This is a genomic window from Pseudomonas koreensis (assembly GCF_012986595.1).
Classification (GTDB): domain Bacteria; phylum Pseudomonadota; class Gammaproteobacteria; order Pseudomonadales; family Pseudomonadaceae; genus Aquipseudomonas; species Aquipseudomonas koreensis.
Genome location: NZ_JAAQYM010000001.1, coordinates 112038 through 168886, shown reverse-complemented (window position 1 = coordinate 168886; position 56849 = coordinate 112038). Strand labels below are relative to the sequence as shown.

The 56849-nt window shown below is 60.7% G+C and carries 56 protein-coding genes (1 of these 56 only partly in view); 54 read left to right on the top strand and 2 right to left on the bottom strand.

The window, feature by feature from the left end:
- From rfbG to HBN98_RS00620, 44 genes are all read left to right on the top strand, one after another.
- On the top strand, positions 1-1035 hold the 3' portion of the coding sequence (gene rfbG / locus HBN98_RS00835) for a CDP-glucose 4,6-dehydratase (protein WP_083366619.1). Its footprint begins 48 nt before the window's first position; only the last 1035 of its 1083 coding nucleotides appear in the window; the start codon falls outside the window, past its left edge; it ends in the stop codon at positions 1033-1035.
- The gene (locus tag HBN98_RS00830; protein WP_083366618.1) at positions 1032-1592 is read left to right on the top strand and encodes a dTDP-4-dehydrorhamnose 3,5-epimerase family protein; all 561 of its coding nucleotides are present in this window, start codon (positions 1032-1034) and stop codon (positions 1590-1592) included. Before rfbG ends, HBN98_RS00830 begins: the two co-directional genes overlap by 4 nt.
- Positions 1589-2815: a class I SAM-dependent methyltransferase gene (locus HBN98_RS00825; protein ID WP_083366617.1), complete on the top strand. Its 1227-nt coding sequence runs from the start codon at positions 1589-1591 to the stop codon at positions 2813-2815. Before HBN98_RS00830 ends, HBN98_RS00825 begins: the two co-directional genes overlap by 4 nt.
- Positions 2812-3669: an NAD-dependent epimerase/dehydratase family protein gene (locus HBN98_RS00820; RefSeq protein ID WP_083366616.1), complete on the top strand. Its 858-nt coding sequence runs from the start codon at positions 2812-2814 to the stop codon at positions 3667-3669. The genes HBN98_RS00825 and HBN98_RS00820 overlap by 4 nt, the downstream gene beginning before the upstream one ends.
- A 65-nt stretch (positions 3670-3734) precedes the next feature.
- On the top strand, positions 3735-4469 hold the full coding sequence (locus tag HBN98_RS00815; protein WP_083366615.1) for a cephalosporin hydroxylase family protein: 735 nt from the start codon (positions 3735-3737) through the stop codon (positions 4467-4469).
- Between the two features lie 55 nt (positions 4470-4524).
- The gene (locus HBN98_RS00810) at positions 4525-7440 is read left to right on the top strand and encodes a TIGR00180 family glycosyltransferase (protein WP_083366614.1); all 2916 of its coding nucleotides are present in this window, start codon (positions 4525-4527) and stop codon (positions 7438-7440) included.
- Positions 7441-7463: 23 nt separating this feature from the next.
- A complete protein-coding gene (locus HBN98_RS00805) occupies positions 7464-7775 on the top strand; it encodes a polysaccharide biosynthesis protein (protein ID WP_262381585.1) in 312 nt (103 codons plus the stop codon).
- Complete coding sequence (pseC, locus tag HBN98_RS00800) at positions 7772-8929, top strand: UDP-4-amino-4,6-dideoxy-N-acetyl-beta-L-altrosamine transaminase (RefSeq protein WP_083366613.1); 1158 nt, start codon at positions 7772-7774, stop codon at positions 8927-8929. Before HBN98_RS00805 ends, pseC begins: the two co-directional genes overlap by 4 nt.
- Before the next feature lie 31 nt (positions 8930-8960).
- On the top strand, positions 8961-9581 hold the full coding sequence (locus HBN98_RS00795; protein ID WP_083366612.1) for a pseudaminic acid biosynthesis-associated methylase: 621 nt from the start codon (positions 8961-8963) through the stop codon (positions 9579-9581).
- Positions 9578-10270: a pseudaminic acid cytidylyltransferase gene (pseF, locus tag HBN98_RS00790; RefSeq protein ID WP_083366611.1), complete on the top strand. Its 693-nt coding sequence runs from the start codon at positions 9578-9580 to the stop codon at positions 10268-10270. The genes HBN98_RS00795 and pseF overlap by 4 nt, the downstream gene beginning before the upstream one ends.
- On the top strand, positions 10270-11775 hold the full coding sequence (pseG, locus tag HBN98_RS00785) for a UDP-2,4-diacetamido-2,4,6-trideoxy-beta-L-altropyranose hydrolase (protein WP_083366610.1): 1506 nt from the start codon (positions 10270-10272) through the stop codon (positions 11773-11775). Before pseF ends, pseG begins: the two co-directional genes overlap by 1 nt.
- Positions 11768-12820, top strand: a complete 1053-nt coding sequence (gene pseI / locus HBN98_RS00780; protein WP_083366609.1) for a pseudaminic acid synthase — start codon at positions 11768-11770, stop codon at positions 12818-12820. The genes pseG and pseI overlap by 8 nt, the downstream gene beginning before the upstream one ends.
- A 226-nt stretch (positions 12821-13046) precedes the next feature.
- Positions 13047-13973, top strand: coding sequence for a ketoacyl-ACP synthase III (locus tag HBN98_RS00775; protein WP_064586565.1), 927 nt, complete (start codon positions 13047-13049; stop codon positions 13971-13973).
- Positions 13974-14058: 85 nt separating this feature from the next.
- A complete protein-coding gene (locus HBN98_RS00770; protein WP_083366608.1) occupies positions 14059-15348 on the top strand; it encodes a motility associated factor glycosyltransferase family protein in 1290 nt (429 codons plus the stop codon).
- Positions 15345-15617, top strand: coding sequence for a hypothetical protein (locus HBN98_RS00765; RefSeq protein WP_083366607.1), 273 nt, complete (start codon positions 15345-15347; stop codon positions 15615-15617). The genes HBN98_RS00770 and HBN98_RS00765 overlap by 4 nt, the downstream gene beginning before the upstream one ends.
- 237 nt (positions 15618-15854) lie before the next feature.
- On the top strand, positions 15855-16706 hold the full coding sequence (locus HBN98_RS00760) for a flagellin domain-containing protein (protein WP_083366606.1): 852 nt from the start codon (positions 15855-15857) through the stop codon (positions 16704-16706).
- A gap of 73 nt (positions 16707-16779) precedes the next feature.
- The gene (locus tag HBN98_RS00755) at positions 16780-17136 is read left to right on the top strand and encodes a flagellar protein FlaG (RefSeq protein ID WP_083366605.1); all 357 of its coding nucleotides are present in this window, start codon (positions 16780-16782) and stop codon (positions 17134-17136) included.
- A gap of 82 nt (positions 17137-17218) precedes the next feature.
- Positions 17219-18676: a flagellar filament capping protein FliD gene (gene fliD, locus HBN98_RS00750; protein WP_083366604.1), complete on the top strand. Its 1458-nt coding sequence runs from the start codon at positions 17219-17221 to the stop codon at positions 18674-18676.
- A 129-nt stretch (positions 18677-18805) separates the two neighbouring features.
- Complete coding sequence (gene fliS / locus HBN98_RS00745) at positions 18806-19201, top strand: flagellar export chaperone FliS (protein ID WP_007966231.1); 396 nt, start codon at positions 18806-18808, stop codon at positions 19199-19201.
- Between the two features lie 10 nt (positions 19202-19211).
- Complete coding sequence (gene fliT, locus HBN98_RS00740; RefSeq protein WP_083366603.1) at positions 19212-19508, top strand: flagellar protein FliT; 297 nt, start codon at positions 19212-19214, stop codon at positions 19506-19508.
- A 172-nt stretch (positions 19509-19680) separates the two neighbouring features.
- Entirely contained in the window at positions 19681-21156 is a 1476-nt protein-coding gene (locus HBN98_RS00735) for a sigma-54 dependent transcriptional regulator (protein WP_083366602.1), read from the top strand.
- A 125-nt stretch (positions 21157-21281) separates the two neighbouring features.
- On the top strand, positions 21282-22475 hold the full coding sequence (locus tag HBN98_RS00730; RefSeq protein WP_162276304.1) for a sensor histidine kinase: 1194 nt from the start codon (positions 21282-21284) through the stop codon (positions 22473-22475).
- A 5-nt stretch (positions 22476-22480) separates the two neighbouring features.
- A complete protein-coding gene (locus tag HBN98_RS00725) occupies positions 22481-23872 on the top strand; it encodes a sigma-54-dependent transcriptional regulator (RefSeq protein WP_083366600.1) in 1392 nt (463 codons plus the stop codon).
- A gap of 127 nt (positions 23873-23999) precedes the next feature.
- Complete coding sequence (fliE, locus tag HBN98_RS00720; protein ID WP_064586574.1) at positions 24000-24329, top strand: flagellar hook-basal body complex protein FliE; 330 nt, start codon at positions 24000-24002, stop codon at positions 24327-24329.
- 15 nt (positions 24330-24344) lie between these two features.
- On the top strand, positions 24345-26132 hold the full coding sequence (fliF, locus tag HBN98_RS00715) for a flagellar basal-body MS-ring/collar protein FliF (RefSeq protein WP_064586575.1): 1788 nt from the start codon (positions 24345-24347) through the stop codon (positions 26130-26132).
- Positions 26125-27144: a flagellar motor switch protein FliG gene (gene fliG / locus HBN98_RS00710; protein WP_007920042.1), complete on the top strand. Its 1020-nt coding sequence runs from the start codon at positions 26125-26127 to the stop codon at positions 27142-27144. The genes fliF and fliG overlap by 8 nt, the downstream gene beginning before the upstream one ends.
- Positions 27145-27148: 4 nt before the next feature.
- Positions 27149-27955 (top strand): flagellar assembly protein FliH, encoded by an 807-nt coding sequence (gene fliH, locus HBN98_RS00705; protein WP_083366599.1) that lies wholly within the window; start codon positions 27149-27151, stop codon positions 27953-27955.
- Positions 27945-29303, top strand: coding sequence for a flagellar protein export ATPase FliI (fliI, locus tag HBN98_RS00700; RefSeq protein ID WP_083366598.1), 1359 nt, complete (start codon positions 27945-27947; stop codon positions 29301-29303). Before fliH ends, fliI begins: the two co-directional genes overlap by 11 nt.
- Before the next feature lie 6 nt (positions 29304-29309).
- A complete protein-coding gene (fliJ, locus tag HBN98_RS00695) occupies positions 29310-29759 on the top strand; it encodes a flagellar export protein FliJ (RefSeq protein ID WP_064586578.1) in 450 nt (149 codons plus the stop codon).
- Positions 29760-29916: 157 nt separating this feature from the next.
- A complete protein-coding gene (locus tag HBN98_RS00690) occupies positions 29917-30222 on the top strand; it encodes an STAS domain-containing protein (protein ID WP_083366597.1) in 306 nt (101 codons plus the stop codon).
- Positions 30223-30227: 5 nt separating this feature from the next.
- On the top strand, positions 30228-31931 hold the full coding sequence (locus HBN98_RS00685) for an ATP-binding SpoIIE family protein phosphatase (RefSeq protein ID WP_083366596.1): 1704 nt from the start codon (positions 30228-30230) through the stop codon (positions 31929-31931).
- Between the two features lie 31 nt (positions 31932-31962).
- A complete protein-coding gene (locus HBN98_RS00680; RefSeq protein WP_083366595.1) occupies positions 31963-32310 on the top strand; it encodes an Hpt domain-containing protein in 348 nt (115 codons plus the stop codon).
- Positions 32311-32415: 105 nt separating this feature from the next.
- Positions 32416-33798: a flagellar hook-length control protein FliK gene (locus HBN98_RS00675; protein ID WP_083366594.1), complete on the top strand. Its 1383-nt coding sequence runs from the start codon at positions 32416-32418 to the stop codon at positions 33796-33798.
- Positions 33799-34005: 207 nt separating this feature from the next.
- On the top strand, positions 34006-34509 hold the full coding sequence (gene fliL / locus HBN98_RS00670; RefSeq protein ID WP_064586583.1) for a flagellar basal body-associated protein FliL: 504 nt from the start codon (positions 34006-34008) through the stop codon (positions 34507-34509).
- 9 nt (positions 34510-34518) lie between these two features.
- A complete protein-coding gene (fliM, locus tag HBN98_RS00665) occupies positions 34519-35487 on the top strand; it encodes a flagellar motor switch protein FliM (RefSeq protein WP_064586584.1) in 969 nt (322 codons plus the stop codon).
- A 57-nt stretch (positions 35488-35544) separates the two neighbouring features.
- Entirely contained in the window at positions 35545-36003 is a 459-nt protein-coding gene (gene fliN / locus HBN98_RS00660; protein ID WP_003222891.1) for a flagellar motor switch protein FliN, read from the top strand.
- Positions 36004-36468, top strand: coding sequence for a flagellar biosynthetic protein FliO (gene fliO, locus HBN98_RS00655; RefSeq protein ID WP_083366593.1), 465 nt, complete (start codon positions 36004-36006; stop codon positions 36466-36468).
- Entirely contained in the window at positions 36468-37226 is a 759-nt protein-coding gene (gene fliP / locus HBN98_RS00650; RefSeq protein ID WP_003222895.1) for a flagellar type III secretion system pore protein FliP, read from the top strand. The genes fliO and fliP overlap by 1 nt, the downstream gene beginning before the upstream one ends.
- The gene (gene fliQ, locus HBN98_RS00645) at positions 37223-37492 is read left to right on the top strand and encodes a flagellar biosynthesis protein FliQ (RefSeq protein ID WP_064586586.1); all 270 of its coding nucleotides are present in this window, start codon (positions 37223-37225) and stop codon (positions 37490-37492) included. The genes fliP and fliQ overlap by 4 nt, the downstream gene beginning before the upstream one ends.
- A gap of 3 nt (positions 37493-37495) precedes the next feature.
- Positions 37496-38281, top strand: a complete 786-nt coding sequence (fliR, locus tag HBN98_RS00640) for a flagellar biosynthetic protein FliR (RefSeq protein WP_064586587.1) — start codon at positions 37496-37498, stop codon at positions 38279-38281.
- 3 nt (positions 38282-38284) lie between these two features.
- Positions 38285-39424 carry a flagellar biosynthesis protein FlhB gene (gene flhB, locus HBN98_RS00635; protein ID WP_064586588.1) on the top strand — a complete coding sequence of 380 codons (1140 nt, stop codon included), beginning with the start codon at positions 38285-38287 and terminating at the stop codon, positions 39422-39424.
- Between the two features lie 188 nt (positions 39425-39612).
- Positions 39613-39855 carry a hypothetical protein gene (locus HBN98_RS00630; RefSeq protein WP_083366592.1) on the top strand — a complete coding sequence of 81 codons (243 nt, stop codon included), beginning with the start codon at positions 39613-39615 and terminating at the stop codon, positions 39853-39855.
- 116 nt (positions 39856-39971) lie between these two features.
- Entirely contained in the window at positions 39972-40115 is a 144-nt protein-coding gene (locus HBN98_RS00625; RefSeq protein WP_156792137.1) for a hypothetical protein, read from the top strand.
- Between the two features lie 112 nt (positions 40116-40227).
- A complete protein-coding gene (locus HBN98_RS00620; protein WP_083366591.1) occupies positions 40228-40899 on the top strand; it encodes a hypothetical protein in 672 nt (223 codons plus the stop codon).
- Positions 40900-41112: 213 nt separating this feature from the next.
- On the opposite strand, the gene HBN98_RS00615 is transcribed toward HBN98_RS00620, so the two are convergent.
- Positions 41113-41472, bottom strand: coding sequence for a DUF6124 family protein (locus HBN98_RS00615; RefSeq protein ID WP_083366590.1), 360 nt, complete (start codon positions 41470-41472; stop codon positions 41113-41115).
- Positions 41473-41952: 480 nt separating this feature from the next.
- Entirely contained in the window at positions 41953-45012 is a 3060-nt protein-coding gene (locus tag HBN98_RS00610) for a hypothetical protein (RefSeq protein WP_175581921.1), read from the bottom strand.
- Between the two features lie 146 nt (positions 45013-45158).
- On the opposite strand from HBN98_RS00610, the gene flhA reads away from it, so the two are divergent.
- The 10 genes from flhA to motD all read left to right on the top strand — a co-directional run bounded on the left by flhA (position 45159) and on the right by motD (position 56836).
- Positions 45159-47288, top strand: a complete 2130-nt coding sequence (gene flhA, locus HBN98_RS00605; RefSeq protein WP_064586592.1) for a flagellar biosynthesis protein FlhA — start codon at positions 45159-45161, stop codon at positions 47286-47288.
- An 11-nt stretch (positions 47289-47299) separates the two neighbouring features.
- Positions 47300-48640, top strand: coding sequence for a flagellar biosynthesis GTPase FlhF (flhF, locus tag HBN98_RS00600; RefSeq protein WP_064586593.1), 1341 nt, complete (start codon positions 47300-47302; stop codon positions 48638-48640).
- A 113-nt stretch (positions 48641-48753) separates the two neighbouring features.
- On the top strand, positions 48754-49584 hold the full coding sequence (gene fleN / locus HBN98_RS00595; RefSeq protein ID WP_003222917.1) for a flagellar synthesis regulator FleN: 831 nt from the start codon (positions 48754-48756) through the stop codon (positions 49582-49584).
- The gene (fliA, locus tag HBN98_RS00590) at positions 49581-50321 is read left to right on the top strand and encodes an RNA polymerase sigma factor FliA (RefSeq protein WP_007920004.1); all 741 of its coding nucleotides are present in this window, start codon (positions 49581-49583) and stop codon (positions 50319-50321) included. Before fleN ends, fliA begins: the two co-directional genes overlap by 4 nt.
- Before the next feature lie 167 nt (positions 50322-50488).
- A complete protein-coding gene (locus HBN98_RS00585) occupies positions 50489-50860 on the top strand; it encodes a chemotaxis response regulator CheY (protein ID WP_003183998.1) in 372 nt (123 codons plus the stop codon).
- An 18-nt stretch (positions 50861-50878) separates the two neighbouring features.
- Positions 50879-51667 carry a protein phosphatase CheZ gene (locus tag HBN98_RS00580; RefSeq protein ID WP_064586594.1) on the top strand — a complete coding sequence of 263 codons (789 nt, stop codon included), beginning with the start codon at positions 50879-50881 and terminating at the stop codon, positions 51665-51667.
- A gap of 54 nt (positions 51668-51721) precedes the next feature.
- Positions 51722-54001: a chemotaxis protein CheA gene (locus HBN98_RS00575; RefSeq protein WP_083366589.1), complete on the top strand. Its 2280-nt coding sequence runs from the start codon at positions 51722-51724 to the stop codon at positions 53999-54001.
- 49 nt (positions 54002-54050) lie between these two features.
- Complete coding sequence (locus tag HBN98_RS00570; protein ID WP_083366588.1) at positions 54051-55193, top strand: protein-glutamate methylesterase/protein-glutamine glutaminase; 1143 nt, start codon at positions 54051-54053, stop codon at positions 55191-55193.
- Complete coding sequence (locus HBN98_RS00565) at positions 55193-55933, top strand: flagellar motor protein (protein ID WP_003222929.1); 741 nt, start codon at positions 55193-55195, stop codon at positions 55931-55933. Before HBN98_RS00570 ends, HBN98_RS00565 begins: the two co-directional genes overlap by 1 nt.
- Positions 55934-55945: 12 nt before the next feature.
- The gene (gene motD / locus HBN98_RS00560; protein WP_064586597.1) at positions 55946-56836 is read left to right on the top strand and encodes a flagellar motor protein MotD; all 891 of its coding nucleotides are present in this window, start codon (positions 55946-55948) and stop codon (positions 56834-56836) included.
- The last annotated feature ends 13 nt before the right edge of the window (positions 56837-56849 follow it).

Below are 56849 nucleotides of genomic sequence, written 5' to 3'. Positions count from 1 at the left end.
CTGGTCACCGGTCACACCGGTTTCAAGGGCAGTTGGCTGACCCTGTGGCTGCAAAGCCTTGGTGCGCAAGTCAGCGGTTTCTCGCTGGATCCTTCAACTGAACCGAGCCTGTATGAACTGGCGCGGGTTCACGAAGGCATCAACGATCAACGCGGGGATCTGCGCGATCTCGGCGCGTTGCTGGAAATCATCGCCGACACCGAGCCTGAGATCGTCCTGCACCTGGCCGCGCAGCCGCTGGTGCGTGAAGGCTATCGCGATCCGCTGGGGACTTACTCCAGCAACGTCATGGGCACGCTGAACCTGCTCGAAGCGATCCGTCAGGTCGGCTGCGTGCGCGCTTGCGTGCTGGTGACCACCGACAAGGTCTACGCCAACAAGGAATGGCTGTGGCCGTACCGCGAAGACGAAGCCCTCGGTGGCCACGATCCTTACAGCAGCAGCAAGGCCTGCTGTGAACTGTTGGCGCAGTCTTATGCGGCGTCGTTCTTCCCGGCTGACAAGTACGCCGAACACGGTCTGGCCCTGGCCACCGCGCGCGCCGGCAACGTGCTGGGTGGCGGCGACTTTGCTCCTGAGCGCCTGATTCCCGACGTGCTCAAGGCCTGGACGGCCGACGAGCCGGTGACCCTGCGTTACCCGCAAGCCGTGCGCCCGTGGCAGCACGCGCTGGAACCGCTGGCCGGTTACCTGCAACTGGCCGCCGGCCTCTACGAACAAGGCCCGGAATACGCCGGGGCGTGGAACTTCGGCCCGGGCGAAGCCGACATGTGCAGCGTCGGCGAAGTGGTCGAATTGCTCGCCAGTCGCTGGCCACAGGCACGCGGTCTGCGCATCGAAAAAAGCGAACTGCACGAGGCCGGTCTGTTGCGCCTGGACAGCAGTCGCGCCCGTCAGGTGCTGGGCTGGCAGCCACGCTGGACCTTGCAGCAATGCCTGACCCAGACCCTCGACTGGCACCTGGCGTGGCAGAACGGCGATGACATGCGCGCCGTGACCCTCGGCCAACTGAACCTGTACCGAGGCGCGCTGTGAGCGAGTTTTCCTTGAAGGCGTTGCCGCTGGCCGGATTGTTCAGCGTCCAGCACAAGCGTTTCGAAGATCAGCGCGGACACTTCGCCCGACTGTTCTGCGAGGGCAGCCTGAGCGCGTTCGGCAGTGAATTTCACATTCGCCAGATCAACCATTCCTGCACCCGCGAGAAGGGCAGTGTGCGCGGTCTGCATTACCAGAATGCCAGCGCCCCGGAAGCCAAGCTGATCACCTGCCTGCGCGGTGAAGTGTGGGACGTGGCGGTGGATCTGCGCCCGGACTCCGAGACTTTTCTGCACTGGCACGCCGAGCATCTGAAGGCTGGTGACGGTCGCAGCCTGTTGATCCCGGCCGGCTTTGCTCACGGCTTCCAGACCCTGACCGACGACGCCGAGCTGCTTTATCTGCACAGCGCCGATTACGCGCCGGAGCATGAGGGCGGCTTGTCGGTGAACGATCCACGGCTGGCGATTGCCTGGCCGTTGCCTGTCAATAATTTGTCAGCGCGTGATTCCAGCCATCCCGCGCTCGATCAACACTTTGCTGGAGTGCGTCTATGAACTGCCGTGGGTGCGCCGCACCGCTGAGCCTGCCGCTGATCGATCTCGGCACCTCGCCACCGTCCAACGCCTACGTGCACGCCGAGCGCCTGGAACAGGCCGAGCAATGGGTGCCGCTGAAGGTCGCCGTGTGCCAGCAATGCTGGCTGGTACAGACCGAGGATTACACCCGCGCCGACAGCCTGTTCGACGCCGAGTACGCCTATTTCAGTTCGTTCTCCAGCACCTGGCTGGCCCATGCCGAGCGCTATGTCGCCGAGATGGTCGAACGCTTTGATTTGAACGCCGACAGCCGTGTGGTTGAAATCGCGGCCAACGACGGTTATCTGCTGCAGTACGTCGCTGCTCGCGGTATCCCGTGCCTGGGCGTCGAGCCGACCCGCAGCACCGCGCAAGCGGCGCGGGAAAAGGGTCTGGAGATTCGTGAAGTGTTCTTCGGTCGCGACAGCGCCGCACAGCTGAAAAGCGAAGGCTGGGGCGCCGACCTGATGGCGGCCAATAACGTGCTTGCGCATGTGCCGGACATCAATGATTTCCTCGGTGGTTTCGCCTCGCTGCTCAAGCCGACCGGCGTCGCCACTTTCGAATTTCCGCAACTGCTGACGCTGATGGCCGGTGCGCAGTTCGACACCCTGTATCACGAACACTATTCCTACCTGTCGCTGACCGCCGTGCAGGCCCTGTGCGAGCGCAACGGTCTGGAAGTGTTCGACGTCAGCCAGTTGAGCACTCATGGCGGTTCGCTGCGGGTGTTCGTGCAGCGCCAGGACGGTCAGCGTCGCGCGGTGCAGCCGGCGGTGCAGCAACAGCTGCAGGCCGAGCTCGATGCCGGAGTGAAAACGCCTGAGTACTACGCGACCCTCGCGCCGGCTGCCGAACGCATCAAGCATGAGCTGCTGCGCTTTCTGTTGCAGGCCAAGGCCGACGGCAAGCGTGTGGTCGGTTACGGCGCGGCAGCCAAGGGCAACACCTTGCTCAACTACGCCGGGGTCAAACCGGACCTGCTGGCGTGGGTGGCCGATGCCAACCCGCACAAGCAAGGCAAGTTCCTGCCGGGCAGTCGGATCCCGATTGTCGCGCCGGCGCAGATCGATATCGAAAAGCCCGACTACGTGTTGGTGCTGCCGTGGAACCTGCTGCACGAAGTCAGTCAGCAACTGGCGCAAGTACGGCAGTGGGACGGACGCTTCGTGATCGCCGTGCCTGAGTTGAAAGTCCTGTGAAGGTGCTGGTAACCGGGGCCACGGGCTTCGTCGGCCGGCATCTGGTCGCGGCGTTGCTCGCGCGTGGCTGCACCGTGCGTGCGGTGGCACGTAACGCAGAAACTGCGGCGAGCATGCCGTGGATCAACGACGTCGAATTCGTCGCGGCGGATATTCACGCAGCTGAACTGGATATCGCTGCGCTGACCGCTGGCGTCGACGTGCTGGCGCATCTGGCCTGGCCCGGGCTGCCTAACTACCGGGCGCTGTTCCATTTCGAGCACAACCTGATGGCCGACTACCGCTTTATCAAAGGTGCGGTCGAGGCCGGTGTGCAGCAGGTTCTGGTCACCGGCACCTGTTTCGAGTACGGCATGCAAAGTGGGCCACTCAGCGAAAGCACCGAGCCACAGCCGAGCAATCCCTACGGCTTGGCCAAACACACGCTGCACCTGTTCTTGCAAAATTTGCAGCAGGAACAAGCATTCACATTGCAGTGGGCGCGCCTGTTTTATCTGCATGGCGAAGGGCAGAACCCCAACAGTCTGTTGGCGGCTCTGGATCGCGCAATCGATGCCGGTGAGCCCACGTTCAACATGTCGGCCGGCGAGCAATTGCGCGATTTTCTGGCTATTGAAAGTGCTGCCGGTTACCTCGCCGCGATCCTGCACAAACACGACTTCAACGGCGTGATCAATTGCGCCAGCGGTCAGCCGGTTTCGGTAAGAGCACTGGTCGAGCATCGCGTGAGCGAGCGCGGCGCTTCGATCAATTTGAACCTGGGGCATTACCCCTATCCGACACACGAGCCCTTGGCGTTCTGGGCCGTGGTCGACCGATTGCAACACTTACTTGAGGCGCAACGCATCAACTGATGCGCCTTCAGGCGAATGCCCTTGGGCAGCGTGACTATCAAATGACTTTTCAGTGAGACCGGACAATGAGCGATAACGTAATCAAAGCCTTCGAGGCGGAGTGCCAGGCCGAAGTGATTGCCCAAGGCCAGGACAAGGACTTGAAGGCGCTGGCCCAGGAGTTCTACAACCAGTCGGCCAAGCACAAATACACCTATCACTTTTCGTGGATGGGCCGTCCGATCATTCAACTGCCGCAAGACATGATGGCGATGCAGGAACTGATCTGGCGGATCAAGCCGGATCTCGTGATCGAGTGTGGTATCGCCCACGGCGGATCGATCATCTACTACGCCTCGTTGCTGGAATTGCAGGGTCACGGCGAAGTGCTGGGCATTGATCGCGATATCCGTGCGCACAACCGCGAAGCCATCGAAAGCCATCCGATGATCAAGCGCATCAGCATGATCGAAGGTTCCAGCCTGGATCCGGCAGTGGTCGAACAAGTGCGTCAGGCTGCCGCCGGCAAGAAAGTCATCGTGGTGCTCGATTCCAACCATACCCATGATCACGTCCTCGAAGAGCTACGTTTCTACGCGCCACTGGTTTCGCCTGACAGCTACTGCGTGGTCATGGATACCGTGGTTGAAGACATGCCGGCCGATGCCTTTCCGGATCGTCCATGGGGTCCGGGTGACAACCCGAAAACAGCGGTCTGGGCCTACCTCAAGGAGAACGCCGATTTCGAGATCGACCAGCACATGCAGGACAAGTTGCTGATCACCGTAGCCTCGGATGGTTATCTGCGTCGGGTTCGTTAATCAGTTCCATCATCAAAGCGTTTTTCGGGCGGTTTCGCCGGTCGTGGGAGAAGTTATGCAAGGCAAGTCTGTTTCTGAACAAAAGCTGCCATTGAGCGAGTTGCTGACGGTGGTACTGATCACCCACAACCGCCCGGCGTTTCTGCGTCGAGCGCTGCAGTATTACAGCAGCCTGCCTTGCAAGGTTCTGGTGCTGGACTCGTCTCCCGAGCGCCCGGAAGGTGATTTTTCGGCGGTCGATTACCAGCACCTGCCGCAATTCGCCTACTGGGGCATGCAGGCCAAACTGACCTACGGCGTAGCGCAGCTGACCACACCGTACATGGTGTTCGCCGCTGACGACGACTTCATCCTGCACGAGTCGCTGGCTGAATCGGTCAATTTCCTGGAAGCGAACCGTGACTATGGTTTATGCCACGGTTACTGCCTGATGTACCTGGCGCTGGCAGGCAGCGTCACCTACTACCGTCGCGACAAGAAAATCTGCGAAGACTACGCGTCGGAGCGCGCCGAGAATCGGGTCCTCGAGTTCATGCATCAGTACGTGCCGCCGTTCTATGGCGTTTGCCGTACTTCGATCATTCAGGACTGGTACGCGGCATTGCCGGCGGGCACCAGTTTCGAATGGCAGGAGATCGGTCACACCTATTACCTGCTGGCGAACGCCAAGGCGCGCATCCTGCCGATTCCGTATGTCGTGCGCGAGATCAACGTCGGTTTCTCCGACCACAACACCGAGGTGTATCACGCGCTGTCGTACACCGATTCCAAGTCAGTGGCCGAGCGGGAAGCGTTCGCCGAATTCCTCGCGTCGCTGCCGACGGGTATCAACGATCTCGACCAGGCGCAGCGCAAGGCGTTTGCCTTGGAAAGCTTCGCGGCCATGACCGACAGCCTGGTTACCGGGCGGGCGTTGACGGCCGAGGTGATTTTCGAGTCGGCCTGGAACCCCCTGACCAAGGCCCCAGAGCGCAAATTCGGGCCACGGCAATACGTCGAGATGCCGTTCTACAACCAGCGCTTTTTCGACTTGCTGACCCAGTTCGAGTTTCTGCTGCACGCGGTGCCGGCCGGCCGGATTCAACTGGAAAAGCTCGAAGGCATCTGGACCCGGCAGGAGTACCTGCTGCAGTCACGCAATAACGACACGGCGGAAAGTGTCCTCGATCGTCTGTGGCAAGCCCATGACATCAACGTGTTCAACCGCCGCGTGGTCAAGCGTCTGGCCGAGCAACTGCAAGTGCTCGACGAGGAAGATCAAGCGCAGGAAATGGCTGCGTGGGCGGCGCGACTTGACGCCGTGTCGAACGTCGATCACTACCCGGTCTTCAACAACATGCGTTCAGGCCGTTTGCTCGACTGGATGGCAGCCCGTAAGCCGGATGCTGAACAGGCCAAGCTGGTTGCCGCGCATCTGGCGGCGAACAATGGCGGACCACAATTCGGCATTTTCCTGCTGGATCTGGACAACGACATCGACAAGCTGCAAGTGACCCTCGACAGCCTTGTCGAAGGGCACAGCAAAGCCTTCAAAATTGTGGTCTTCACCACGGGCGAGCCACAGTCTGCGACCACCGCGCAAAACACCTTGCACTTTGTCCGTGTCACGCCGGGCAATTTCGTCGACAAACTCAACCAGAGCGCCGCGCAATCTCCCTGCGACTGGTTGCTGCTGGCCAACGTGGGCGATGAATTCACCGCCGGCGGCCTGTTGCGCGCTGGCCTGGAGTTGATGTCAGCCACGGATCTTCGTGCGGTCGCCACCGACGAAATCCAGCGCACTGAAAACGGCGCGTTGCTGGATGTGTTCCGCCCTGGTTTCAACCTCGATTTGCTGCAAAGCGTGCCATCGCTGATGGCGCGCCACTGGCTGATTCGACGGGACGTTTTCCTTGAAGCGGGCGGTTATCAGGCCGATTTCAGCAAGGCGCTGGAGTTTGACCTGTTGTTACGCCTGATTGAGCAGGGCGGTCTTGGCGGTCTGGCGCACCTCGACGAGCCGCTCCTGATCACCCAGGCGGCTGCGCTGCAAGAGAATGCCCACGAGCGCCAGGCGTTGCTGCGTCATTTGGGCAATCGCGGCTACAAGGCCAAAGTCACTTCGGCACTACCAGGCACTTGGCAGGTCGATTATCGTCATACCGAACTGCCACTGGTGTCGATTATTGTGCCGGCCAGTGACGACCTGCCAGCGCTGCGCCGTTGCGTAGAGGGCGTGCTGCTCAGAACCCGCTACAGCCGTTATGAATTACTGGTGGCGGCCAACCCGAATCAGTCGGCGGCGGTCAACGACTGGCTGGGCCAGTTGCGCAATCCTCGAGTCAATGTCTTGCGTGCCGGGCAGGCGCTCGGAGAAGTGGCGCTGTGTAACGCCGCCAGCGAGCAGGCGCAGGGTGAGTACCTGGTGCTGCTGGCCACTGACAGCGAGGTGGTTAACCCGAACTGGATCGATTCGTTGCTCAACCAGGCTCAGCGTCCTGAAGTCGGCGTCGTCGGTGCCAAACTGGTTGATCGCGACGGCAAGATTTCCCAGGCCGGCTTGATTCTTGGCTTGAACGCAGGCGTGGGGTCGGCGTTCATCGGCGAAAAACACGCGGCTGAAGGTTACATGCAACGTTTGGCCGTCGAGCAGAACTACTCGGCTGTGTCTAAGGTTTGCCTGATGGTGCGCAAAGAACTGTTCAACGCTCTCGGCGGTCTGGACGAAGTGACCTTCGCTGACGGTTTCAGCGATGTCGACCTGTGCCTTGGCGCAGGCCAGTGCGGCTTCCTCACTGTTTGGACGCCGGCGGTGCAAGTGCTCCATACCGGCGAGCTGCCGCAGGCGCCGGAAGCATTGGCGGCACTGCGTGAAAAATGGAGCGATGTCTTCGCGCAGGATCCGGCTTACAACGCCAACCTGGCCCTTAACGGCAAAGGTTTTACCTTGGGTGAAAATGCCTCGATCAACTGGACACAGTTGTTCGCTTAAGCGTGCCGGACAGGAATCAGCACATGTTCAACGGTAAATCGATTTTCATCTCCGGCGGCACCGGCTCGTTCGGGCGCAAATTCATCGCCCGTCTGCTTGAGCAGTACCAGCCCAAGCGCGTGGTGGTGTTCTCCCGCGATGAGCTCAAGCAGTACGAAATGCAGCAGACGTTCAACGCGCCGTGCATGCGTTACTTTCTCGGTGACGTGCGCGGCGCTGACCGTCTGCGTCAGGCCATGCGCGGCATTGACTACGTGGTGCGCGTCGCTGCCAATAACCCGCACTTCCTGTCGATCAGGCAGAACGCCGACCTGCATGCGAAGCTCGCGGTATGATTCCCTACAGTCGCCAGAGCGTCGATCAGGCAGACATCGATGCGGTCGTCGAGGTCCTGCAATCGGACTGGCTGACCCAGGGCCCGAGCATCGAGCGTTTCGAGCAGGCGATGGCCGAACGCTGCCAAGCGGAATACGCGGTTGCGGTGTGCAACGCCACGGCGGCACTGCACATTGCTTGCCTCGCTGCCGGCCTTGGCCCGGGCGATCGCTTGTGGACCACGCCGAACACTTTTCTGGCCTCGGCCAACTGCGGGCGCTATTGCGGCGCCGACGTGGATTTCGTCGACATCGATCCGTTGACCTGGAACCTCGATGCCTTCGCCCTCGAAGCCAAACTCGATCAGGCCGAGCAGGACGGCACGCTGCCAAAAGTGTTGGTGGCGGTGGCGTTCTCCGGGCAGAGCTGCGACATGCGCAAGATTGCCAAACTGGCCGGGCGCTACAACTTCACCGTCATTGAAGATGCCGCGCACGCCGTGGGTGCCCGCTACGCCGGGCGGCCGGTGGGTTGCTGTGAATTTGCGGCGATGACGGTGTTCAGTTTCCACCCGGTGAAGATCATCACCAGTGGCGAAGGCGGTATGGTGCTGACCAATCGTCCGCAACTGGCCGAGCGCTTGCAACGCCTGCGCAGCCACGGCATGACCCGTGATCCGCGACAGATGACCGAGCCCAGCCACGGCCCGTGGTATTTCCAGCAGGTCGAGCTGGGTTTCAACTATCGGATCACCGATTTGCAGGCGGCGTTGGGCCTGTCACAACTGGCCAAACTCGATGGGTTCATCGCCCGTCGCCGCGAACTGGCGGCGCGTTACGACCGTTTGCTGGCGTATCTGCCGCTGACCTTGCCCAGTGCTCAAGCGGAGGCAGAGTCGTCTTGGCACCTGTACGTGGTGCGCCTGCAGACCGAGCGCATCGGCCTGACCCACCGTCAGGTGTTCGAAGGCTTGCGGGCGGCCGGCATCGGCGTGAACCTGCACTATATTCCCGTGCATTTGCAGCCGTACTACCGCGACCTGGGTTTCGAAGAGGGCGATTTCCCCGAAGCCGAGCGTTATTACGCCGAGGCGATCAGCCTGCCGCTGTATCCGTTGCTCAGTGATGAGCAACAAGATCATGTGGTCGAGCAATTGCGCCGGCTGACCGAATAAATACCGCTGCGGCGGTGAATGAGACTGTGCAATGCGTGATCTGAGTGAGCAGGAAAAATTCTGGCAGGGCGATTTCGGCAACCAGTACATGGAGCGCAACGTCGGTCAGCCGCTGGTGGCGGCCAATCTGGCGTTGTTCGTCAAGGCTCTGAGCCGCGCCGGGCGCATCGACAGTGTGGTCGAGTTGGGTACCAATGCCGGCAACAACCTGCAGGCGCTGCATCAACTGCTGCCGCAGAGTGAACTGTTCGGGGTCGAGATCAACGCAAGCGCCTGCGCTCAGGCGCGGGCACTGGGCATCGCGCAGATCTGGCACGGCTCGTTGTTCGACTTTCCCCGCGAGCGCAGTTACGACCTGACCCTGAGCAAAGGCGTGCTGATCCATCTGGCGCCCGAGCTGCTGCCTACCGCCTATGCGCAGCTGTATGAGTTGAGCCAGCGTTACATCCTGATCGCCGAATACTACAACCCTGTGCCGGTGGAGGTGTCCTATCGCGGCAACAGCGGCAAGCTGTTCAAGCGCGATTTCGCCGGGGAAATGCTTGATTGCTATCCCGATCTGCACTTGCTCGACTACGGCTTCGGTTATCACCGTGATCCGCAATTTCCGGTAGACGACATTACTTGGTTCCTGCTGGAAAAACGTCCTTGAACAGTGTCGCAATCATTCCGGCCCGCGGCGGCAGCAAACGCATCCCGCGCAAGAGTCTGTTGCCGTTCGACGGCATACCGATGATTGTCCGCTCGATCCGCGCGGCGCAGGATTGCGGCTTGTTCGATCAGGTCGTGATCAGTACCGACGACGCCGAGATTGCCGAACTTTCGCTGGCCCACGGTGCGCAAGTACCGTTCCTGCGCCCGGCGGCGCTGGCTGATGACTTTACCGGCACGGCGGCGGTAATCGTGCATGCCTTGCAGCAGCTCCCGGCCTACGATTACGCATGCTGCATCTATGCCACCGCGCCGTTGTTGCAGGCGCGTTATCTGCGCCAGGGATTTGAGTTGCTGGAGCAGAACCCGCACAAAGCCTTTGCGTTCTCCGTGTGCAACTTTGGTTTCCCGGTACAGCGGGCGCTGACGCTGGACGGGCAGGGCGCGCTCAGCGCGTTGTATCCCGAATTTCGCAACACCCGTTCGCAGGATCTGCCCGAAGCCTTTCAGGATGCCGGTCAGTTCTATTGGGGCCGCAGCGAATCCTGGTTGAGCGGTGAGGTGCTGTATTCGCCCGCCAGTCTGCCGGTGATTCTGCCGCGTTACCTGGTGCAGGACATCGATACGCTTGAAGACTGGAAGCGCGCCGAATACCTTTACGCCGCATTGAAGGCTGGCGGAGAGCTGTAATGAGAGTGTTGATCCGCGCTGATGCCTCGCCGACCATCGGCAGCGGCCACATTGCCCGCTGCCTGACCTTGGCGCGGGTGCTGCGCAAGCAGGGCGGTCATGTTGCGTTCGCCTGTCGCCGATTACCCGGGCATCGGCTCGATGCGCTGAGCGATGAGGGTTTTGAAACCTTCGCGTTACCAGACTTATACCCTGACGAAGACCCGCTGCAGGCTATCGAGTCGATGCTGCCGTGGCAGGCCGATATCGACGCATTGGCGTCGTTGCTGGAGGGGCATGCCGGATTCGACTGGATCGTCGCCGACCATTACGGCCTCGATCATCACTGGCAGACGGCCGCCCGACGCTGGGCGCCACGGATTGCGGCGGTGGACGATCTTGCCACCCGCCATTACAGCGTCGATCTGCTGCTCAATCAGAACCTCTCCGGACTCTGTGAGAATTACGCGCCGCTGCTGCCCGAAGGCTGCCGCACCTTGCTCGGGCCGCGCTACGCCATGCTGCGCGAAGAGTTCGTCTGCCCGGCCATCGCGATCAAATCCAAGGCCCGGCGGGTGCTGGTGAATTTCGGTGGTTTCGATGCGGCGATGCAGACCCATCACGCGATGCTGGCGCTGCAGGATTTCGCTGATCTGGAAGTGGATTTCGTCGCCGGCGCAGACAACCCGGCGTGGACACAAATGCAGGCGCTGGCCGAAACACGCCCGCACTGGCGCCTGCACAGCTTTGTCAGCGACTTCCAGCAGCGCATGACTGAGGCTGACCTGTTTATCGGCGCTGGCGGTGGCACCAGTTGGGAGCGCGCGGCCCTGGGTCTGCCAACCCTGTGCATCGCGGTATCGAACAATCAGCAGGCTAACGGCGAAGTCATGGCCGCCGCCGGGGCGCATGTGTTCATGGGCGCCCGCGAGCAGGTCAGCGTCGAACAACTGCGCGACGCGATCGGCTTTGTCGTCGGCAATGTCTATCTGCGCCAAAGTCTGGCCGAGCGGTCACGCCAACTGGTCGATGGGCGCGGTGCATTGCGCGTGGCGGCAGCGCTGGCCGGTTCGGTGCTCAAGCTGCGCCCGGCGACCCTCGACGATGCGCACTTGCTGTTCGACGGGCGCAATGCCGAGGCTGTGCGCCGCTGGTCTCTGGACACGGGCGCAATTGAGTGGCCGCAGCACCTGAACTGGCTGAATGCGAGCCTTTGCAATCCACAGCGCCTGTTGTTGATCGCCGAGGCCGATGACGGCCCGGTCGGCGTCTTGCGTTATGACCTGCGCGGCTGCGAGGCTGAAGTGTCGCTGTATCTGCTTGAGGGGCGTTTCGGTCTGGGCTGGGGCAGGGCGCTGCTGACGCGAGGTGAGGCGTTCGCCCGCGAGCACTGGCCGCAGATGACCGCCATTACCGCGCAGGTCCTGCCGGGCAATCGCCCCTCATTGAATGTATTTCGTGACGCCGGATTCACCCAGAGTGCCTGCGCGTTCACCAAGGTTTTGAAGGATCACCGCGATGAGTAGTTTCAAGATTGGCGAACGTCTGATCGGTGCTGATGCGCCGCCGTTCATCATTGCCGAAATGAGCGGCAACCATAACCAGTCGCTGGAGGTGGCGCTGCAGATTGTCGAGGCCGCCGCCAAGGCGGGCGCGCATGCCTTGAAGTTGCAGACCTACACCGCGCAAACCATGACCCTGGATCTGGCCGAGGGCGAGTTTTTCATCAAGGACCCGAACAGCCTGTGGACCGGGACTTCGCTGTACGACCTGTATGAGAAAGCCCACACCCCGTGGGAGTGGCACGCGCCGATTTTCGCCCGGGCCAAAGAGCTGGGCATGCTCGCGTTCTCGACGCCGTTCGATGACACGGCGGTGGACTTCCTCGAAAGCCTCGATGTGCCGGCGTACAAGATTGCCAGTTTCGAAAACACCGATCTGCCGTTGATCCGCCGTGTGGCCGCGACCGGCAAACCGCTGATCATCTCCACCGGCATGGCCAGCATCGCCGAACTCGACGAAACCGTGCGCGCCGCCCGCGAGGCCGGGTGCAAGGATCTGGTGCTGCTCAAATGCACCAGCACCTACCCGGCGACCCCGCTCAACAGCAACCTGCGCACGATCCCGCACCTGCGTGAACTGTTCGGTTGCGAGGTGGGGTTGTCCGATCATTCCATGGGCGCTGGCGTGTCCGTAGCCTCTGTGGCGCTCGGGGCAACGGTGGTGGAAAAACATTTCACCCTCGACCGTTCGGCAGGTGGCGTGGACGCCAGTTTCTCGCTGGAGCCCGCAGAGCTGGCCAGTCTGGTCATCGAAACCGAACGTGCCTGGCAGGCCATGGGTCAGGTGCATTACGGCGTTACCGAAGCCGAGCGCAAGTCGCTGGTCTATCGCCGCTCGTTGTACGTCACCGCCGACATGGCCGCCGGTGAGCCCTTCACTGCCGCCAATCTGCGGGCTATTCGTCCCGGTCTCGGTTTGCCGCCCAAGCACACCGATGCCGTTCTCGGACGCCGCGCTCGCCAGGCGATCAAACGCGGCACGCCGCTGGACTGGTCGTTGGTCGAATAACCCGATCTGCACCCGATTCGGCAAAATAGCGTGACCTGCGAGTCATAACGCGCATCTTCACTGTATTGTATTGACCGGGGAGATGGCGCCTGGCCGTTGATCGGTTCCAGTGATAGCCCTTTGCGCTCCCCGTGGCTGCCCTTTGTGGCGGCCGTTTTCTGTTTGTCGGCGCCCCTCGAATCCTTGCGAGCGGTGGTTTTGGGCTGTTTTTTATTGGGAAGCCGTAATGATTGGCATAAAAAGCATTGCGAGCTACGTTCCTGTAGCCGGCGTGGACAATTACGCACAAGGTGCAAAATTCGAGAAGGATGAAGAATTCATCCTCGGTAAAATCGGTTCGGCCTTCCTGCCGCGCAAAGACGCTGAACAGGAAACCTCCGATCTGTGCGTGGAAGCGGCCAATGCGCTGTTTGCCAACAACCCTGAACTGAAACGTGAATCGATCGACGCGCTGATCGTCGTCACCCAGAACGGTGACGAAGAAGGTCTGCCGCACACCGCTGCAATCGTCCAGGACAAACTCGGTCTGCCGACCAATGTCGCGGCGTTCGATATTTCCCTGGGCTGCTCCGGTTACGTCTACGGCATCTATGCGATCAAGGGCTTCATGGAAGCTGCCGGCCTGAAGAATGGCCTGCTGATCACCGCTGACCCGTACTCGAAGATCGTCGATCCGGAAGACCGCAACACCACCATGCTGTTCGGCGATGCCGCCACCGCCACCTGGATGGGCGAAGATCCTTCCTGGGCGCTGGGCAAGGCCAAGTTCGGCACCGACGGTTCCGGCGCACCGCACCTGAAAGTCACCGATGGCGTGTTCTTCATGAACGGGCGTCAGGTGTTCAACTTCGCGCTGCTCAAAGTTCCGGCGCACTTGCACGAATTGCTCGACGACTCGGGCCTCAAGGCTGACGACATCGATGCGTTCTGCATTCACCAGGGCAGTGCGGCGATCGTCGATGCGGTGGCACGACGTTTCGAAGGCGAGCCAGAGAAGTTCATCAAGGACATGGTCGAGACCGGCAACACGGTGTCTTCGAGCGTGCCGCTGCTGCTGGAAAAACACGTGCTTGATTCCGACTGGCAGCGCATTGCGATCAGCGGTTTTGGTGTCGGTCTGTCGTGGGGCTCGGCGATCATCTATCGTCCTTGAGCCAAGCAAAAACGGCGGATACAAAAATAGCGTTCAAGGTTACCCTTGAACGCTATTTTTTTGCCCGAACGAAACGCGAGGCGTCATGAGCGAGTTTTTCCAACCCAATGCCCAGGTCATCCAGCAACGCTGGCCGGCGTTGTTCGAGCGGTTGATGGCGGAAGACAGTTCAGTCGTTCAAGCCGAACTGGTGCAGGGATTGGGCTCGACGCTCAGCGTCAATGGCGTGCAACTGACCAGTCGCCACGACCGGGTCCACGAAGCCCGGATCCAGGCCGCCAGCCTGGCGGAAAAACCTCAGTTGCATGTCTATGGCACTGGCCTCGGCGACTTGCCAACGGTGCTGCTGGAGCGTGCCGGGCTTGAGCAGCTGTATGTGCATATCCTCAATGGCGCGTTGTTCGCACTGGTGCTGCAACTGCTCGATCAACGGCAATGGCTGGTAGATCCACGCGTGCAGCTGTTCTATGCCGGTGATCTGTCAGACATCTGCACGCCATTTTTCGCCCTGCCGGCCGAGATGCTGCTGGCTGATGAATTCAACGCGAAGATCCGCGATCGGCTGGTCAGCGAAGTGCACCTGAGCTTTAACAATCGTGAGTTCGATCCGCACTTGCCGTTCATTCAACAACGCTTGCAGGACTGCTTGCCGGTGTTGCTGGGCGATGACGATGTGGCGCAATTGTTCGGAACTGCCAATGGCCGGGAGATCTATGTGATCGGTACCGGGCCGACCCTGGAGGGGCATTTCCAGCGTCTGGCGGCGGTGCGCGCGCAGGCCGAGCGTCCATTGTTGATATGCGTCGATACCGCTTACCGGCCATTGCGCGAGCACGGAGTCGTCCCGGATCTGGTGGTCACTATCGATCAACGCATCAACATTCGGCATTTGCCGTTCGAGGACTCCGCTGGCATTCCGCTGGTGTATCTGCCAATGAGCGATCCTGCGATGCTGACCGCCTGGAAGGGCAAGCGTTATGGCGGTTACTCGGCCAGCCCGGTTTACGCCGCATTGCGTGAGCAGTACCCGCGCGGACAGCTGCACGTGGGCGGCAGCGTGATTCATCCGGCGGTCGACCTGGCGGTGAAGATGGGCGCCTCGCGCATTACCCTGTTCGGCGCCGACTTCGCGTTCCCGATGAACAAGACCCATACCGGCTGGAACGACGGCGATCTGGGGCCGGGGGTCGATCAGGCGCGGTATTGGGTGCAGGACGGGTATGGCCAGCGGGTCAGTACACAGCTTAATTTTCGCGGTTACCTGTGTGTGCTGGAGCGTTATATCGCCGCGCACCCACAGGTGCAGTTTTTCAACAGCAGCCGGGCGGGCGCGTTGATCGCCGGGACGCAGTTCAATCAGGAGTTTGTGCAATGACGACGATTGAGCAATGCGTCGACGAATGCCGGCAGTGCGCCGGTCTGTTTCGTCTGGGGCGTGATGTCGAGGCTGCGCTGGAAATGGTCGACGTGTTCGAGGGCGCACAGCAGTTGCTGATAGCCAGGCCTGCACAGATTCAGCAGGACTGGGCCTTTATACTCACGCACATGCTCGATTGTCAGGAGCGTCAGGACTGGTTGGGGCTGGCCGACTGGATGGAGTACGAGTTGGTCGAGTTATTGCAAAAAGCACGATCGGCACACTGACAGACCGCACTGGCCCGCGGCTTTGCGCGCGGGTCGGTTTTATGGCGTCATTTTTTCGCAAGTGGGAGGGTGCTAAGCCCTTGTTTTCGCTGGGGTGGCAGGGTGATGGCAAATTTTTTTCAAAAAGCCCTCAAGCAACCTGCCAACCCGACGATAACTATTACGAAGGTTCTCTAGGCCATTCCAGGCGGTTGCCAGGGCCGGAAGCCGCAGTACCCAACCAACGAGGAATTCGTCATGGCTTTAACAGTAAACACCAACACCACGTCGCTGAACGTTCAAAAGAACCTGAACCGCGCTTCCGACGCTCTGTCGACTTCGATGCAGCGCCTGTCTTCCGGCCTGAAAATCAACAGCGCTAAAGACGACGCTGCTGGCCTGCAGATCTCCACTCGTATGCAATCGCAAATCCGTGGTGGCAACCAGGCTATCCAGAACGCCAACGACGGTATCTCCGTTGCTCAGACCGCTGAAGGCGCTCTGCAAGCTACTACCGACATCCTGCAGCGTATGCGTGAACTGGCTGTTAAAGCACGTACCGGCACCAACGGCACTGCTGACCAGAAAGCGACCAACAAAGAATTCGCGGACATGTCCGACGAAATCACCCGTATCGCTGCTTCCACCAACCTGAACGGCAAAAACCTGCTGGACGGTTCGGCTGGTACTGTGACCCTGCAAGTTGGTGCTAACACCGGTACTGCTAACCACATCGACCTGGTACTGAGCTCCAAGTTCGACGCCGTCAGCCTGTCCGTGGACAAAGGTACCCTGGCTCTGACCGGTACTGACGCTGCTACTGCCGGTAGCAACATCGACAGCGCTATCACTGCAATCGACGCCGCTATCGCTGCGATCGGTGATACCCGTGCCAGCCTGGGTGCTTCGCAAAACCGTCTGACCAGCACCATCGCCAACCTGCAGAACATCGTTGAGAACACCACCGCTGCACAGGGTCGTGTACAAGACACCGACTTCGCCGCAGAAACTGCTAACCTGACCAAGCAGCAAACTCTGCAGCAGGCTTCGACCTCCGTTCTGGCTCAAGCCAACCAACTGCCTTCCGCTGTACTGAAGCTGCTTCAGTAATTTCGGAATGAGTTTGGGCGGGGGAGTGCGCTAGTCGTGCTCTCTCGCCTTTTTACGTTAGGAGGTGATGAGCATGGACATGAGCGTAAAGCTTAACCAGTCTTATCCGGCTCCCAAGCCAGTAACGCCGGTCGCTGACAAAACGTCAGAGGCGCCCAAGGTTGCCAAGGCTGAAGCGCCGGTCGCTGCCAAGGGTCAGGATACGGACGAGACCAAGTTGAAACTGGCGGTGCAGGAGATCGAGAAGTTCGTTCAATCGATCAAGCGCAATCTGGAGTTCTCCATTGACGAACACTCCGGGAAGGTCATCGTCAAGGTGATCGCGAGTGAGACGGGTGAGGTCGTTCGCCAGATCCCCTCCGCAGAAGCCCTCAAACTGGCAGACAGCCTCGCGAACGCGAGTCACGTATTGTTCGACGCCAAAGTCTGAGAGCTGGCATGAATAGTGTCTGTCTTTCTTGATGACGCCGGGAAGGGTCAAAAGAACGGCAGCAATCTGAAGGGAGATGCACATGGCAAGTCCAATTTTACCGGGTACGGGCCTGGGTTCCGGCCTGGACATCGGTGCGATCGTTACCGCGCTGGTCAATGCCGACAAGGCGCCGAAGCAGACGCAAATCGATACCGCGACCAAAGCCAACACGCTGAAGATTTCCGGCATCGGTTCGTTGAAGAGCGCGCTGACCGCGTTCCAGACAGCGATGAAAAACCTGGGCAATACGACCAACCCTGCGTTTGCCGGCTTCACCGCGACTTCGAGTAACACGAACGTTCTGAATGCTACTTCCGACAGTACCGCGGTGACGGGCAATTACAATGTTGTCGTGACCCAGTTGGCCACCGGTTCGAAAGTTGCCAGTGCCTCTTTTGCCGGCGGAGCCGCCAGTGCCATTCCGAGTGGTACCCTGAAAATCAGTCAGAATGGCACTGATTACAATGTCGACATTCCGGCCGGTTCTACCTTGCAGAACACTCGCGATGCCATCAACAAGGCTCAGGGTGCCAACGGTATTTCCGCCAACATCGTGACAGACGCCAGCGGTGCTTCGCGCCTGGTGATCAGTTCGAACAAGACCGGCGCAGGTTCCGACCTCACCGTCAGCGGTATTGCCGGCCTCGAAATCGATGGTACCAAGCCGATGAGCGCCAGTCCGGCGGCAGGTGATTCGGGCGCAGTCAACGGCGTTGCCAAAGATGCCCTGTTGACCATCGATGGTCTTCAGGTCAGCAGCAAAAGCAACACCGTCACTGGCGCAATCAGTGGTCTGACCCTGAATCTGACCACTGTCAGTTCTGGCACTCCGCCGAGTCCGACTGTTGTCAGCGTAGATGCCAACACCAAAGGCCTGCAGACATCGATTCAGCAGTTCGTCGACGCTTACAACACGTTGAAGACCACCATCGACACGTTGTCCAAGGCGACGCCGGACGCAGATGGCAAGCTGACCGTGCAAGCCGCTTTCACTGGCGACGCGATGCCGCGTGCACTGATTGCCAGTGTTCGCGCCGAGTTGACGGCGCCAGGGGCGGGTGGTCCGCTGGCTGTGCTGTCGCAGTTGGGTGTGATGACCGACCGCAACACCGGTAACCTGACGTTCAATACCGATACGTTCAATAAGACCATGGCCCAGCCAGGCATGACCGGTCAGGTTCAGCAGTTGTTCACGGGTACCGACGACAAAAACGGGCTGTTGAACCGCATGAGCAAAGCGGTTGATCCGTATCTCAACCCGCCGGCGGACAATAAGTCCGGGACCAGTTTGCTTGATCAGCGCATGGCCATTCTGACCAAAAACACGCGCAGCCTTACCGATCAGCAACTGGCGCTGGACTTACGTGTTGCCAACCTCACCAAGACGTTGACCGCAAAATACAACGCCATGGACCTGTTGGTTGGGCAGATGAAGGCCACGGCGAGCAACATCACGTCGTTCTTCAGCACGCTGAACGCTCAGCAGTCCGCGAAGTAACAGGCAAGAACGACAAAAACCCGGCTACGCTTTATCGGCGTGCGCCGGGTTTTTGTCTTTTGATCTAAAGTTCTGTGATTCGTTGGCGATACACTGGTTATACGAGTCATTGTGGCAATGAGGTAGAACATGAACCCAATGTTAGCCCTTCGGCAATATCAGAAAGTCGGCGCGCACGCCCAGACATCCGAGGCGAGTCCGCACCGTCTGGTGCAAATGTTGATGGAAGGTGGCCTGGAGCGCATCGCTCAGGCCAAGGGCGCTATCGAGCGCAAGGATATTCCCGCCAAGTGCACGGCCATCAGTAAAGCTGTTGGCATCATCGGTGGTTTGTGTGAAGGCCTGGATCTGGAAAACAGTGCTGACTCGGTGGGTGAGCTCAACCAGCTTTACATCTACATGATGAAGCGACTCGCCGAGGCCAACGTCAAGAGTGATCCGAAGATACTCGACGAAGTTGCAGGCCTGCTGCGCACCGTTAAGGAAGGCTGGGACGGCATCGCTCCGCCAGGTCCCCAGTTTTAAGGAGAGCACCATGAGTCTTGTATTGCAGCGAATCGCCGATACCCGTGAAGCGTTGGTCAGCGCGCTGGCCGAACGCAACTGGGAAGCCATTGGCGAGCTGGATCTGGCTTGCCGTTCCTGCATGGAAGACGTCATGGCCGAGGCCTCGCTGGATGAGGAGGCCTTGCGCAATAACCTTGAGGAGTTGCTCCACGTCTACAAGGAGCTTCTGGAGGCGGCCATGGGTGAGCGGCAGGCGATAGCCAACGAGATGTCGCAGATCACCCAAGCGCAAAAGGCGGCAAACGTTTACCATCTGTTTGGTTAATTAACCCCCAGTTAATCCAGACATGTGCGCCATAAATTTGACTGTGCACGGTTTTTTGACTTAACTAGTGGCTGTTTTCAGATTTCAGGCGTCTACAGGCACAAGGTGTCCTGCAAGCGTCTCGCTTGCCCCATTTTTCGGGCATTGAGTTGACTAGGGAAGTTGCTATTGCATGTGGCGTGAAACCAAAATTCTGCTGATCGATGACGATAGCGTCCGCCGCCGCGACCTGGCGGTGATCTTAAATTTTCTCGGTGAAGAAAATTTACCCTGCGGCAGCCATGACTGGCAGCAGGCTGTCGGCTCTTTGTCATCAAGTCGTGAAGTCATCTGTGTACTGATCGGGACGGTCAATGCTCCGGGTGCACTTTTGGGCTTGTTAAAGACACTCTCGACTTGGGATGAGTTCCTTCCGGTTTTGCTGATGGGCGATAATTTTTCCGTCGACCTGCCGGAAGACCAGCGCCGCCGGGTGCTTTCGACCCTGGAAATGCCGCCCAGCTACAGCAAACTGCTCGACTCCCTGCACCGTGCCCAGGTCTATCGCGAGATGTACGACCAGGCCCGCGAGCGCGGTCGTCATCGCGAACCCAACCTGTTCCGCAGCCTCGTCGGCACCAGCCGGGCGATCCAGCATGTGCGGCAGATGATGCAGCAAGTGGCCGACACCGACGCCAGCGTGCTGATCCTCGGCGAGTCCGGTACCGGCAAGGAAGTGGTCGCACGTAACCTGCATTACCATTCCAAGCGTCGCGACGCGCCATTCGTCCCGGTCAACTGCGGGGCGATCCCGGCAGAACTGCTCGAAAGCGAACTGTTCGGCCACGAGAAGGGTGCCTTCACTGGCGCGATCACCAGCCGTGCCGGGCGTTTCGAGCTGGCCAACGGCGGTACGCTGTTCCTTGACGAAATCGGCGACATGCCGCTGCCGATGCAGGTCAAGCTGCTGCGCGTCCTGCAGGAGCGCACCTTCGAGCGCGTGGGCAGTAACAAGACCCAGAGCGTCGATGTGCGCATCATTGCCGCGACCCACAAGAATCTCGAAAGCATGATCGAGATCGGCACCTTCCGCGAAGACCTCTACTATCGCCTGAACGTGTTCCCGATCGAGATGGCGCCGCTGCGTGAGCGCGTCGAAGACATCCCGCTGCTGATGAACGAATTGATCTCGCGCATGGAGCACGAGAAGCGCGGCTCGATCCGCTTCAACTCGGCGGCGATCATGTCGCTGTGCCGTCACGGCTGGCCGGGCAACGTCCGCGAACTGGCGAACCTCGTGGAGCGCATGGCGATCATGCACCCGTACGGGGTGATCGGCGTGGTCGAGTTGCCGAAAAAATTCCGCTACGTCGACGACGAAGACGAGCAGATGGTCGACAGCCTGCGCAGCGATCTCGAAGAGCGTGTGGCGATCAACGGCCATACCCCGGACTTCACCGCCAACGCCATGCTGCCGCCGGAAGGCCTGGACCTGAAGGACTACCTCGGTGGTCTGGAACAAGGCCTGATCCAGCAGGCACTGGACGACGCCAATGGCATCGTGGCGCGTGCCGCCGAACGCCTGCGTATCCGTCGCACCACGCTGGTGGAGAAGATGCGCAAGTACGGCATGAGCCGGCGCGAAGGAGACGAACAGGCGGATGATTGACGCCTGTTTTTCAAGCTCTTCATTTATAAGCGGTTTTTTTTAGGCACGGGTATTGCTACATCCCTCGCAACGTTCCGTTTAACTGACGGTCAGCCAAGCGAGAGAACACAATGCCCCACGCCCAGATGTCTTCTGCCTCCAATGCCGAGGGGCAATCGTCGTCCGTCGAGCAGACGAGCCGTCAGGGGCTTGAGCACGCATTTGCGCTGTTCAATCAGATGTCCAGCCAGCTGACCGATTCCTACAGCATGCTTGAAGCGCGGGTCACCGAGCTCAAGGGTGAACTGGCGGTGGTCAGCGCCCAGCGCATGCAGGAGCTGGCCGAGAAAGAACGCCTGGCCAACCGTCTGCAAAACCTCCTTGATCTGTTGCCCGGTGGCGTCATCGTAATTGACGGCCACGGTATGGTTCGCGAAGCCAATCCGGCGGCGACCGACCTGCTCGGGCTGCCGCTGGAAGGCGAGTTGTGGCGTCACGTCATCGCCCGTTGCTTCGCTCCGCGTGAAGACGACGGTCACGAAATTTCCCTGAAGAACGGTCGACGCCTGTCGATTGCCACCCGCTCGCTGGATGCCGAGCCGGGGCAGTTGGTGCTGCTCAATGACCTGACGGAAACCCGTCATCTGCAAGACCAACTGGCGCGCCATGAGCGTTTGTCTTCGTTGGGGCGCATGGTCGCTTCGCTGGCCCATCAGATTCGCACACCGCTGTCCGCCGCGTTGCTCTACGCCAGTCATTTGACTGAGCAGGAGCTGCCGGTCGCCACCCAGCAGCGCTTTGCCGGACGCCTCAAGGAGCGTCTGCATGAGCTCGAGCATCAGGTGCGCGACATGCTGGTGTTCGCCCGTGGCGAGCTGCCATTGACCGACCGCATCACCCCTAATGCCCTGATGCAGTCGCTGCAAGCGGCGGCGCTGACCCATGTGCAGGATTTGCCAATTCGTTGGCAGTGCGACAGCCACGCCGGCGAGTTGCTGTGCAACCGCGACACGCTGGTCGGGGCGATCTTGAATCTGATCGAAAACGCGATTCAGGCCAGTGACGGCAACGTGCGCCTGAAAGTGCATTGCTACACCCGCGACAACAGCCTGCGCCTGTGCGTCAGCGACAGTGGCAGCGGTATTGAGCCGCGGGTGCTGGAGCGTCTCGGCGAGCCGTTTTTCACCACCAAAGTCACCGGTACCGGCCTCGGCCTGACCGTGGTCAAGGCAGTGGCGCGGGCGCATCAGGGAGAATTGCTGCTGCGCTCGCGGGTCGGGCGCGGCACGTGCGCGCAGGTCATCCTGCCGTTGTTTTCCGCTGCACAGGGAGCTGAGTAAACGTCATGGGCATCAAGGTTTTGCTGGTCGAGGATGACCGCTCGTTGCGCGAGGCGCTGGCCGATACGCTGTTACTGGCCGGTCACGACTATCACGCCGTCGGCAGCGCCGAGGAGGCGTTGAAGGCGGTCGAGCGCGAGGCGTTCAGTCTGGTGGTCAGCGACGTCAACATGCCCGGTATGGACGGCCATCAACTGCTTGGACTGCTGCGTGCCCGGCAGCCGCAATTGCCGGTGTTGCTGATGACCGCGCATGGCGCGGTCGAGCGTGCGGTGGATGCGATGCGCCAGGGCGCGGCCGATTATCTGGTCAAGCCATTTGAGCCCAAGGCGCTGCTGGACCTGGTGTCGCGGCATGCCCTGGGCTGCGTCAGCGTTGCTGACAGTGAAGGTCCGGTGGCGGTCGAGCCGGCCAGTGCGCAGTTGCTGGAGCTGGCGGCACGGGTCGCCCGCAGCGATTCCACGGTATTGATCTCCGGCGAGTCCGGCACCGGCAAAGAAGTGCTGGCGCGCTACATCCACCAGCATTCCCATCGTGCCAGCCAGCCATTCATTGCAATCAACTGTGCGGCGATTCCCGACAACATGCTCGAAGCCACGCTGTTCGGTCATGAGAAAGGCTCGTTCACCGGTGCCATCGCGGCGCAGGCCGGCAAGTTTGAGCAGGCCGACGGCGGCACCATTCTGCTCGATGAAATTTCCGAAATGCCCTTGGGCCTGCAGGCCAAGTTGCTGCGGGTCTTGCAGGAGCGCGAAGTCGAGCGCGTCGGCGCGCGCAAGCCCATCACCCTGGACATTCGCGTGGTCGCCACCACCAACCGTGATCTGGCGGGCGAAGTCGCGGCGGGGCGTTTCCGTGAAGACCTTTTTTACCGTCTGTCGGTTTTCCCCCTGGCTTGGCGTCCACTTCGCGAGCGCACTGCCGATATCTTGCCGCTGGCCGAGCGGTTGCTGAACAAACACGTCAATAAAATGAAGCATGCGGCGGCGAAACTTTCGCCCGAAGCCCAGGCTTGCCTGACCGGTTACCCGTGGCCGGGCAACGTGCGGGAACTGGATAACGCCATTCAACGGGCGCTGATTCTGCAGCAGGGCGGGCTGATTCAGCCGCAGGATTTCTGCCTGACGGGTGCGGTGACGTTTACCGCAGCGCCCCTCGTTGCGCCGGTGCAACCGCTGGTGCGCGAGATTGAAGTCGAGGCCGAATCCGCCGGTGCGCTGGGCGATGACCTGCGGCGCCGGGAGTTTCAGATGATCATCGACACCCTGCGAACCGAGCGTGGCCGGCGCAAGGAAGCTGCGGAAAAACTCGGCATCAGCCCGCGCACCCTGCGCTACAAACTGGCGCAAATGCGCGATGCCGGGATGGACGTCGAAGGCTATCTGTTCGCCACCTGATCGCTGGCGCGAATGTTTGGACGCGCTTTTCTGAAAGGCTGCCCGATAGCTGGCACCCTTGTTGCTAACACCTGTGTACCCGCCGAGTGAGTGTCAAAAAATTGCGGGCCGCCCAAGAGAGTAGACCATGAGCCAAGGTATTGAATTTAATCGGTTGATGATGGACATGAAGGCCATGCAAATGGATGCCATGTCTGCGCCGAAATCGACTTCCGCTGTCCCTGAACTGGCGGGCAGCAGCTTTTCCGACATGCTCGGTCAGGCCATCAACAAAGTCAGCGATACCCAGCAGGCGTCGACTCAGTTGGCCAACGCATTTGAAGTCGGCAAGAGCGGCGTCGATCTGACCGACGTGATGATCGCCTCGCAGAAAGCCAGCGTGTCGTTCCAGGCTCTGACCCAGGTGCGCAACAAGCTGGTTCAGGCTTATCAAGACATCATGCAGATGCCGGTTTAAGGACGAGATTGAGTCATGGCAGAAGCAGTCGCCGATAACGTTCCGGCCAAGGCCACCCCGATAGACGGCAAACCGCCGCTGTTCGGCCTGTCCTTCCTGGAAAACCTCTCCGAGATGACCATGCTGCGTCAGGTGGGCCTGTTGGTCGGCCTGGCTGCGAGCGTGGCGATTGGCTTTGCCGTGGTGCTGTGGTCGCAGCAGCCGGATTACCGTCCGTTGTACGGCAGCCTTGCCGGCATGGACGCCAAGCAGGTCATGGACACTCTGGCCTCCGCCGACATTCCCTATACCGTCGAGCCGAACTCCGGCGCCTTGCTGGTCAAGGCTGACGATCTGTCCCGTGCGCGGATGAAACTCGCGGCCGCTGGTGTCACTCCCAGCGACGGCAACATCGGTTTCGAAATCCTCGACAAGGAACAGGGTCTGGGCACCAGCCAGTTCATGGAAGCGACGCGCTACCGTCGCGGTCTGGAAGGCGAACTGGCGCGCACCATCTCCAGCCTGAACAACGTCAAGGGCGCCCGCGTGCACCTGGCGATTCCGAAGAGCTCGGTGTTCGTGCGTGATGAGCGCAAGCCAAGCGCTTCGGTACTGGTCGAGCTGTATTCCGGGCGTTCGCTGGAGCCGGGTCAGGTGGTGGCGATCATCAACCTGGTGGCGACCTCCGTTCCTGAGCTGAGCAAATCGCAGATCACCGTCGTCGATCAGAAGGGCAACCTGCTCTCCGATCAGGCGGAGAACTCCGAAATGACCATGGCCGGCAAGCAGTTCGATTACAGCCGCCGCATGGAAAGCATGCTCACCCAGCGCGTGCACAACATTCTGCAACCGGTACTGGGCAACGATCGCTACAAGGCTGAAGTCTCGGCCGACATCGATTTCAGTGCCGTCGAATCCACTGCCGAGCAGTTCAACCCGGACCAACCGGCGTTGCGCAGCGAGCAGTCGGTGAACGAACAACGCACCGCCAGCAATGGCCCGCAAGGTGTGCCGGGGGCCCTGAGCAACCAGCCGCCGGCGCCGGCTTCGGCACCGCAAACCACCGGTGGTGCGCAAGCTTCCAGCGGCATGATCCAGCCAGGTCAGCCATTGGTTGACGCCAACGGTCAGCAGATCATGGACCCGGCCACCGGCCAGCCGATGCTCGCACCGTACCCGGCGGACAAGCGTCAACAATCCACCAAGAACTTCGAGCTCGACCGCTCCATCAGCCACACCAAACAGCAGCAGGGTCGCCTGAATCGTCTGTCGGTGTCGGTGGTGGTCGACGATCAGGTCAAGGTCAATGCGGCCAACGGTGAAACCACCCGTGCGCCGTGGAGCGCCGATGAACTGGCGCGCTTCACCCGTCTGGTGCAGGACGCCGTCGGTTTCGACGCCAGCCGTGGCGACAGCGTCAGCGTGATCAACATGCCGTTCTCCGCCGAACGCGGTGAAGTGGTCGCCGATATTCCGTTCTACTCCCAGCCATGGTTCTGGGACATCGTCAAACAAGTGCTGGGTGTGTTGTTCATCCTGGTGCTGGTGTTTGGTGTGCTGCGTCCGGTGTTGAACAACATCACCGGTGGCGGCAAAGGCAAGGAGCTGGCCGGTCTGGGCAGCGACGTGGAACTCGGTGGCATGGGCGGCCTGGACGGCGACCTGGCCAACGACCGCGTGAGCCTCGGTGGTCCGCAGAGCATTCTGTTGCCGAGCCCGAGTGAGGGTTACGACGCACAGCTGAATGCAATCAAGAGCTTGGTGGCCGAAGATCCGGGTCGCGTGGCTCAGGTCGTGAAAGAGTGGATTAACGCAGATGAGTGATAACCGAGCCGCAACCGTCAAACTGAACAAGGTCGACAAAGCCGCGATTCTGCTGCTGTCCCTGGGTTCGACCGATGCCGCGCAAGTGCTGCGCCACATGGGCCCCAAAGAGGTTCAGCGTGTCGGTGTGGCCATGGCCCAGATGGGCAACGTCCATCGCGAGCAGGTCGAGCAGGTCATGAGCGAGTTCGTTGACATCGTCGGCGACCAGACCAGCCTCGGCGTCGGCTCCGACGACTACGTGCGCAAAATGCTCACCCAGGCGCTGGGCGAAGACAAGGCCAACGGCCTGATCGACCGCATCCTGCTCGGTGGCAACACCAGCGGCCTCGACAGCCTGAAGTGGATGGAGCCGCGCGCCGTTGCCGACGTGATCCGTTACGAACACCCGCAGATCCAGGCCATCGTGGTGGCGTACCTCGACCCGGATCAGGCCGGTGAAGTGCTCGGCAACTTCGACCACAAGGTGCGCCTCGACATCATCCTGCGCGTCTCGTCGTTGAACACCGTGCAGCCGGCCGCACTGAAAGAGCTGAACCAGATTCTCGAGAAGCAGTTCTCCGGCAACTCGAATGCCTCGCGCACCACCCTGGGTGGCATCAAGCGCGCGGCAGACATCATGAACTTCCTCGACAGCTCGATCGAAGGCCAGCTCATGGACTCGATCCGCGAAGTCGACGAAGACCTGTCCGGTCAGATCGAAGACCTCATGTTCGTGTTCAACAACCTGGCCGACGTCGACGACCGCGGCATCCAGGCGCTGTTGCGCGAAGTGTCCTCCGACGTGCTGGTGCTGGCCCTCAAGGGTTCGGACGAGGGCGTCAAGGAGAAGATCTTCAAGAACATGTCCAAACGTGCCGCCGAACTGTTGCGCGACGATCTCGAGGCCAAAGGCCCGGTGCGCGTCAGCGACGTGGAAACCGCACAGAAGGAAATCCTCACCATTGCCCGTCGCATGGCCGAAGCCGGCGAAATCGTGCTCGGTGGCAAGGGTGGCGAGGAAATGATCTAAGCCCATGGACAAGCATGACGAGTCAGTGACGGATCTGATCCGCGCCCGGGATGTTCGTGGTTTCGAATCCTGGGCCATGCCCAGCTTCGATCCGCCAAAACCGGAACCCGAGCCGGAGCCGGAGCCCGAACCGCCGGAAATGGAAGAAGTGCCGCTGGAGGAAGTCCAGCCACTGACCCTGGAAGAACTCGAAAGCATCCGTCAGGAGGCTTACAACGAGGGCTTCGGCATCGGCGAGAAAGAAGGTTTTCACAGCGCCACGCTCAAGGTGCGACAGGAAGCGGAAGTCGCGCTGGCGGCGAAACTGGCCAGCCTCGAGCAACTGATGACGCACCTGTTCGAGCCCATCGCCGAACAGGACACGCAGATCGAAAAGTCGCTGGTCGACCTCGTGCAACACATCACCAAACAGGTGATCAAGCGCGAACTGGCGATTGATTCCAGCCAGATCGAACACGTCATGCGCGACGCGCTCAAGCTGTTGCCGTTGGGCGTGGACAACGTGCGTCTGTACGTCAATCCGCAGGATTTCGAGCAGGCCAAGGCCTTGCGCGAGCGTCACGAAGAATCCTGGCGCATCGTCGAGGATGAGTCGCTGATGCCCGGTGGTTGCCGGGTTGAAACCGCGCACAGCCGGATCGACGCCAGCATTGAAACCCGTATCACCCAAGTCATGGGCAAGCTGTTCGACCAGTTGCACGAACAGGCTTTGCACCCGGCCGCGCCGGATCTGAGCCTGGACCTGCCGGAAGAACCCAAGTCGGCCGCTACTCCTGAAGAGCCGCTCGCGGACGCCGCCGATGCGCCTTGAACGCACCAGTTTTGCCAAGCGCCTGAGCAGCTACGCCGAGGCCACCGAAATGGCCGGTGCGCCGATTCTCGAAGGCCGCCTGCTGCGCATGGTTGGCCTGACCCTCGAAGCCGAAGGCCTGCGCGCCGCCATGGGCACGCGCTGCCTGGTAATCAACGATGACAGCTACCACCCGTCCCAGGTTGAAGCGGAAGTCATGGGGTTTTCCGGCAGCAAAGTATTCCTGATGCCGGTCGGCAGCGTCGCCGGCATTGCCCCGGGTGCCCGCGTGGTGCCGCTGGCGGAAACCGGGCGCCTGCCGATGGGCATGAGCATGCTCGGCCGCGTGCTCGACGGCGCCGGACGTGCGCTGGACGGCAAGGGCGGGATGAAAGCCGAAGACTGGGTGCCGATGGACGGCCCGACGATCAACCCGCTCAACCGCGACCCGATCCACGTCCCGCTGGACGTCGGCATCCGCTGCATCAACGGTTTGCTGACGGTCGGACGCGGTCAGCGTCTGGGCCTGTTCGCCGGTACCGGTGTCGGTAAGTCGGTGCTGCTGGGCATGATGACGCGCTTCACCGAGGCCGACATCATCGTCGTCGGCCTGATCGGTGAGCGGGGTCGAGAAGTTAAAGAGTTCATCGAGCACATTCTCGGTGAAGAAGGCCTCAAGCGTTCCGTGGTCGTCGCATCCCCTGCGGACGATGCACCGCTGATGCGTCTGCGCGCGGCCATGTACTGCACGCGAATCGCCGAGTATTTCCGCGACAAGGGCAAGAACGTCCTGTTGCTGATGGATTCGTTGACCCGTTTTGCCCAGGCCCAGCGGGAAATCGCCCTGGCCATCGGCGAGCCACCGGCAACCAAAGGCTATCCGCCTTCGGTGTTTGCCAAACTGCCGAAACTGGTGGAGCGCGCCGGTAATGCGGAGAAGGGCGGAGGTTCGATCACCGCGTTCTACACCGTGTTGTCCGAGGGCGATGACCAGCAGGACCCGATTGCCGACTCGGCGCGGGGCGTGCTCGATGGTCACATCGTGCTGTCCCGGCGTCTGGCCGAGGAAGGTCACTACCCGGCCATCGACATCGAAGCCTCGATCAGCCGGGTCATGCCGGCCGTGGTCTCGGCAGAGCATATGCAGCGTGCGCAATACTTCAAGCAGCTGTGGTCGCGCTATCAGCAGAGCCGCGACCTGATCAGCGTCGGTGCCTACGTGGCCGGTGGTGATCGCGAGACGGACCTGGCGATCTCGCTGCAGCCGCAACTGACCCGCTACCAGCGTCAGGGGCTGAACGACAAGATCAACATGGGCGAAAGTCAGGCTTATCTGGAAACCCTGTTCGCGCCGGCGGCAGGCGGGTAACCGGCCATGGCCGTGAGTCGCGCCGCACGTCTGGCGCCGGTGGTGGAAATGGCCGAGAAGGCCGAAAAAACCGCCGTGCAGCGGCTGGGCTATTTCCAGGGCCAGGTCAAAGTGGCCGAAAGCAAACTCGCCGACCTCGATGCCTTTCGTCTCGATTATCAGGAACAGTGGATCGTGCGCGGCAGCGACGGGGTGTCCGGGCAATGGCTGCTGGGTTACCACGGCTTTCTGGCGCAACTGGACACCGCCATCGACCAACAGCGCCAGAGCCTGGTCTGGCACCAGAACAAGCTCGACAAGGCCCGCGAGGAGTGGCAACAGGCGTTCGCCAAGGTCGAAGGTTTGCGCAAGCTGGTGCAGCGCTATCGCGAAGAAGCGCAACGCCTTGAAGACAAACGCGAGCAGAAGCTGCTGGACGAGTTGTCGCAGCGCTTGCCGCGCCACGAGCCGTTTTAAACAAGATCAAAAGATCGCAGCCTTCGGCAGCTCCTACAGATAATCGGTTTAGGAGCTGCCGAAGGCTGCGATCTTTTGATCTGGCTTCCAGCCTTGCCCCAAACCTGTCCAAGTGCTAAACCTTGTACACGTTCGTCAATGACAAGGAAGCCAGTCAATGTCAGTCGTTACAGAAGTCTCTCCGGATGGTCAAAAACTGACGATTTCGGTCAGGGGGCGGTTCGATTTTGGGCGCCATCAGGAGTTTCGCGAGGCTTACGAGCGACTTGATCAGAAGCCCGACTCCATCGTGGTCGATCTGAAAGACGCCACCTATCTCGACAGCTCCGCGCTGGGCATGCTCCTTCTGCTGCGCGATCACGCCGGCGGCGACGAATCGGACGTGCGGGTGGTCAACAGCAACTCCGACGTGCGCAAGATCCTCGCCATCTCCAATTTCGACAAACTCTTCGACATCAGTTGACGACCATGCAGGCGCAAGAGCCGCTGACGATCCTGATCGCCGAAGACAGTGCCGCTGATCGCCTGCTGCTTTCCACCATCGTTCGCCGTCAAGGCCACCAGGTGCTGACGGCGGCCAATGGCGCTGAAGCGGTCGAGATCTTTCGTCGGCAACAGCCGCATCTGGTGCTGATGGACGCGATGATGCCGGTGATGGACGGCTTCGAAGCGGCGCGGCAGATCAAGGCGCTGGCCGGGGAAACCCTGGTGCCGATCATCTTCCTGACCTCACTGACTGAAAGCGAAGCGCTGGCCCGCTGCCTGGACGCGGGCGGTGACGACTTTCTGGCGAAGCCTTACAACCCAGTGATTCTCGCCGCCAAAATCAAGGCGATGGATCGCTTGCGCCGGTTGCAGGCCACGGTGCTGCAACAGCGCGACCAGATCGCCAGGCATCACGATTATCTGCTCAACGAACAGCGTGTTGCCAAAGCGGTGTTCGACAAGGTTGCGCATTCGGGATGCCTGAGCGCGCCGAACATTCGCTACCTGCAATCGCCCTACGCGTTATTCAACGGCGATTTGCTGCTGGCGGCGTATACCCCGGCGGGCGACATGCATGTGCTGCTGGGCGATTTCACCGGTCACGGCTTGCCGGCCGCAGTGGGGGCGATGCCACTGGCCGAAGTGTTTTACGGCATGACCGCCAAGGGTTACGGCCTGGCCGAGACCCTGCGCGAAATGAACGCCAAGCTCAAGCGCATCCTGCCAGTGGACATGTTCTGCTGCGCGACCATGCTCTGCCTGAGTTTCCAGCGGCGCTCGGTGGAGGTGTGGAACGGCGGCATGCCTGACGGTTATCTGCACCGCATTGCCAGCGGCGAGCGCGTGCCGCTGGCGGCCCGGCATTTGCCGTTGGGAGTGCTGAGCGTGCAGGCGTTCGATGACCGTACGCAAGTGCATCCGATGCTCGTCGGTGATCGGGTGTTTCTGATGTCCGACGGTGTGATCGACACCAGCAATGCCAGTGATCAACTGTTCGGCGTCGAGCGTTTGCAGCAGGTGTTCGCCGCCAATCGCGAGCCGGATCGCTTGTTCGAGGATATCGAGCAGGCGCTGCAGGATTTTCGTGGCGAGGCGCGCGACGATGTCAGCATGGTTGAGGTCAGCCTGCTGGAGCCTGCGCAGGTCAAGCCGTCGACGCCGGTGTATTCCGATAGCGGTCAGTCGTGCCCGCTTGACTGGTCGGTGAGCTTCGAATTTCGCGGCGCCACGCTGAGGCGTTTCAATCCCTTGCCGTTCCTGTTGCAGTTGCTGCTTGAGGTGCATGGGCTGCGCGGGCAGAGTGGTGCTTTGTACAGCGTGCTGGCCGAGTTGTATTCCAATGCGCTGGAGCACGGCGTGCTCGGTCTGGATTCCAGTCTCAAGCGCGATGCGGCAGGTTTCACTCGCTACTATCAACAGCGTAGCGAGCGGCTGGAGGCGCTGCAGGAGGGCTTTGTCCGCGTGCATTTGCAGGTGCAGCCGCAAGGCGCGGGCGGCAGCCTGGTGATTCGGGTCGAAGACAGCGGCAAGGGTTTTGATGTGGCGCGGGTCATGGAGCGGCCGCTGGACGGCGCCCGTTTGTCGGGGCGCGGCGTCAGTCTGGTCCGGCAATTGGGTCGAAACGCCAGTTGGTCGGACGAAGGTCGCAGTGCCCGCGTGGAGTTTTCCTGGGAGGTTGAGGCATAATTCGCGCAATTCTTGATCAAGGAGTGAACAAGTGGCTGATAAGCACGTGGATCGCGACGCGCTGAGCGCGTTGCGCGAAGTGATGGAGGAAGGCTATCCAGAGCTTCTGGATACCTTTCTTACAGATTCCGAAAGCCGCTTGGTTGAGCTGCGAGATGCAGCGGATGCCAAGGCGTTGTCGGAGGTGGCCCATAGCTTCAAAGGCAGCGCCAGCAATATGGGCGCCGTTCGCCTGGCCGAGCTTTGCCGGCAACTGGAGTCGGGTGCCAAAGACAAGAGCCCGACGGAAATCGTCAAACTGGTCGCTGAGATCAGCGTTGAGTTTGCCGAAGTTCGCCCGGTTTACGAAAACGAAAAACACCACGCTCATACTCACTGATCCCGCCGTCCGGCGCTTTTCTCAAGCGCCGGACAAATCTGGCCCGACACTTGCAATAACCCACCGCAACTGTACCTACGATCCCAGTGCAGCGGAGACCGTGTCATGCCTGCGACCCCCAATGTTCTTCTTCAATCTGCCGCCCAGGCCAAAGCGCAAGCCGCTGCAGCGAAAGCGCCGGTCATGGCCGCAGACACCGGGGACAAGGCCTCAAGCTTCGCTCAGGTGTTCGCCGATCAGGGCCCGAAAAAGACCCTCGTCAGCACCGATAACTCGTTGAAACCGGCGCGTGACAAGGTCGCCGACAACAACAATAAACAGGACGCCGGCAAGTCATCCCCTGCCGCCGCGCAACAGACCGTTGCCGATAGCGGCAATGCCTTGCCTGCCGACAAGCCAGCCTCGACGGCGGCGGATGATCAGCAAGCCAGCGACGATGCTGCCGCCGACTCGGCGCAGACACCGGTGGCCGATACCACCCCGGTTGATCCGGCGCTAGACCCGGCCCTGGCGCAAACCGTCCAGCCGCTGGTGACCACGCCCGTGGTGCCAGCCCCCGTTGCTGAAGCCCCGGCACCGGCCAAAGCCGAAACACCTCAGGTGGCGGCTACCGTCGCGCCGGCGGTGGTCAAAGATCCGGCGGCCTCCACCGATAGCGATTTCGACCCGGCGGCCGATCCTCTCGACTCGCTGCCAGCGGTGCGCATGGCGATGGAGCAGGGCGGACATATTTCCGCCAGCAGTCAGGCGCAACCCAAGGCCACGCCGGCCCAGACTCAGGCTGACGGTGAATTGACTTCGGCGCAGACCTTTGCCGCCGGCATGGCCAGCATGCTCGACGTGCAGGCCGACAAGGACAGCACCAGTCAGAATGGCGAGAAAACCTTCAGCGGCCTGATTGACGACGGCCTGAAAGATCTCAAGTCCGCCACCAGCGATACCCGCGTCGACGATTTCGCCAACCGTCTGGCGGCGCTGACCCAGGCGGCCACCCCGAAAACCGCGAACGCGGTGCCGGTGAACCAACCGATCGCCATGCACCAGAGCGGCTGGACCGAAGAAATCGTCAACCGCGTCATGTACCTGTCGAGCGCCAACCTGAAAGCCGCCGACATTCAATTGCAGCCGGCCGAACTCGGGCGTCTGGACATCCGGGTCAACATGGTTCCGGACCAGCAGACCCAGGTGACGTTCATGAGTGCGCACCCAAGTGTGCGTGAGGCCCTCGACGGCCAGATGCACCGCCTGCGCGACATGTTCACCCAGCAAGGCATGGGTCAGGTCGACGTCAACGTCTCCGACCAGAGCCGTGGCTGGCAGGGTCAGCAGGGCCAGGAACAGGCGCAGCAGGGCCAGAGTGGCCGCACCAGCGCCGCTGGGGGACGTCTGGATTCGGCCGATGAAGAATTGGCGCCTGCGACAGTGGCTGAAGCCGCTGCGCAAACCACCAGCGTGATCGGCAGCAGCGCCGTCGACTATTACGCCTGACGATTGCGGCGACACTAAAAGATCGCAGCCTTCGGCAGCTCCTACAGGGTGTACACCTTCCAATGTAGGAGCTGCCGAAGGCTGCGATCTTTTGCTTTTGGCTCTCGTCGATTTCTTGCAGGCCCCTTCCTCCGACACTTCTGGCATAACACTTGCTCTTGCCTTGCCGTGCGACTGTGAAAACCCGAATAGTGACGGATTATTGGCATGGCGAAGAGCGAAGCAGCAGCTGTAAAAGACCCCGCGACCAAAGGCAAACTCAAGATGATCATCCTGATCGTGGTGGCTCTGCTGCTGGCGATCGGTGTGTCCGTGGGCGCGACCTGGTACTTCATGCACAGTGCTCAAAGCAAGCCTGCCGCAGCGGCAGAAGCCGCGCCGACCGGCAAGCAGCCAGCGATTTTCGAGCCGATGGCGCCGGCGTTTGTCGCCAACTACAACCAGAACGGCCGTCAGCGCTACATGCAGGTGAGCATCACCATGCTGGCGCGTAACCAGGCCGATCTGGAGGCGCTCAAAGTGCACATGCCGGTGATTCGCAACAACCTGGTGATGCTCTTCTCCGGTCAGGATTTCGCCACGCTGGCGACCCCGGTCGGGCAAGAGATGTTGCGCCAGAAGGCCACAGCCAGCGTCCAGGAAGTGGCGCAGAAAGAGCTGGGCAAAGTGGTGATCGAACAGTTGCTTTTCACTAATTTCGTACTGCAGTAGGAACACGACATGGCCGTGCAGGATCTGCTGTCCCAGGATGAAATCGATGCGCTGTTGCATGGCGTCGACGATGGTCTGGTACAGACCGATACCGCTGCCGAACCCGGCAGTGTCAAAAGCTACGACCTGACCAGCCAGGATCGCATCGTCCGCGGACGCATGCCGACTCTGGAGATGATCAACGAGCGTTTTGCCCGTTACACCCGCATCAGCATGTTCAACATGCTGCGCCGCTCGGCAGACGTCGCCGTCGGTGGCGTCCAGGTGATGAAGTTCGGCGAATACGTGCACTCGCTGTACGTGCCGACCAGCCTCAACCTGGTCAAGATCAAACCGCTGCGCGGCACCGCGCTGTTCATTCTCGACGCCAAACTGGTGTTCAAGCTGGTGGACAACTTCTTTGGCGGCGACGGCCGTCACGCCAAGATCGAAGGGCGTGAATTCACCCCGACCGAACTGCGCGTGGTGCGCATGGTGCTGGAGCAGGCGTTCGTCGATCTGAAGGAAGCCTGGCAGGCGATCATGGAAGTCAATTTCGAGTACATCAACTCGGAAGTGAACCCGGCCATGGCCAACATCGTCGGCCCGAGCGAAGCGATTGTGGTCTCCACCTTCCACATCGAACTCGATGGCGGTGGCGGTGACCTGCACGTGACCATGCCGTACTCGATGATCGAGCCGGTGCGCGAGATGCTCGACGCCGGTTTCCAGTCGGACCTCGACGATCAGGACGAGCGCTGGGTCAACGCCCTGCGTCAGGACGTGCTCGATGTCGACGTGCCGATCGGCGCCACCGTAGCCCGCCGCCAGTTGAAGCTGCGCGACATCCTGCACATGCAGCCGGGGGATGTGATCCCGGTCGAAATGCCGGAAGACATGATCATGCGCGCCAACGGCGTACCGGCCTTCAAGGTCAAGATGGGCTCGCACAAAGGCAACCTTGCGTTGCAAGTGATCGAGCCGATCGAGCGTCGCTGAAGCGGCGCGCTCACCCCCCACGCATTTAACTGAATTGTTGCCCGCCGAGGACAAATGATGAACGACGAAATGAACGCCCAGGACGACCAGGCACTGGCCGACGAATGGGCTGCGGCCCTGGAAGAGACCGGTGATGGCAGCCAGGCCGACATCGACGCGCTGCTGGCCGCCGACGCTGGCGCCGCAAGCTCCAACCGTCTGCCGATGGAAGAGTTCGGCAGCGTGCCGAAGAACAACGATCCGGTCACCCTGGACGGTCCGAACCTGGACGTGATCCTCGACATCCCGGTGTCGATCTCGATGGAAGTGGGCAGCACCGACATCAACATTCGCAACCTGCTGCAACTGAACCAGGGCTCGGTGATCGAGCTCGATCGTCTGGCCGGCGAGCCGCTGGACGTGCTGGTCAACGGCACGCTGATCGCGCACGGTGAAGTGGTGGTGGTCAACGAGAAGTTCGGCATCCGCCTGACCGACGTGATCAGCCCAAGCGAACGCATCAAGAAGCTGCGCTGAGTGAAACGGTTCCTGTGGGCGCTGCTGGCGCTGCCGTTGAGTGTGCTGGCCGCTGAACCTGCTGCAACGACCGCCACGACCGCCACGACCGCCACGGCGGTCGCGCCGGCAATCGGCAGTGGCGTGGCGGGTCAACTGACACAACTGGTGTTCGGCCTGTTGCTGGTGCTGGGGTTGATCTTCTTCCTCGCCTGGCTGCTGCGCCGGGTGCAGCAGGCGGGTCCTGCGGGCAAGGGTCAGGTAATCGAGCTGATCGGCTCCCGCGCCCTCGGTCCGCGTGATCGGCTGATGCTGGTGCAGGTCGGCAACGAGCAGATTCTGCTTGGCCTCAGCCCCGGCACCATCACCGCACTGCATGTGCTCAAGGAGCCGGTCCAGGTGCCGAGCACTGCCGAGAAAGCGACCCCGGAATTTGCCCAGCATCTGCTGAAGATTCTCGGCAAGGATCAGAAGGATAAGAAGTAATGGGTGCGCTACGCATCGTCTTGACGCTGGCCCTGATGCTGGCCGCGCCGCTGGCGTTCGCCGCCGATCCGTTGTCGATCCCGGCGATCACGCTGGGCACCAACGCCGATGGCGCGCAGGAATATTCGGTCAGCCTGCAGATCCTGCTGATCATGACCGCCCTGAGCTTCATTCCGGCGGCCGTGATTCTGATGACCAGTTTCACCCGGATCATCATCGTCTTCTCGATCCTGCGTCAGGCCCTCGGCCTGCAACAGACGCCGTCGAACCAGATCCTCACCGGCATGGCGCTGTTCCTCACCATGTTCATCATGGCACCGGTGTTCGACCGGGTGAACAACGATGCGCTGCAGCCGTACCTGGCAGAAAAACTCACCGCGCAGCAAGCAGTGGAAAAGGCTCAGGTGCCGATCAAGGACTTCATGCTCGCGCAGACCCGCACCAGCGATCTGGAGCTGTTCATGCGCCTGTCCAAGCGCACCGACATTGCCACCCCGGATCAGGCACCGCTGACCATCCTGGTACCGGCGTTCGTCACCTCCGAGCTGAAAACCGCGTTCCAGATCGGCTTCATGATCTTCATTCCGTTCCTGATCATCGACCTGGTCGTGGCCAGTGTGCTGATGGCGATGGGTATGATGATGCTGTCGCCGCTGATCATTTCCCTGCCGTTCAAAATCATGCTGTTCGTGCTGGTGGATGGCTGGGCGCTGATCATCGGCACTCTGGCCAGTAGCTTCGGGGGTGTTTCGCCATGACGCCGGAAGTTGCGGTCGATATCTTTCGTGAAGCGCTGTGGCTGACCACGATGATGGTCGCCATTCTGGTGGTGCCGAGCCTGTTGGTCGGCCTGCTGGTGGCGATGTTCCAGGCCGCGACGCAGATCAACGAACAGACCCTGAGCTTCCTGCCGCGTCTGCTGGTGATGCTGGTGACCCTGATCGTTGCCGGTCCGTGGATCGTGCAGACCTTCATGGAATACATCATCCAGCTCTACAAAAACATCCCGATGGTCATCGGCTGAGCCATGCAATCGCTGCTTCAGCTGACCGACACCCAGATCAGTAGCTGGGTGGCGGCGTTCATGTTGCCGCTGTTTCGCGTCGCCTCGATGCTGATGGTCATGCCGGTGTTCGGCACCACGCTGGTGTCGCGCCGGATACGTCTGTATTTCGCCGTGGCCATTACCGTGTGCATTGCCCCGGGGCTGCCGCCGATGCCGGAGGTCAGTCCGCTTGCGCTCAGTGGCTGGTTGCTGATCGCCGAGCAGATTCTGGTCGGTGCGGTGCTCGGGTTTTCCCTGCAACTGTTCTTCCAGGCGTTTGCCGTGGCCGGGCAGATTGTCGCGATCCAGATGGGCATGGGCTTCGCCTCGATGGTCGACCCGGCCAACGGCGTCTCGGTGGCGGTGATCGGCCAGTTCTTCACCATGCTGGTGACCTTGCTGTTCCTGTCGATGAACGGCCATCTGGTGGTCTTCGAAGTGCTCACCGAAAGCTTCACCACGCTGCCCGTCGGCGGCGGGTTGATGACGGCGCAATACTGGGAGCTGGCCGGCAAACTCGGCTGGGTGCTGGGGGCGGCGCTGTTGCTGGTGTTGCCGGCGGTCACGGCGCTGCTGGTGGTCAACATCGCGTTCGGCGTGATGACCCGCGCCGCGCCGCAACTGAACATCTTCTCCATCGGCTTTCCGCTGACCCTGGTCCTTGGCCTGTTCATTGTCTGGGTCGGTCTGGCGGACATTCTCAATCAGTATCAACCGCTGGCCACCGAGGCCTTGCAGTTGCTACGCGAACTGGCACGGGCGCGCTGAGGCATGGCTGAGAGCGAAAGCGGTCAGGACAAAACAGAAGACCCCACGGAGAAACGTAAAAAGGACTCCCGGGAGAAGGGTGAGATTGCCCGTTCCAAAGAGCTCAACACCCTGGCGGTGATGCTCGCGGGTGCCGGCGGCCTGCTGATCTTCGGTGGCCTGCTGGCGCAGGAGCTGATGGACCTGATGCGCCTGAATTTCACGCTGTCGCGGGAAGTGATCATGGATGAGAAATCCATGGGCACGTTTCTGCTGGTCTCGGGCAAGATCGCCCTGGTGGCGATTCAGCCGGTCATGATCACCCTGTTGCTCGCTGCGCTGATCGGGCCGATTTCCCTCGGTGGCTGGCTGTTCGCGGCGGGCTCCATGGCGCCGAAATTCAGCCGGATGAACCCGGGCGCCGGCCTCAAGCGCATGTTCTCGATGAAGGCGGTGATCGAGTTGGTCAAGGCGCTGGCCAAGTTTCTGATCACGCTGTTCGTGGCGCTGATGGTGTTGTCGGCAGACATCGATGACTTCCTGCGCATTGCCCACGAGCCGCTTGAGCAAGCGATCATTCACAGCGTGACATTGGTCGGCTGGAGTTCGCTGTGGCTGGCCTGCGGCCTGATCATCATCGCTGCCGTCGATGTGCCGGTGCAGCTCTGGGAAAGCCACAAAAAACTGCTGATGACCAAGCAGGAAGTGCGCGACGAGCACAAGGATCAGGAAGGCCGGCCAGAGGTCAAGCAGCGCATCCGCCAGACCCAGCGCGAGATGTCGCAACGGCGGATGATGGCGGCGATTCCCGACGCCGACGTGGTCATCACCAACCCGACCCACTACGCCGTTGCGCTCAAGTACGACGCGGAGAAGGGCGGGGCGCCGATGCTGCTGGCCAAGGGCAGCGATTTCCTCGCGCTGAAGATCCGCGAAATCGCCGTCGCCAACAACGTCATGCTCCTCGAATCGCCGGGGCTGGCGCGTTCGATCTACTACTCCACCGAATTGGAGCAGGAAATTCCGGGCGGCCTGTACCTGGCGGTCGCTCAGGTGCTGGCCTACGTCTACCAGATCCGCCAGTACCGTGCCGGCAAGGGCAAGCGTCCGGATCCGCTGAAGGACGATCTGCCGATTCCGCCGGATTTGCGTCGCGATTCTTGATCCTGGTGCGCCTCTGATCGCCTGCTCGCGAAAGCGTCATTCCGGGCATTGACATCTTCCCGAGACGGGTGCCTTTGGTCTGAAAGCAGGCGTGACCTGTCAACTCTGACAGGTGTGCTTGCCTTCATTTTGCCGTTTGATTGCGCGGTGATTCCGCGCATTTCGCGCGCCTGTAAGGGAGCAAGGCAATGAAAGGTACGTTCAATCGTTATGATCCAAAAACCGGCAAAGGCACCATCACTCCAGATGCAGATCCTGTAGCGCAAGGTTTTTCTCTTGGAGCAGCGGCGGCGGGCGTCATGTTTGCGCAGGATTACCCGTTCAGCATTCCATTGGCCGAGGCCGGGCGCGTGAAGATCAAAAAGGGTAAGGCGGTCGAATTCGATAAGCCATCAAAGGCTGATGGCGAAGCCACGAACCTGAAGTATTAGTTCTCCCGAAATCAAAAGATCGTAACCCTCGTCAGCGCTTGCTCCGATCCATGCTGTCGAAGGCTGCGATCTTTTTGATTTTCTATCTGTGAGAGCGGGAAGGGAAGTCCAGCACCGTGACCGGCGAAACCTTCCGGGGCAGACTCTTTCCCCTGGGGCCACTGTACCGGGCGGTCGTTCAGGTGCCGGCCTACGTCTACCCGATCCGCCAATACCGTGCCGGCAACGACAAGCGTCCGGATTTGCGCCGCGATGCTTGATGGGGCCGTTCATCTGAAATGCCTGTTTACCTGTCAGTTCTGTCAGTAGACGTCAATCGTCGAACGCGGTGACATGAGGGGCGGGCATGTCCGCTCTCAGGGAGGCACGGTGATGCAAGAAGAACGTAACTATCGAAAACTTGAAGGGATGGCGCTGGATTTTGTTTCAGGACGGTTGCAGAAGAATGCGTCGGAACGGGCCATTGGTTACAGCGTGACCTTCGACATGGATCTGGACTTCACCCACTTTGTGCATATGGCAAACGTTCTCTCTCCGGGCTTTTTGAACAGTCCGGTCAATGCCATTCGGCCAGAACTGGATGGTTTTGCTTACCACTATTCCTACAACTACCTGTTTGATGCCGCTGGCAACATTCACGACAACGCGGCGCTGTTCAAACTCTTCACGCCGCCCAATTACTATATGGATCAATGGGCTGAAGGCGCTGCTCTCGATGTGCGCTACGCAAAACCGGTATTCGAAGTGCAAGGAAACACGTTGCGCATCACGGCGCGGCGGGATTTCCGGTTGCCGGGCGGGACGGAGCAGATCGAAATCAGTGACCTGCCGCTCATGCAATTTCGCTGGGCGCTCAACCTCCTGGAAAATCACGAAAAATTTCCCGAAGATATCGCCGCGCCGGCCACCAAGGTCGTGTTCATGTACATGGAGGAAGACCTGGTTGAGGTGGATGACGAGCAACTGTATCGGGGGACGCGCTACATTCACGGCAATCAGCTGCAATTTGGCGACATCGTCGCCAAGCAGGTGCTGACGGCGTAATCAGCCGTGTTTCAAGCGAAAAAGATCGCAACTTTCGGCGGCGCCTGCACCGAGTGATGCAGGCGTTGCTGCCGGCTGCGATCTTTTGATCTTTCTAACCCGCGAGAATGGGGGTGAACTCAAATCGGCAACCTCCGGAACACTCCCAGTCCCTCCTCGCAAAGCAGCAAGAATTGACAGCGAAAAACTCAGCGGGTTTTCACCGCGCCACTGTCAGTCCGGCAACTCCAGATTATCCAGCACTCGATTCACCGCCAGCTCCCCGAGCATGATCAGTTGCGCGATACCCAGCAGCGTCCTGCGCTGCGATGCGGGTATGAGATGGGCAAAATCGTTGGTGATGGTTCTGGCTGAAGCCAGTGTTTCGCAGGCGTTGGCCAGCAACTCCTCGTTTTTGAAGTCGGCGGTAACGGCGTACATCCTGCGGGTTCTGCGCGGCGGTGGAGTGGAGCCGGGCGTGCAGAGGTAGTGGTCGAGCGCACGGTCGGCGGCATCGTGGAGCTTTTTCGAATCGAGGGATTCGTAGGGGGAGGTGGGGTCGGTTTCGGGTGGGTTGGGTGTTGGTTTGATCATGGTGAAGCTCCTGAGTTTATGGAGCCACTCTTTCCCTGTCGCTAAACAGGTGAAGGTGGCAGCTGTACGCAGGTTAGCGAACCGGTCTCAGGCACCCCGGTAGACCCAAAGGTCTCCCGCATACAGCCGCCATAACGTAATTGTGGGTGAAAAGTCCCACAACGAAGTCACGAACGCTGATGCACTGAGATGGTCCGAGTCGCTAAACCCGATCGCTGATTCGTCAGCGACCGGACCACAATAGAACCCGACCCCAAAGCGCACAAGCCGGCGGATTCTGGCGTAGCTGTAGGCAATGGCGCAAGGATGTGTAGCCTTGGAGGAGTATCTGAAGGTGTCTTTTAAACGCCGGAGTTTAAGAGGTAAAAGATCGCGTGACTGTCTCTGGGAGCTATCCCTTCAGACCCTTAGGGATTCGCCGTCACGCCGAGCATCGCGAATTACGCAATGCTCGGCGGTATGACGGCAAGGGAAGTCCACTCAATAGATCATTGAGAAATTATCTAGATATGTGGGCTGTACTCCAGAGGTTATGTCAATGAACTTAATTTTCCTGTTTGGTGTTTCTGTGATGTCGACCCACATTGTGACTATTGCGCCATCGAATGGAGGGGTGGATTGGGCTTTCACTAGCTGTAGGTTTTCGTCGTAGCACCTGTAAGTTACAGGGATTCTGTCGAATTTTTGAATGCCGAATCTGATGCTTTTTGCTGGTTGCTTTAATGTGAATCTCGCAGTTGCGCTTACGTTAATCCATAAAAACGTTCCTGTTATTTGAGGCGCGTATTGAGGATTAGTTTGACCGCGAGCTATTTGCCCTGTCCCTGCCGTAACGGTCATACTCGGGCAGTGGATGACTAGGAGGCCGGGCGGGTATTCCACTGTCGCTGTCTCGAAGTCCTCTAAAGTTACGAAGAGGATTTTTAGCAACTTTAAGTTCAATGATGGAAATATAATGGGCGTCAAATTGCTGTTGGTGCTTGGCAATACTTCAAAAGATATATTGAATTCACTATCGTGTTTCAGTTTCAGCAATTGCTCTCTGGTCAGTATCGCTTTGATGCCTGAGGTTTTTTCCGTTTCTGTTACTTTGTGATCGGTCAATATCGGAATCGGGTGGTCACCATCGTTATCGTCTTTTCCATAAAGGTTTAGTTGCACAATATTGTCCGTGCTGATGCCTATCCATGGCAGTACGATGACCTCAGCGTTTCCTTCAAATGCATTCAAGTCCAGCACTTCATCATCAGGTGCCTGTGGAACTCTCGGCGTGGGTAACCGCGCATCTCCATCCGCGATCTTCAGTACGGTCACCGTGATCCCGTCTGATTGACCCGCCGGAACACCTTTGCGATACAAGTTCCCGCGCAGCTCGATCACCTTGCCATGTCGTGCAGCGAGAAATTCGGGGCTCAACACGGTGTTCACCCGCTTGTTTCTGTTGAACTCCACCAGCGGAAACGGCGGCCAACCCGCCGGTGGATTGTCTTCCTCCAGGCATGCCTGGTCGCCGCTCAATGCTTCAGGGAATTCGATGCGCACCGTGACGCCGTTCGGGTAGGCCAAGACATCCAGCGGATCTGTGGCCGGTGCTACCAGGAACGGTGGCGGTAGCTGCACCAGCGCCGTCCCGATGCGCAGCGTCAATTCCCGCGAATGCCCCAGCGACACGCCGCCGCGCTGAATGCTGTAACTGGCGACCAACGTGCCGTTCAGGTTGGCGGTGACGTATTGCTTTTCCACGGTGATGCGCAAAGGCCGTCCGGCAGTGGCGGGGATCAGGTCGACATAGCCGCTGAAGCTGCCGCCGCTGGCGGAGCCGCGCCCGTAGAAATACATGCGATCCTTGTCGCGGGTGCCGAGGTACGGCACCAGCATCGTGGCACCGGTCGGTGCCACGTTGTCCGGATCGAGCACGTCGTTGGCATCTGCTTCCTCGACTTCCGGGCGGTCGAACGTCGGCAGGGGCACGCCGACCTGCATCATGAACGGCAGCGACTCACGCACGCTCAACAGCCCCGTTTCGCTGTTGGTGACGATGTAATAGACCTTGGCGAGCAGGCCGTCGAAGCGCTGGATTTCGGCATTGCTCACGCTGCGCAGGACGGGCTGATGTTCCGCGACGTTGCCGACCGGACGCGGGTCTTCGTAATAAATGGTGTCGTTGCCGGACGTCTGGGCCGACCAGATCAGGTTGATCAGGTCGCTGCTGTTGCGGCCGAAATACCAAGGGATCTGCACCGTCGCCCAGCGCGTTTCCGGTGGCAAGGTTCCGCCCGGTGCTTCGTCGACGGTAGGGGCGACTAACTGGCTGATGTCGCCAATCACGGTGACGCTGGCATTTTTTGAGGGGCGGTCGCTTTCACCGCTGCGACGGCGCACATAGCCGACCGAGGCTGCGCCCTTGGCGATGGCTTTGACGGCGGCGTTGGGGATGGGGAAATCGAGCTGGAAAGGCACGTACAACACCTCTTTCTCCAGCGGCCCGACGATGATTTGCGACCCTTGCGCCGGGGTGCCGATCCAGGTCAGGAGCACCTTGTCGCCCACCGCGAAATCGTCCTTGGTGATGTACACGCGGACATTCACATCCTCATCCCCGAGCTGATCGAGGTCGATGCTGTCGGTTGGAATGCCGTTGACCAGCACCTGCGGTTCGTCCAGCCGATTGCCGCCGAGGTCCACCAGTATGTGATGCGTCGCCGACCACGGCGCGCGTTCGTCCGGGAAGTTGCCGCAGCGATCGATGACCTGATAAGCCACCGCGACACGATCGCCGTCCCCGGCGGCGTCGATAACGGCGCGACTGAAAGCGACCTCGATCGGGTTGCCGACCGGGTCCTGGGCCTGTTGCGGCGTCACGACATGCACCACTTGCTGGCTGCCCCAGCGGGCGAGAATGCGGTCGTATCGGGTGAGGTTGCGGTAGGGCACGATGCGCATCGTCACCCCGCTGGGCGGCAGGGTTTCATCGACCTCGTCATGGGAGAGGGAGAACTTGAGGTCGGAGTGGCCGTCATCGCCCGGAATGTCATCGTACCCGCCGGGCCGGGTGAGTTTGGCCAGCAAGGTCATGACGGGCGTCGAGTCCTCCGGGGCCTGGTTCTTGCGCTTGATCCGGTAGAACACGGGCGTGGCATCGCCCTCCAGCACGAGCTTCTTGGCAATGGTGAAACCCACATCCTGGTCGAGCTCGGCGTCGTTCACGAGGGTCTTGCTCCAGACCGCTGCGCTGTCATTGCCCCAGAACACCTCGGCGTGATCGCCAACGGACATGGTCAGCCAGGCGGGGATGATGCCTTGCAGATCGTCCTCCACGGCTCTGATGGGAATGCCGCCGTCATAGTGTTCGGCGGGGATGAGCGTGACCAGCGCCGGAAAATACAACGGCCGCAAGGCTTGGGGGGTAACGGGCGATGTGGGCGATGTCTGGCTATTCATGAGGCGAGCTCCGGTCGAGGTCTGGGTGACGGAGTGATTGAACGCGCCGTGGCGGATTTGAGCACCTGTCAGATCTGACAGGTGGCGACGAATGGTCATTCGCGGGGAGGGCTGCAGCGTGGGGGAGGGCTTGTTTGCCTGCGATCTTTTTGGCGCTGCGCAAAAAGTTGGAAGGCTTCTTGCAGTAGCCGCCGTGCGCCTGCTTTGGGCGTCAAAAGTTTGCTTTAAAGGAACGGGGAAAACCGGTGGATCGCTCTCAGTTAATCAACAACGCACGCTCGAACATTGCCGACCTCAGTCGAGGCAATCTGGGCGTGCCGTTGTTGCTGCTGGTCATGCTGGCGATGATGATGCTGCCGGTGCCGCCGTTCTTGCTGGACGTGTTCTTCACCTTCAACATCGCCCTGTCGATTGTCGTGCTGCTGGTCTGCGTGTACGCGCTGCGACCGCTGGATTTTGCGGTGTTCCCGACCATTCTGCTGGTGGCGACGCTGCTGCGGCTGGCGTTGAACGTGGCCTCGACGCGGGTGGTGATGCTCCACGGTCAGGACGGCCACGCCGCCGCCGGTAAGGTGATCCAGGCCTTCGGTGAGGTGGTGATCGGCGGTAACTACGTGGTCGGTATCGTGGTCTTCGCGATTCTGATGATCATCAACTTCGTCGTGGTGACCAAGGGCGCCGGGCGGATTTCCGAGGTGAGCGCGCGTTTCACCCTCGATGCGATGCCCGGCAAACAAATGGCGATCGACGCCGACCTCAACGCCGGCCTGATCGACCAGAACCAGGCGAAGCTGCGCCGCCAGGAAGTGGCCCAGGAAGCCGAGTTTTACGGTTCGATGGACGGTGCCAGCAAGTTCGTCCGCGGTGACGCCATCGCCGGCCTGCTGATCCTGTTCATCAACCTCATCGGCGGCATGGCTGTCGGTATCTTCCAGCACAACATGTCGTTCGCCGACGCCGGCAAGGTATACGCCTTGCTGACCATCGGTGACGGTTTGGTGGCGCAATTGCCATCACTGTTGTTATCGACAGCGGCCGCGATCATGGTGACCCGTGCTTCCGGTTCGGAAGACATGGGCAAGCAGATCAATCGGCAGATGTTCGCTTCGCCCAAAGCCTTGGCGGTGGCGGCCGGTCTGATGGCGGTCATGGGCCTGGTGCCGGGCATGCCGCACTTCTCGTTCCTGAGCATGGCTGCGCTGGCCGCTGGCGGCGCTTACCTGTTCTGGAAAAAGCAGAACGTCGCCAAGGTTCAGGCATTGCAAGAGGTCCAGCGCCAGCAGGAACTGCTGCCGTCGCCGGCCCGCGCCATGGAAACCAAGGAGCTGGGCTGGGATGACGTGACCCCGATCGACATGATTGGCCTCGAGGTCGGCTATCGCCTGATCCCGCTGGTGGATCGCAATCAGGGTGGGCAGTTGCTGGCGCGGATCAAGGGCGTGCGCAAGAAGCTCTCGCAGGATCTGGGCTTTCTGATGCCGACCGTGCACATCCGCGACAACCTCGATCTGGCGCCGAGCGCCTATCGCCTGACCCTGATGGGCGTGATCCTCGCCGAAGCCGAGATCTACCCGGACCGCGAACTGGCGATCAACCCGGGGCAGGTCTACGGCTCGCTCAACGGCATTACCGCCAAAGATCCGGCTTTCGGTCTGGAAGCGGTGTGGATCGAAGTCAGCCAGCGTGCGCAGGCGCAGTCGCTCGGTTACACCGTGGTCGACGCCAGTACCGTGGTCGCGACCCACTTGAACCAGATTCTGTACAAGCACTCCAGTGAGCTGATCGGCCACGAAGAAGTGCAGCAACTCATGCAATTGCTGGCCAAAAGCTCGCCGAAACTGGCTGAAGAGCTGGTGCCAGGGGTGGTCTCGCTGTCGCAGTTGCTCAAAGTGCTGCAGGCGCTGCTGGCCGAACACGTGCCGGTGCGCGATATCCGCAGCATTGCCGAAGCGATCGCCAACAACGCCGCCAAGAGTCAAGATACCGCCGCGTTGGTGGCCGCGGTACGCGTCGGCGTATCCCGCGCCATCGTCCAAAGCATTGTAGGCACTGACTCCGAGCTGCCTGTGATCACCTTGGAACCAAGGTTGGAACAAATATTGCTCAATAGTCTGCAGAAGGCAGGACAAGGCTCGGAAGAGGGCGTTCTGCTGGAGCCAAGCATGGCCGAGAAGCTGCAGCGTTCGCTCATCGAAGCGGCGCAGCGTCAGGAAATGCAAGGTCAACCGGTGATCCTGTTGGTAGCAGGCCCGATCCGCGCGATGCTCTCGCGCTTTGGCCGCCTCGCCGTCCCTGGACTGCATGTGCTGGCCTACCAGGAAATACCGGACAACAAGCAAGTGACCATCGTTGCGACAGTAGGGCCCAACGGCTGAGGTAGTGGTTTATGCAAGTTAAGCGTTTCTTTGCCGCCGATATGCGTCAGGCCATGAAGCTGGTTCGTGATGAGCTGGGCGCTGATGCCGCCATCATTGGCAACCGCCGCATTGCCGGCGGTGTCGAGTTGACGGCGGCACTGGATTACAAATTGTCGGCGCTGGCGCCACGGGTGCCGAACATGGAACTCGAAGACGAGCTGCGCAAGACCCAGTCGCGCATCGTCACCGCCCAGGCCGAGCTGAGCCTGCGTGGCGAAGCCGATGGCAATAGCAATCGCCAGATCTTCGCCGGGCTGCCGTTGACGGCCGGCCTGCCGCTGACCGCTGCCGAGCCGCTGAGCGAACCGACTTACGCCGCCCCGGCGCGTCCGGCCCCGGCACCTGCACAGGCGTCCGGCGGTGTCGATCCGCGTGCACTGGATTCGATGCGTTTCGAACTCAACAGCCTGCGCGAGCTGATGGAAGTGCAGCTCGGCACCCTGGCCTGGAATCAGCTGCAGGGCAGTCGCCCGGCGCAAGCCAACCTGTATCGCCGTCTGCAACGTATCGGCCTGTCCGGCCCCCTGTCGCGCGATCTGCTGGCGATGATCACTGACATCGAAGAACCACGTCAGGCCTGGCGCATGCTGCTCGCGCACCTGGCGCGGATGATTTCCGTGCCGGAAGTCGAGCCGCTGGAAGAGGGCGGTATCATTGCCATGGTCGGCCCGGCCGGCATGGGCAAGACCACCACCCTGGCCAAGCTCGCCGCGCGCTATGTGCTCAAGTACGGCGCGCAGAATGTCGCGCTGGTCAGTATGGACAGCTTCCGCATCGGCGCGCAGGAACAACTCAAGACTCTGGGGCGGATTCTCAATGTGCCGGTGACCCACGTTGATCCGGGCCAGTCGCTGGTGCAGGCGCTGGATCCGTTGCTGCGCAAGCGCGTGGTGCTGATCGATACCGCCGGCCTGCAGGCCAGCGATCCGGCACTGCGCATGCAGCTGGAAAGCCTGGCCGGGCGTGGCATCCGTTCAAAAAATTATCTGGTTTTGGCAACCACCAGCCAGAAACAGGTTCTAACCGCCGCTTATCACAGTTATAAGCGTTGCGGGCTTGCCGGCTGCATCCTGACTAAACTGGATGAGACGGCCAGCCTTGGCGAAGTGTTGAGCCTGGCGATCAGTCATGAATTGCCGGTCGCGTACCTGACCGATGGCCCACGGATTCCGGATGATCTGCATCTGCCGCGGCGTCATCAACTGGTCAGCCGCGCCGTCAGCGTGCAAATGCAGGAAGAACCCAGCGAAGAAGCCATGGCTGACATGTTCGCTGATATCTACCACAGCCCGACCAAGCAGGTTGGCTGAGGTAATGAACAGTTTTTGTACCTACATCGATGGTCTGCCATGCATTGTTCCGGTTGAGAACGCGCAGCCAGTAATGTGGCCTCCGTCTATGCAAGACAAGGTAAAGAAATAACATGGGCAGCATGCATCCCGTACAGGTGATCGCGGTGACCGGCGGCAAAGGTGGCGTCGGCAAGACTAACGTGTCAGTGAACTTGTCTCTGGCGCTGGCAGAGCTTGGCCGTCGGGTCATGCTGCTGGACGCCGACCTGGGGCTGGCGAACGTTGACGTTCTGCTGGGACTGACCCCCAAACGTACACTGGCCGACGTGATCGAAGGCCGCTGCGAGCTGCGCGACGTGCTGTTGCAGGGTCCCGGCGGGATCCGCATCGTGCCGGCCGCGTCCGGCACGCAAAGCATGGTTCATCTGAGCCCGGCGCAACACGCCGGTCTGATTCAGGCCTTCAGCGACATCGGCGACAACCTCGATGTGCTGGTGATCGACACCGCTGCGGGTATTGGTGACTCGGTAGTCAGTTTCGTTCGCGCAGCGCAGGAAGTGTTGCTGGTGGTCTGCGACGAGCCGACCTCGATCACCGACGCCTACGCGCTGATCAAACTGCTCAACCGCGACTACGGCATGAACCGCTTCCGCGTCCTCGCCAACATGGCGCAGAGCCCGCAGGAAGGGCGCAACCTGTTCGCCAAGTTGACCAAGGTCACGGATCGTTTCCTCGACGTCGCCTTACAATACGTCGGCGCGGTGCCGTACGACGAAAGCGTGCGCAAGGCAGTGCAGAAGCAGCGAGCGGTCTATGAAGCCTTCCCGCGTTCCAAGTGCGCGCTGGCGTTCAAGGCTATCGCGCAGAAGGTCGATACCTGGCCGCTGCCTGCCAACCCGCGCGGTCACCTGGAGTTTTTCGTCGAGCGCCTCGTGCAGCAAACAGCAGGGCCTGTGTTATGACCGCGAGCGGTATGAACTACTACAAGAAGTCGGCACGTGACGCGCAGTACGAGTTGATCGAGCGTTACGCGCCACTGGTCAAGCGCATTGCCTATCACTTGCTGGCGCGCTTGCCGGCGAGTGTGCAGGTCGAGGATCTGATTCAGGCCGGGATGATCGGTCTGCTTGAAGTCTCGACCAAATATGACGCCAGCAAGGGCGCCAGTTTCGAAACGTACGCGGGCATTCGAATCCGCGGCGCGATGCTCGACGAAGTGCGCAAAGGGGATTGGGCACCACGCTCGGTTCACCGCAACACCCGTATGGTCAGCGACGCAATTCGCTCAATTGAAGCTAAAACCGGCCGTGATGCTAAAGATCACGAAGTTGCGGCCGAACTCCAATTGAGTCTCGACGATTACTACGGGATTTTGAATGACACGCTGGGCAGCCGGCTGTTCAGTTTCGACGACCTGTTGCAGGACGGCGAACACGAAGGGCTGCACGAGGATGGCGCCAGTGCTCATCTTGAGCCGTCACGCGATCTGGAAGATGAACGCTTCCAGGCAGCGCTGGCGGACGCGATTGCCAATTTGCCGGAGCGTGAGCGACTGGTGTTGGCGCTGTACTACGACGAAGAGCTGAACCTCAAGGAAATCGGTGAAGTCCTTGGCGTCAGTGAATCGCGGGTCAGCCAGTTACACAGCCAGTGCGCGGCCCGCTTGCGGGGGCGTTTGGGGGAGTGGCGAGCGCGCTGAAGGCAGTGTGGGGACACTGCGAACGAGGCTGGTGCGGTGATGAACGGCACCGGTCTTGCTCTGTTGTGCTCCAGACAGTCATCGAGTGCTTTGCCGGATTGATTGAAATGGCGCGTCCAGGTGCTGGGCGCGTTTAAGACTGCTTGGAGGTCGAATTGGACAAGAACATGAAAATCCTCATCGTTGATGACTTCTCAACGATGCGGCGGATCATCAAGAACCTGCTGCGTGATCTGGGGTTCACCAACACCGTCGAGGCCGACGATGGCACCACTGCCATTCCGGTGCTCAACAGCGGAAGCATCGACTTTCTGGTAACGGACTGGAACATGCCGGGCATGACCGGTATCGACCTGCTGCGCCACGTGCGTGCCGATGAAAAACTCAAGCACCTGCCGGTGCTGATGGTGACGGCAGAAGCCAAGCGCGAGCAGATCATCGAAGCGGCCCAGGCCGGTGTAAACGGCTACGTGGTCAAACCTTTCACGGCTCAGGCGCTGAAAGAAAAAATCGAGAAGATTTTCGAACGCATCGGCTGATGAACGCGCGGGGGAGCTATGGAGCATAAAGAATCTTCACAGGGCGATTTCGAATCGACCCTGAAAAAACACGCGGTCGAACTGGTCGAGAGCCTTGAAAAAGGCAGGTTCGGCGACGCTGTGCAACTGATCCATGAGCTCAATCAGACCCGTGACCGCGGCCTGTATCAGGAAGTGGGCAAGCTCACACGCGAACTGCACAGTGCGATCGTCAACTTCCAGATCGATCCGCACATGCCGCAGGCCGAGGAAGTGTCGCAAATCACCGACGCCACCGAACGCCTGGGCTATGTGGTCAAGCTGACCGAAGCCGCGGCCAACCGCACCATGGATCTGGTGGAAAGCGCTACTCCGGTGGTCAATGGCCTGGCTGAAGAAGCCCAGGCCCTGAGCACCGATTGGGGCCGCTTCATGCGCCGTGAGGTCGGGGCTGAAGAGTTCCGCGAACTGGCGCGCCGGGTCGACGGTTTTCTGTCGCGCAGCAGCACGGACAACCGTGCGGTGTCGAGCAACCTCAACGACATCCTGCTGGCCCAGGATTACCAGGACCTGACCGGTCAGGTGATCAAGCGTGTGACCCAACTGGTCACCGAAGTCGAAAGCAATTTGCTCAAACTCGTGCTCATGGCCAGTCAGGTCGACCGCTTTGCGGGCATCGAACATGACCGCGCCGCGATGCTTGCAGAAAAAGATCCACAAAAACATCTCTCGCAGGGTGAAGGTCCGCAGATTCATGCCGATAAACGAGAAGACGTTGTGTCCGGTCAGGACGATGTGGACGATTTGTTATCCAGCCTCGGATTCTAGAGTTTTGGAATTTTAGGTTTTTTGGGTTTTTAGACCTGTAGGAGCACCCCATTAATGAGCTTCGGCGCCGATGAAGAGATCCTTCAGGATTTCCTGGTTGAGGCCGGCGAGATTCTTGAGCAACTGTCCGAACAACTGGTCGAGCTGGAAAGCCGCCCGGATGACGCAGATCTGCTCAACGCAATTTTTCGCGGTTTCCACACTGTAAAAGGGGGCGCCGGCTTCCTTCAGCTCAACGAGCTGGTGGAGTGCTGTCACATCGCCGAAAACGTGTTCGACATCCTGCGCAAGGGTGAGCGTCGCGTTGATGCAGAACTGATGGACGTGGTGCTTGAAGCACTGGACGCGGTGAACGGCATGTTCAGCGAAGTCCGTGAACGTGCCCCGATCACGGCAGCGACTCCGGAACTGCTGGCCGCGCTTGCGCGTCTGGCCGAGCCGCAATCGGCCGATGAAGCCCCGGCTTCGCCGGTGGCCGAGATGATCGAAGAACTGGTCGTCGAAAGCGATGCCGGCGATTCGGGCGACATCACCGATAACGAATTTGAACAGTTGCTGGATTCGCTGAACGCCGCCAAGGCCGAAGCCGAAGCCCCGGCTGCTGCTGCACCTGCGCCGGCTGCCGATGCGGCCGCCAGCGACGAAATCACCGACGCTGAATTCGAGTCGTTGCTCGATCAGTTGCACGGCAAAGGCCAGTTCGCGCCGGACGCTGTCGCACCGACAGCCGCTGCGGCGGCGGCGCCTGCTGCAGGCGACAGCTCGGACATCACCGACGACGAATTCGAAGCGCTGCTCGACCAGTTGCACGGCAAGGGCAACTTTGCCGTTGAAGCGCTGGAGTCGGCGATCGCCTCGGCACCGGTTGCGCCAGCCGCTCCGGCAGCGGCGGCTGCCGGCAGTGATTTGATCAGCGATCACGAATTCGAATCGCTGCTCGACGAATTGCACGGCAAAGGCAAGTTCGATGCAGGCGCGGCGACGGCCGGCTCCGCATCGACAGTCGCTGCGCCAGCTGCCAAGGCGGCTGCCGCTCCGGCCGCCGCGCCGAAAGCTGCGCCCAAGCCTGAGCCAAAAGCTGAAACGCCAAAACCGGCTGCCGCTGCGGCACCGGCACCGGCCCGTGCTGCGGCAACTCCGCCACCGGAAAAACCGGCGAGCGAAGCCGAGACCACCGTGCGGGTCGACACCGCGCGTCTCGACGAAATCATGAACATGGTCGGCGAGCTGGTACTGGTGCGTAACCGTCTGGTGCGCCTGGGTCTCAACAGCGGCGACGAAGCCATGTCCAAGGCCGTGTCGAACCTCGACGTGGTCACGGCTGACTTGCAGACCGCGGTGATGAAGACCCGGATGCAGCCGATCAAGAAGGTCTTCGGGCGCTTCCCGCGTCTGGTTCGCGACCTGGCGCGTCAGCTCAAGAAAGAGATCAACCTGGAACTGGTGGGTGAAGAAACCGACCTCGACAAGAACCTTGTCGAGGCCCTGGCCGACCCGCTGGTCCACTTGGTGCGCAACGCCGTCGACCACGGCATCGAGTCGCCGGAAGAACGCGAAGCGTCGGGCAAGGCCCGTGGCGGTCGTGTGGTGCTGGCGGCCGAGCAGGAAGGCGACCACATCCTGTTGTCGATCTCCGACGACGGCAAGGGCATGGACCCGAACGTCCTGCGTTCGATCGCGGTAAAACGCGGTGTGATGGACAAGGATGCGGCCGATCGCCTGAGCGATACCGAGTGCTACAACCTGATTTTCGCCCCGGGTTTCTCGACCAAGACCGAGATCTCCGACGTGTCCGGCCGCGGTGTCGGCATGGACGTGGTGAAGACCAAGATTTCCCAGCTCAACGGTTCGATCAACATCTACTCGACCAAGGGCCAGGGCTCGAAGATCGTCATCAAGGTGCCGCTGACGCTCGCGATCATGCCGACCCTGATGGTGATGCTCGGCAATCAGGCGTTTGCGTTCCCGTTGGTCAACGTCAACGAAATCTTCCACCTCGACCTGTCGACCACCAACGTGGTGGATGGCCAGGAAGTGGTGATCGTGCGGGACAAGGCGCTGCCATTGTTCTACCTCAAGCGCTGGCTGGTCAGCTCCGCCGCTCACGAAGAGCAGCGCGAAGGCCACGTGGTGATCCTTTCGGTGGGCACCCAGCGGATCGGCTTCGTTGTCGATCAACTGGTCGGCCAGGAAGAAGTGGTCATCAAGCCATTGGGCAAAATGCTGCAGGGCACTCCGGGCATGTCCGGCGCCACCATCACCGGTGACGGCCGCATCGCTCTGATCCTCGATGTTCCAAGCATGCTCAAGCGTTACGCCGCACGGCGTATTTGAATCCGGGGCGGCGGGGCGACAACGTCCCGCTGCACCTAATGGAGTGTTTATGGCAGTCAAAGTCCTGGTGGTGGACGATTCGGGTTTTTTCCGCCGCCGCGTCTCGGAAATTCTTTCAGCGGATCCGAGCATCCAGGTGGTCGGCACGGCCACCAACGGTAAAGAGGCGATCGATCAGGCCCTGGCCCTCAAGCCGGACGTGATCACCATGGACTACGAGATGCCGATGATGGATGGCATCACGGCGGTGCGGCACATCATGCAGCGCTGCCCGACCCCGGTGTTGATGTTCTCCTCGCTGACGCATGAAGGCGCCCGGGTGACCCTGGATGCGCTGGACGCTGGCGCGGTGGATTTCCTGCCGAAGAATTTCGAAGACATCTCGCGTAACCCCGAGAAGGTCAAGCAACTGCTGTGCGAGAAGGTTCACAGCATCTCGCGCAGTAATCGTCGTTTCAGTGCTTACAGTGCGCCGGCTCCGGCCGCTGCACCGACGCCTGCGCCGGCTCCGGCGGCATCGAGCTTCAGCAGCCACGGCAGCAGCGCTCCGACACGTCCGGCGCCTGCGCCTGCACCTGTTGCCAGCCGCGCCCCGGCGGCCAGCGCTTCGTCGCCGGCACCGAAACGCAAAGCCTACAAACTGGTCGCCATCGGCACCTCGACCGGCGGCCCGGTTGCCCTGCAACGGGTGCTGACCCAGTTGCCGGCGAACTTCCCGGCACCGATCGTGCTGATCCAGCACATGCCGGCGGCGTTCACCAAAGCGTTTGCCGAGCGTCTGGACAAGCTGTGCCGCATCAGCGTCAAGGAAGCCGAGGATGGCGACATCCTGCGTCCGGGCCTGGCGCTGCTGGCGCCGGGTGGCAAGCAGATGATGATCGACGGCCGTGGCGCGGTGAAAATCCTCCCGGGCGACGAGCGTCTGAATTACAAACCGTGCGTGGACATCACCTTCGGTTCCGCCGCCAAGTCCTACGGTGACAAAGTTCTGGCGGTGGTGTTGACCGGCATGGGCGCCGACGGCCGCGAAGGCGCGCGTCTGCTCAAGCAGGGCGGCAGCTCGGTGTGGGCGCAGGACGAAGCCAGCTGCGTCATCTACGGGATGCCGATGGCCATCGTCAAAGCCGATCTGGCTGACGCGGTGTACGGCCTGGACGACATCGGCAAGCACATCGTCGAGGCGTGTATCTGATGGATGTTCTAAGCCTTATCGGGATCATCATGGCGTTCGTCGCCATCATCGGCGGCAATTACCTTGAAGGCGGTCACCTCGGCGCGCTGGCCAACGGCCCGGCGGCGCTGATCGTCCTCGGTGGCACCATCGGTGCCGCGCTGCTGCAATCGCCGATGAGCGCCTTCAAGCGCGCCATGCAGATCCTCGCCTGGATCCTGTTTCCGCCGCGGGTGGACCTGGCCGGCGGTATCGACCGCGTGGTCAACTGGAGCCTCACCGCACGCAAGGAAGGCCTGCTCGGGCTGGAAGGCGTAGCCGATGCCGAACCGGACAACTACTCGCGCAAGGGCCTGCAACTGCTGGTCGATGGCGCCGAGCCGGAAGCGATCCGCAGCATCCTCGAAGTGGATTTCTACACCCAGGAAGCCCGCGACATCGAAGCCGCCAAAGTCTTTGAAAGCATGGGCGGCTACGCGCCGACCATCGGCATCATCGGTGCGGTGATGGGCCTGATTCACGTGATGGGCAACCTCGCCGATCCGACCCAACTGGGCAGCGGCATCGCCGTGGCCTTCGTCGCCACCATCTACGGTGTTGCCAGTGCCAACCTGGTGTTGCTGCCGGTGGCGGCCAAGCTCAAGTCAATCGCGTTGCGGCAGTCGCGTTATCGCGAAATGTTGTTGGAAGGGATCTTGTCGATCGCCGAAGGTGAAAACCCTCGCTCCATTGAGTTGAAGCTGCAAGGCTTCATGGATTAAGGGAATAACCTCATGGCCCGTCGCAGGCATCAGGAAGAACACGTCAACCACGAGCGCTGGCTCGTGTCCTACGCGGATTTCATCACGCTGCTGTTCGCGTTCTTCGTGGTGATGTACTCGATCTCGTCGATCAACGAAGGCAAATACAAGGTCATTTCCGAAGCGCTGATCGGGGTTTTCACCGACTCCGACCGCTCGCTCAAGCCGATCCCGATTGGTGACGAACGACCGAAGACCGTGACCCCGGCCAAGCCGCTGGTCAAGGACGCCGAGCAGGTCGACGCCGGTATCGCCGGGGCCAGCGATCCGTTGAAAAGCATCGCCGATGACATCAGCGCCGCGTTTGGCGACCTGATCGCCTCTAACCAGATGACCGTGCGCGGCAACGAGTTGTGGGTCGAGATCGAACTCAATTCCAGCCTGTTGTTCGGCAGCGGCGACGCCATGCCGAGCGACATCGCCTTCAACATCATCGACAAGGTGGCGGCGATCCTCAAACCGTTCGACAACCCGATCCACGTCGAAGGCTTTACCGACGATCAGCCGATTCGCACCGCGCAGTACCCGACCAACTGGGAGCTGTCCTCGGCGCGTTCGGCCAGCATCGTGCGGATGCTGGCGATGCAGGGGGTGAACCCTGGCCGTCTGGCCTCGGTAGGCTACGGCGAGTTCCAGCCAGTGGCCAACAACGCCACGGCCGAGGGCCGCGCGAAAAACCGTCGGGTGGTGCTGGTGGTGTCGCGCAATCTCGATGTGCGCCGCAGTCTGACCGGTACCGGAACCGCGAATGCACAACCGGACGCGGCGTTGAAGCGCGCTGGCACACAAACTGCACCGACCCCGGTCAAGACGCCGGGACGCGAGAGTGCCGTCAATTCTCCGTCACCCGCATTAATACGCTGAGCTATGTCTCGGT

Excerpts from the sequence above, each read along its gene's own strand:
- HBN98_RS00825 (WP_083366617.1), top strand. The coding sequence starts at position 1,589 with ATGAACTGCCGTGGGTGCGCCGCACCGCTGAGCCTGCCGCTGATCGAT.
- HBN98_RS00815 (WP_083366615.1), top strand. The coding sequence starts at position 3,735 with ATGAGCGATAACGTAATCAAAGCCTTCGAGGCGGAGTGCCAGGCCGAA.
- HBN98_RS00810 (WP_083366614.1), top strand. The coding sequence starts at position 4,525 with ATGCAAGGCAAGTCTGTTTCTGAACAAAAGCTGCCATTGAGCGAGTTG.
- HBN98_RS00805 (WP_262381585.1), top strand. The coding sequence starts at position 7,464 with ATGTTCAACGGTAAATCGATTTTCATCTCCGGCGGCACCGGCTCGTTC.
- pseC (WP_083366613.1), top strand. The coding sequence starts at position 7,772 with ATGATTCCCTACAGTCGCCAGAGCGTCGATCAGGCAGACATCGATGCG.
- HBN98_RS00795 (WP_083366612.1), top strand. The coding sequence starts at position 8,961 with ATGCGTGATCTGAGTGAGCAGGAAAAATTCTGGCAGGGCGATTTCGGC.
- pseG (WP_083366610.1), top strand. The coding sequence starts at position 10,270 with ATGAGAGTGTTGATCCGCGCTGATGCCTCGCCGACCATCGGCAGCGGC.
- pseI (WP_083366609.1), top strand. The coding sequence starts at position 11,768 with ATGAGTAGTTTCAAGATTGGCGAACGTCTGATCGGTGCTGATGCGCCG.
- HBN98_RS00775 (WP_064586565.1), top strand. The coding sequence starts at position 13,047 with ATGATTGGCATAAAAAGCATTGCGAGCTACGTTCCTGTAGCCGGCGTG.
- HBN98_RS00770 (WP_083366608.1), top strand. The coding sequence starts at position 14,059 with ATGAGCGAGTTTTTCCAACCCAATGCCCAGGTCATCCAGCAACGCTGG.
- HBN98_RS00765 (WP_083366607.1), top strand. The coding sequence starts at position 15,345 with ATGACGACGATTGAGCAATGCGTCGACGAATGCCGGCAGTGCGCCGGT.
- HBN98_RS00760 (WP_083366606.1), top strand. The coding sequence starts at position 15,855 with ATGGCTTTAACAGTAAACACCAACACCACGTCGCTGAACGTTCAAAAG.
- HBN98_RS00755 (WP_083366605.1), top strand. The coding sequence starts at position 16,780 with ATGGACATGAGCGTAAAGCTTAACCAGTCTTATCCGGCTCCCAAGCCA.
- fliD (WP_083366604.1), top strand. The coding sequence starts at position 17,219 with ATGGCAAGTCCAATTTTACCGGGTACGGGCCTGGGTTCCGGCCTGGAC.
- fliS (WP_007966231.1), top strand. The coding sequence starts at position 18,806 with ATGAACCCAATGTTAGCCCTTCGGCAATATCAGAAAGTCGGCGCGCAC.
- fliT (WP_083366603.1), top strand. The coding sequence starts at position 19,212 with ATGAGTCTTGTATTGCAGCGAATCGCCGATACCCGTGAAGCGTTGGTC.
- HBN98_RS00735 (WP_083366602.1), top strand. The coding sequence starts at position 19,681 with ATGTGGCGTGAAACCAAAATTCTGCTGATCGATGACGATAGCGTCCGC.
- HBN98_RS00730 (WP_162276304.1), top strand. The coding sequence starts at position 21,282 with ATGTCTTCTGCCTCCAATGCCGAGGGGCAATCGTCGTCCGTCGAGCAG.
- HBN98_RS00725 (WP_083366600.1), top strand. The coding sequence starts at position 22,481 with ATGGGCATCAAGGTTTTGCTGGTCGAGGATGACCGCTCGTTGCGCGAG.
- fliE (WP_064586574.1), top strand. The coding sequence starts at position 24,000 with ATGAGCCAAGGTATTGAATTTAATCGGTTGATGATGGACATGAAGGCC.
- fliF (WP_064586575.1), top strand. The coding sequence starts at position 24,345 with ATGGCAGAAGCAGTCGCCGATAACGTTCCGGCCAAGGCCACCCCGATA.
- fliG (WP_007920042.1), top strand. The coding sequence starts at position 26,125 with ATGAGTGATAACCGAGCCGCAACCGTCAAACTGAACAAGGTCGACAAA.
- fliH (WP_083366599.1), top strand. The coding sequence starts at position 27,149 with ATGGACAAGCATGACGAGTCAGTGACGGATCTGATCCGCGCCCGGGAT.
- fliI (WP_083366598.1), top strand. The coding sequence starts at position 27,945 with ATGCGCCTTGAACGCACCAGTTTTGCCAAGCGCCTGAGCAGCTACGCC.
- fliJ (WP_064586578.1), top strand. The coding sequence starts at position 29,310 with ATGGCCGTGAGTCGCGCCGCACGTCTGGCGCCGGTGGTGGAAATGGCC.
- HBN98_RS00690 (WP_083366597.1), top strand. The coding sequence starts at position 29,917 with ATGTCAGTCGTTACAGAAGTCTCTCCGGATGGTCAAAAACTGACGATT.
- HBN98_RS00685 (WP_083366596.1), top strand. The coding sequence starts at position 30,228 with ATGCAGGCGCAAGAGCCGCTGACGATCCTGATCGCCGAAGACAGTGCC.
- HBN98_RS00675 (WP_083366594.1), top strand. The coding sequence starts at position 32,416 with ATGCCTGCGACCCCCAATGTTCTTCTTCAATCTGCCGCCCAGGCCAAA.
- fliL (WP_064586583.1), top strand. The coding sequence starts at position 34,006 with ATGGCGAAGAGCGAAGCAGCAGCTGTAAAAGACCCCGCGACCAAAGGC.
- fliM (WP_064586584.1), top strand. The coding sequence starts at position 34,519 with ATGGCCGTGCAGGATCTGCTGTCCCAGGATGAAATCGATGCGCTGTTG.
- fliN (WP_003222891.1), top strand. The coding sequence starts at position 35,545 with ATGAACGACGAAATGAACGCCCAGGACGACCAGGCACTGGCCGACGAA.
- fliP (WP_003222895.1), top strand. The coding sequence starts at position 36,468 with ATGGGTGCGCTACGCATCGTCTTGACGCTGGCCCTGATGCTGGCCGCG.
- fliQ (WP_064586586.1), top strand. The coding sequence starts at position 37,223 with ATGACGCCGGAAGTTGCGGTCGATATCTTTCGTGAAGCGCTGTGGCTG.
- fliR (WP_064586587.1), top strand. The coding sequence starts at position 37,496 with ATGCAATCGCTGCTTCAGCTGACCGACACCCAGATCAGTAGCTGGGTG.
- flhB (WP_064586588.1), top strand. The coding sequence starts at position 38,285 with ATGGCTGAGAGCGAAAGCGGTCAGGACAAAACAGAAGACCCCACGGAG.
- HBN98_RS00630 (WP_083366592.1), top strand. The coding sequence starts at position 39,613 with ATGAAAGGTACGTTCAATCGTTATGATCCAAAAACCGGCAAAGGCACC.
- HBN98_RS00620 (WP_083366591.1), top strand. The coding sequence starts at position 40,228 with ATGCAAGAAGAACGTAACTATCGAAAACTTGAAGGGATGGCGCTGGAT.
- HBN98_RS00615 (WP_083366590.1), bottom strand. The coding sequence starts at position 41,472 with ATGATCAAACCAACACCCAACCCACCCGAAACCGACCCCACCTCCCCC.
- HBN98_RS00610 (WP_175581921.1), bottom strand. The coding sequence starts at position 45,012 with ATGACCATTCGTCGCCACCTGTCAGATCTGACAGGTGCTCAAATCCGC.
- flhF (WP_064586593.1), top strand. The coding sequence starts at position 47,300 with ATGCAAGTTAAGCGTTTCTTTGCCGCCGATATGCGTCAGGCCATGAAG.
- fleN (WP_003222917.1), top strand. The coding sequence starts at position 48,754 with ATGGGCAGCATGCATCCCGTACAGGTGATCGCGGTGACCGGCGGCAAA.
- fliA (WP_007920004.1), top strand. The coding sequence starts at position 49,581 with ATGACCGCGAGCGGTATGAACTACTACAAGAAGTCGGCACGTGACGCG.
- HBN98_RS00585 (WP_003183998.1), top strand. The coding sequence starts at position 50,489 with ATGAAAATCCTCATCGTTGATGACTTCTCAACGATGCGGCGGATCATC.
- HBN98_RS00580 (WP_064586594.1), top strand. The coding sequence starts at position 50,879 with ATGGAGCATAAAGAATCTTCACAGGGCGATTTCGAATCGACCCTGAAA.
- HBN98_RS00575 (WP_083366589.1), top strand. The coding sequence starts at position 51,722 with ATGAGCTTCGGCGCCGATGAAGAGATCCTTCAGGATTTCCTGGTTGAG.
- HBN98_RS00570 (WP_083366588.1), top strand. The coding sequence starts at position 54,051 with ATGGCAGTCAAAGTCCTGGTGGTGGACGATTCGGGTTTTTTCCGCCGC.
- HBN98_RS00565 (WP_003222929.1), top strand. The coding sequence starts at position 55,193 with ATGGATGTTCTAAGCCTTATCGGGATCATCATGGCGTTCGTCGCCATC.
- motD (WP_064586597.1), top strand. The coding sequence starts at position 55,946 with ATGGCCCGTCGCAGGCATCAGGAAGAACACGTCAACCACGAGCGCTGG.